57 protein-coding genes and 2 pseudogenes (1 of these 59 cut by a window edge) are annotated in these 55,975 nt (G+C 59.4%); 36 read left to right on the top strand and 23 right to left on the bottom strand.

The window, feature by feature from the left end:
• Positions 1-20: 20 nt before the first annotated feature.
• The 8 genes from FIV39_RS19810 (at position 21) to FIV39_RS19775 (ending at position 3,779) form a co-directional block, all read left to right on the top strand.
• Positions 21-437, top strand: a complete 417-nt coding sequence (locus FIV39_RS19810) for a hypothetical protein (RefSeq protein WP_090407992.1) — start codon at positions 21-23, stop codon at positions 435-437.
• Positions 438-500: 63 nt separating this feature from the next.
• Entirely contained in the window at positions 501-1,448 is a 948-nt protein-coding gene (locus FIV39_RS19805; RefSeq protein WP_090407989.1) for a Mu-like prophage major head subunit gpT family protein, read from the top strand.
• 35 nt (positions 1,449-1,483) lie between these two features.
• The gene (locus FIV39_RS19800; RefSeq protein WP_090407986.1) at positions 1,484-1,732 is read left to right on the top strand and encodes a hypothetical protein; all 249 of its coding nucleotides are present in this window, start codon (positions 1,484-1,486) and stop codon (positions 1,730-1,732) included.
• The gene (locus tag FIV39_RS19795) at positions 1,722-1,931 is read left to right on the top strand and encodes a hypothetical protein (RefSeq protein WP_090407983.1); all 210 of its coding nucleotides are present in this window, start codon (positions 1,722-1,724) and stop codon (positions 1,929-1,931) included. Before FIV39_RS19800 ends, FIV39_RS19795 begins: the two co-directional genes overlap by 11 nt.
• Positions 1,924-2,211 carry a hypothetical protein gene (locus tag FIV39_RS19790; RefSeq protein ID WP_053130790.1) on the top strand — a complete coding sequence of 96 codons (288 nt, stop codon included), beginning with the start codon at positions 1,924-1,926 and terminating at the stop codon, positions 2,209-2,211. Before FIV39_RS19795 ends, FIV39_RS19790 begins: the two co-directional genes overlap by 8 nt.
• A 5-nt stretch (positions 2,212-2,216) precedes the next feature.
• Entirely contained in the window at positions 2,217-2,669 is a 453-nt protein-coding gene (locus FIV39_RS19785; RefSeq protein ID WP_090407981.1) for a hypothetical protein, read from the top strand.
• A gap of 10 nt (positions 2,670-2,679) precedes the next feature.
• The gene (locus tag FIV39_RS19780; RefSeq protein ID WP_235865553.1) at positions 2,680-3,435 is read left to right on the top strand and encodes a hypothetical protein; all 756 of its coding nucleotides are present in this window, start codon (positions 2,680-2,682) and stop codon (positions 3,433-3,435) included.
• Entirely contained in the window at positions 3,432-3,779 is a 348-nt protein-coding gene (locus tag FIV39_RS19775; RefSeq protein WP_090407978.1) for a hypothetical protein, read from the top strand. The genes FIV39_RS19780 and FIV39_RS19775 overlap by 4 nt, the downstream gene beginning before the upstream one ends.
• A 259-nt stretch (positions 3,780-4,038) precedes the next feature.
• Here FIV39_RS19775 and FIV39_RS19770 read toward each other — a convergent pair whose 3' ends face one another.
• Positions 4,039-4,242 carry a hypothetical protein gene (locus tag FIV39_RS19770; RefSeq protein WP_090407975.1) on the bottom strand — a complete coding sequence of 68 codons (204 nt, stop codon included), beginning with the start codon at positions 4,240-4,242 and terminating at the stop codon, positions 4,039-4,041.
• Between the two features lie 290 nt (positions 4,243-4,532).
• On the opposite strand from FIV39_RS19770, the gene FIV39_RS19765 reads away from it, so the two are divergent.
• From FIV39_RS19765 to FIV39_RS19720, 9 genes are all read left to right on the top strand, one after another.
• Positions 4,533-7,304: a coiled-coil domain-containing protein gene (locus FIV39_RS19765; protein WP_090407972.1), complete on the top strand. Its 2,772-nt coding sequence runs from the start codon at positions 4,533-4,535 to the stop codon at positions 7,302-7,304.
• A gap of 8 nt (positions 7,305-7,312) precedes the next feature.
• Positions 7,313-7,963, top strand: coding sequence for a DUF2460 domain-containing protein (locus tag FIV39_RS19760; protein ID WP_090407969.1), 651 nt, complete (start codon positions 7,313-7,315; stop codon positions 7,961-7,963).
• The gene (locus FIV39_RS19755; RefSeq protein ID WP_090407966.1) at positions 7,960-8,820 is read left to right on the top strand and encodes a DUF2163 domain-containing protein; all 861 of its coding nucleotides are present in this window, start codon (positions 7,960-7,962) and stop codon (positions 8,818-8,820) included. The genes FIV39_RS19760 and FIV39_RS19755 overlap by 4 nt, the downstream gene beginning before the upstream one ends.
• Complete coding sequence (locus FIV39_RS19750) at positions 8,817-9,500, top strand: NlpC/P60 family protein (RefSeq protein WP_146371588.1); 684 nt, start codon at positions 8,817-8,819, stop codon at positions 9,498-9,500. Before FIV39_RS19755 ends, FIV39_RS19750 begins: the two co-directional genes overlap by 4 nt.
• 59 nt (positions 9,501-9,559) lie before the next feature.
• On the top strand, positions 9,560-11,770 hold the full coding sequence (locus tag FIV39_RS19745; protein WP_146371586.1) for a phage tail protein: 2,211 nt from the start codon (positions 9,560-9,562) through the stop codon (positions 11,768-11,770).
• 12 nt (positions 11,771-11,782) lie between these two features.
• Entirely contained in the window at positions 11,783-13,900 is a 2,118-nt protein-coding gene (locus FIV39_RS19740; RefSeq protein WP_090407963.1) for a hypothetical protein, read from the top strand.
• Positions 13,897-14,658 (top strand): hypothetical protein, encoded by a 762-nt coding sequence (locus tag FIV39_RS19735; RefSeq protein WP_090407960.1) that lies wholly within the window; start codon positions 13,897-13,899, stop codon positions 14,656-14,658. The genes FIV39_RS19740 and FIV39_RS19735 overlap by 4 nt, the downstream gene beginning before the upstream one ends.
• A 503-nt stretch (positions 14,659-15,161) precedes the next feature.
• Entirely contained in the window at positions 15,162-15,695 is a 534-nt protein-coding gene (locus FIV39_RS19725; RefSeq protein ID WP_090407954.1) for a glycoside hydrolase family 19 protein, read from the top strand.
• Positions 15,692-16,192 carry a lysis system i-spanin subunit Rz gene (locus FIV39_RS19720; protein WP_090407951.1) on the top strand — a complete coding sequence of 167 codons (501 nt, stop codon included), beginning with the start codon at positions 15,692-15,694 and terminating at the stop codon, positions 16,190-16,192. Before FIV39_RS19725 ends, FIV39_RS19720 begins: the two co-directional genes overlap by 4 nt.
• Before the next feature lie 79 nt (positions 16,193-16,271).
• Here FIV39_RS19720 and FIV39_RS19715 read toward each other — a convergent pair whose 3' ends face one another.
• Together FIV39_RS19715 and FIV39_RS19710 are read right to left on the bottom strand one after the other, a co-directional pair.
• Positions 16,272-16,922, bottom strand: coding sequence for an acetyltransferase (locus FIV39_RS19715; protein ID WP_090407948.1), 651 nt, complete (start codon positions 16,920-16,922; stop codon positions 16,272-16,274).
• An 87-nt stretch (positions 16,923-17,009) separates the two neighbouring features.
• The gene (locus FIV39_RS19710; RefSeq protein ID WP_090407945.1) at positions 17,010-17,282 is read right to left on the bottom strand and encodes a hypothetical protein; all 273 of its coding nucleotides are present in this window, start codon (positions 17,280-17,282) and stop codon (positions 17,010-17,012) included.
• Positions 17,283-17,405: 123 nt separating this feature from the next.
• Between FIV39_RS19710 and FIV39_RS33530 the strand changes: the two are divergent.
• Both FIV39_RS33530 and FIV39_RS19700 read left to right on the top strand, forming a co-directional pair.
• Positions 17,406-17,677 (top strand): annotated as a pseudogene (locus FIV39_RS33530) (lysis protein); the annotation flags it as partial.
• Between the two features lie 149 nt (positions 17,678-17,826).
• Positions 17,827-18,621, top strand: a complete 795-nt coding sequence (locus tag FIV39_RS19700; protein ID WP_090407942.1) for a DNA adenine methylase — start codon at positions 17,827-17,829, stop codon at positions 18,619-18,621.
• An 89-nt stretch (positions 18,622-18,710) separates the two neighbouring features.
• On the opposite strand, the gene FIV39_RS19695 is transcribed toward FIV39_RS19700, so the two are convergent.
• The 4 genes from FIV39_RS19695 to FIV39_RS19680 all read right to left on the bottom strand — a co-directional run bounded on the left by FIV39_RS19695 (position 18,711) and on the right by FIV39_RS19680 (position 21,976).
• Positions 18,711-18,905, bottom strand: a complete 195-nt coding sequence (locus FIV39_RS19695; RefSeq protein WP_090407938.1) for a hypothetical protein — start codon at positions 18,903-18,905, stop codon at positions 18,711-18,713.
• 158 nt (positions 18,906-19,063) lie between these two features.
• On the bottom strand, positions 19,064-20,266 hold the full coding sequence (locus FIV39_RS19690; protein WP_090407937.1) for a GGDEF domain-containing protein: 1,203 nt from the start codon (positions 20,264-20,266) through the stop codon (positions 19,064-19,066).
• Positions 20,267-21,298: 1,032 nt separating this feature from the next.
• Entirely contained in the window at positions 21,299-21,670 is a 372-nt protein-coding gene (locus FIV39_RS19685; RefSeq protein WP_090407934.1) for a helix-turn-helix domain-containing protein, read from the bottom strand.
• A gap of 3 nt (positions 21,671-21,673) precedes the next feature.
• Positions 21,674-21,976 (bottom strand): type II toxin-antitoxin system HigB family toxin, encoded by a 303-nt coding sequence (locus FIV39_RS19680; RefSeq protein ID WP_090407931.1) that lies wholly within the window; start codon positions 21,974-21,976, stop codon positions 21,674-21,676.
• A gap of 565 nt (positions 21,977-22,541) precedes the next feature.
• Here FIV39_RS19680 and FIV39_RS34115 point away from each other — a divergent pair.
• Complete coding sequence (locus FIV39_RS34115; protein ID WP_090407923.1) at positions 22,542-24,167, top strand: methyl-accepting chemotaxis protein; 1,626 nt, start codon at positions 22,542-22,544, stop codon at positions 24,165-24,167.
• A 43-nt stretch (positions 24,168-24,210) separates the two neighbouring features.
• On the opposite strand, the gene FIV39_RS19665 is transcribed toward FIV39_RS34115, so the two are convergent.
• The 3 genes and pseudogenes from FIV39_RS19665 to tcuC form a co-directional block, all read right to left on the bottom strand.
• Positions 24,211-25,053: a DUF6216 family protein gene (locus tag FIV39_RS19665; protein ID WP_090407920.1), complete on the bottom strand. Its 843-nt coding sequence runs from the start codon at positions 25,051-25,053 to the stop codon at positions 24,211-24,213.
• Between the two features lie 270 nt (positions 25,054-25,323).
• Positions 25,324-25,526, bottom strand: a pseudogene (locus FIV39_RS33960) (ABC transporter substrate-binding protein); the annotation flags it as partial.
• Position 25,527: 1 nt separating this feature from the next.
• Positions 25,528-26,832: an MFS transporter gene (tcuC, locus tag FIV39_RS19655; protein ID WP_090407917.1), complete on the bottom strand. Its 1,305-nt coding sequence runs from the start codon at positions 26,830-26,832 to the stop codon at positions 25,528-25,530.
• 191 nt (positions 26,833-27,023) lie between these two features.
• On the opposite strand from tcuC, the gene FIV39_RS33045 reads away from it, so the two are divergent.
• Positions 27,024-27,173, top strand: coding sequence for a hypothetical protein (locus tag FIV39_RS33045; RefSeq protein ID WP_186731543.1), 150 nt, complete (start codon positions 27,024-27,026; stop codon positions 27,171-27,173).
• Here FIV39_RS33045 and FIV39_RS19650 read toward each other — a convergent pair whose 3' ends face one another.
• Both FIV39_RS19650 and FIV39_RS19645 read right to left on the bottom strand, forming a co-directional pair.
• A complete protein-coding gene (locus FIV39_RS19650; RefSeq protein WP_090407914.1) occupies positions 27,174-27,617 on the bottom strand; it encodes a hypothetical protein in 444 nt (147 codons plus the stop codon).
• Between the two features lie 139 nt (positions 27,618-27,756).
• Positions 27,757-27,936, bottom strand: a complete 180-nt coding sequence (locus FIV39_RS19645) for a hypothetical protein (RefSeq protein ID WP_090407911.1) — start codon at positions 27,934-27,936, stop codon at positions 27,757-27,759.
• Between the two features lie 127 nt (positions 27,937-28,063).
• Here FIV39_RS19645 and FIV39_RS19640 point away from each other — a divergent pair, with 127 nt between their 5' ends.
• Both FIV39_RS19640 and FIV39_RS19635 read left to right on the top strand, forming a co-directional pair.
• Entirely contained in the window at positions 28,064-28,987 is a 924-nt protein-coding gene (locus FIV39_RS19640; RefSeq protein WP_090407908.1) for a LysR substrate-binding domain-containing protein, read from the top strand.
• A 55-nt stretch (positions 28,988-29,042) separates the two neighbouring features.
• Positions 29,043-29,405 carry a 5-carboxymethyl-2-hydroxymuconate Delta-isomerase gene (locus FIV39_RS19635; protein ID WP_090407905.1) on the top strand — a complete coding sequence of 121 codons (363 nt, stop codon included), beginning with the start codon at positions 29,043-29,045 and terminating at the stop codon, positions 29,403-29,405.
• Between the two features lie 25 nt (positions 29,406-29,430).
• On the opposite strand, the gene FIV39_RS19630 is transcribed toward FIV39_RS19635, so the two are convergent.
• From FIV39_RS19630 to FIV39_RS19615, 4 genes are all read right to left on the bottom strand, one after another.
• Positions 29,431-30,366 (bottom strand): LysR family transcriptional regulator, encoded by a 936-nt coding sequence (locus FIV39_RS19630; RefSeq protein WP_090407903.1) that lies wholly within the window; start codon positions 30,364-30,366, stop codon positions 29,431-29,433.
• 137 nt (positions 30,367-30,503) lie between these two features.
• Positions 30,504-31,691 carry a cyanate transporter gene (locus tag FIV39_RS19625; protein WP_090407900.1) on the bottom strand — a complete coding sequence of 396 codons (1,188 nt, stop codon included), beginning with the start codon at positions 31,689-31,691 and terminating at the stop codon, positions 30,504-30,506.
• A 315-nt stretch (positions 31,692-32,006) separates the two neighbouring features.
• Positions 32,007-33,449, bottom strand: a complete 1,443-nt coding sequence (locus FIV39_RS19620; RefSeq protein ID WP_090407897.1) for an aldehyde dehydrogenase family protein — start codon at positions 33,447-33,449, stop codon at positions 32,007-32,009.
• Positions 33,446-35,071, bottom strand: a complete 1,626-nt coding sequence (locus FIV39_RS19615) for a 5-guanidino-2-oxopentanoate decarboxylase (RefSeq protein ID WP_090407894.1) — start codon at positions 35,069-35,071, stop codon at positions 33,446-33,448. Before FIV39_RS19615 ends, FIV39_RS19620 begins: the two co-directional genes overlap by 4 nt.
• A gap of 111 nt (positions 35,072-35,182) precedes the next feature.
• On the opposite strand from FIV39_RS19615, the gene FIV39_RS19610 reads away from it, so the two are divergent.
• Positions 35,183-36,055 (top strand): LysR substrate-binding domain-containing protein, encoded by an 873-nt coding sequence (locus tag FIV39_RS19610; RefSeq protein WP_090407891.1) that lies wholly within the window; start codon positions 35,183-35,185, stop codon positions 36,053-36,055.
• A 138-nt stretch (positions 36,056-36,193) separates the two neighbouring features.
• Here FIV39_RS19610 and FIV39_RS19605 read toward each other — a convergent pair whose 3' ends face one another.
• A complete protein-coding gene (locus FIV39_RS19605; RefSeq protein WP_090407888.1) occupies positions 36,194-36,808 on the bottom strand; it encodes an NAD(P)-dependent oxidoreductase in 615 nt (204 codons plus the stop codon).
• 34 nt (positions 36,809-36,842) lie between these two features.
• Positions 36,843-37,706: an MBL fold metallo-hydrolase gene (locus FIV39_RS19600; protein WP_090407885.1), complete on the bottom strand. Its 864-nt coding sequence runs from the start codon at positions 37,704-37,706 to the stop codon at positions 36,843-36,845.
• Between the two features lie 107 nt (positions 37,707-37,813).
• Here FIV39_RS19600 and FIV39_RS19595 point away from each other — a divergent pair, with 107 nt between their 5' ends.
• A complete protein-coding gene (locus FIV39_RS19595) occupies positions 37,814-38,719 on the top strand; it encodes a LysR family transcriptional regulator (protein WP_090407882.1) in 906 nt (301 codons plus the stop codon).
• 100 nt (positions 38,720-38,819) lie between these two features.
• Positions 38,820-38,996, top strand: a complete 177-nt coding sequence (locus tag FIV39_RS33040; RefSeq protein ID WP_167361130.1) for a hypothetical protein — start codon at positions 38,820-38,822, stop codon at positions 38,994-38,996.
• Here FIV39_RS33040 and FIV39_RS19590 read toward each other — a convergent pair.
• Positions 38,989-39,867, bottom strand: coding sequence for a helix-turn-helix domain-containing protein (locus FIV39_RS19590; protein ID WP_090407879.1), 879 nt, complete (start codon positions 39,865-39,867; stop codon positions 38,989-38,991). The two genes, FIV39_RS33040 and FIV39_RS19590, sit on opposite strands and share 8 nt — an antisense overlap.
• Positions 39,868-40,056: 189 nt before the next feature.
• Between FIV39_RS19590 and pobA the strand changes: the two genes are divergently transcribed.
• Entirely contained in the window at positions 40,057-41,241 is a 1,185-nt protein-coding gene (pobA, locus tag FIV39_RS19585) for a 4-hydroxybenzoate 3-monooxygenase (RefSeq protein WP_186731542.1), read from the top strand.
• A gap of 66 nt (positions 41,242-41,307) precedes the next feature.
• Complete coding sequence (locus FIV39_RS19580) at positions 41,308-42,825, top strand: MDR family MFS transporter (RefSeq protein ID WP_146371584.1); 1,518 nt, start codon at positions 41,308-41,310, stop codon at positions 42,823-42,825.
• Positions 42,826-43,020: 195 nt separating this feature from the next.
• Here FIV39_RS19580 and FIV39_RS19575 read toward each other — a convergent pair whose 3' ends face one another.
• Both FIV39_RS19575 and FIV39_RS19570 read right to left on the bottom strand, forming a co-directional pair.
• Positions 43,021-43,857 (bottom strand): cache domain-containing protein, encoded by an 837-nt coding sequence (locus FIV39_RS19575; RefSeq protein WP_090407873.1) that lies wholly within the window; start codon positions 43,855-43,857, stop codon positions 43,021-43,023.
• A gap of 50 nt (positions 43,858-43,907) precedes the next feature.
• The gene (locus FIV39_RS19570) at positions 43,908-44,681 is read right to left on the bottom strand and encodes a transporter substrate-binding domain-containing protein (RefSeq protein WP_090407870.1); all 774 of its coding nucleotides are present in this window, start codon (positions 44,679-44,681) and stop codon (positions 43,908-43,910) included.
• Between the two features lie 344 nt (positions 44,682-45,025).
• Between FIV39_RS19570 and FIV39_RS19565 the strand changes: the two genes are divergently transcribed.
• From FIV39_RS19565 to FIV39_RS19540, 6 genes are all read left to right on the top strand, one after another.
• Positions 45,026-46,396 (top strand): glutamine synthetase family protein, encoded by a 1,371-nt coding sequence (locus tag FIV39_RS19565; RefSeq protein ID WP_090407868.1) that lies wholly within the window; start codon positions 45,026-45,028, stop codon positions 46,394-46,396.
• A gap of 101 nt (positions 46,397-46,497) precedes the next feature.
• A complete protein-coding gene (locus FIV39_RS19560) occupies positions 46,498-47,097 on the top strand; it encodes a class I SAM-dependent methyltransferase (RefSeq protein ID WP_090407865.1) in 600 nt (199 codons plus the stop codon).
• Positions 47,098-47,219: 122 nt separating this feature from the next.
• On the top strand, positions 47,220-48,353 hold the full coding sequence (gene rnd, locus FIV39_RS19555) for a ribonuclease D (protein WP_090407862.1): 1,134 nt from the start codon (positions 47,220-47,222) through the stop codon (positions 48,351-48,353).
• Positions 48,350-48,643 (top strand): YcgL domain-containing protein, encoded by a 294-nt coding sequence (locus tag FIV39_RS19550; protein ID WP_003172521.1) that lies wholly within the window; start codon positions 48,350-48,352, stop codon positions 48,641-48,643. Before rnd ends, FIV39_RS19550 begins: the two co-directional genes overlap by 4 nt.
• Before the next feature lie 107 nt (positions 48,644-48,750).
• The gene (locus FIV39_RS19545; RefSeq protein ID WP_090407859.1) at positions 48,751-49,683 is read left to right on the top strand and encodes a D-2-hydroxyacid dehydrogenase; all 933 of its coding nucleotides are present in this window, start codon (positions 48,751-48,753) and stop codon (positions 49,681-49,683) included.
• Between the two features lie 165 nt (positions 49,684-49,848).
• The gene (locus tag FIV39_RS19540) at positions 49,849-53,343 is read left to right on the top strand and encodes an OspG family effector kinase (protein WP_090407855.1); all 3,495 of its coding nucleotides are present in this window, start codon (positions 49,849-49,851) and stop codon (positions 53,341-53,343) included.
• Between the two features lie 41 nt (positions 53,344-53,384).
• Here FIV39_RS19540 and FIV39_RS19535 read toward each other — a convergent pair whose 3' ends face one another.
• Positions 53,385-53,969 (bottom strand): nitroreductase family protein, encoded by a 585-nt coding sequence (locus tag FIV39_RS19535; protein WP_090407852.1) that lies wholly within the window; start codon positions 53,967-53,969, stop codon positions 53,385-53,387.
• A gap of 153 nt (positions 53,970-54,122) precedes the next feature.
• On the opposite strand from FIV39_RS19535, the gene FIV39_RS19530 reads away from it, so the two are divergent.
• On the top strand, positions 54,123-54,572 hold the full coding sequence (locus FIV39_RS19530) for a YcgN family cysteine cluster protein (RefSeq protein WP_090407850.1): 450 nt from the start codon (positions 54,123-54,125) through the stop codon (positions 54,570-54,572).
• A 13-nt stretch (positions 54,573-54,585) separates the two neighbouring features.
• The gene (locus FIV39_RS19525; protein WP_090407847.1) at positions 54,586-55,806 is read left to right on the top strand and encodes a hypothetical protein; all 1,221 of its coding nucleotides are present in this window, start codon (positions 54,586-54,588) and stop codon (positions 55,804-55,806) included.
• Between the two features lie 74 nt (positions 55,807-55,880).
• Here FIV39_RS19525 and FIV39_RS19520 read toward each other — a convergent pair whose 3' ends face one another.
• Positions 55,881-55,975, bottom strand: the 3' portion of a protein-coding gene (locus tag FIV39_RS19520) for a YgaP family membrane protein (protein WP_090407844.1). The gene runs 271 nt beyond the window's last position; 95 of the gene's 366 nt are visible here — the last part of the coding sequence; its start codon lies off the right edge, out of view — the gene reads right to left on this strand; the stop codon is at positions 55,881-55,883.

The raw sequence follows: 55,975 nt of genomic DNA, 5'->3' as shown, positions 1-55,975 counted from the left end.
CCATGGCTCTGGAGAATCCTATGCCTCTTACACTCGACACCCCCCGCGCCTACGAGATCGGGGACATCAACGATTTGTCGGTCGCGGCCGGCGTGCAAATTTTCGAAGGTTCGGCGGTAGGCATTGTCGCGGCCAACGGCCTTGCGCGACCTCTGGCGGCAGGCGATCTGTTCGTGGGCTTCGCCGATCGCGGCGTCGACAATCGAATCGGTGCCGCTGCTGCAGCGCGTGTGCGTCTTCGCGAAGCCGGCAAAGTTGAACTGCCCGTCACTGCACTGGCGATCACCGACATCGGTAAGCCGGTGTATGCCAGCGACAGCGGCACGTTTCTGCTCACCGCCGCCGGTAACAGCCTGATCGGGCATGTTCACCGGTTTGTGCGCACCGGCGTCGGCATCGTCAAGTTCACCGCCCAGGCCGTCCCCGTAGCGGCCTGACGCTTCGCTCAACCCGTTTTTAATACTTTTCTCTGACCGTATCCTTCTTCAGGAGAATCACCCATGGGTGCTGAAGTACTTTCCAGTCGTGCTATCATCGGCATGTTTTACGAACTGCTCGAACAGAATGTGGCTTCGTCTTGGATGGACGCCGTGTCGAACCTGTTCGACTCCGACCAGGCCAAAGAAACCTATCCATGGATCGGCATGGTGCCGACCTTGCGTGAATGGATTGGTGGTCGCCACGCCAAGGGCTTTATCAGCGCTGATCTCGAAATCGAAAACCTGCATTTTGAGGCCACCCTCGAAGTGCTGGTCACCGAGCTGCGCCGCGATAAAACCGGACAATTGCGCATCCGCCTGGGCGAGCTGGCCGACCGCACCAACGCGCACTGGGCTCGACTGCTGTCGGTGCTGCTGCTCAACGGTGAAAGCCAGACCTGCTATGACGGCCAGTACTTCTTCGATACCGACCACGAAGAAGGTCAGAGCGGCGTGCAGTCCAACAAGATCACCACCGACATCTCCGAACTGCCTGCAACACTTCACGGGACGCCCAGTCGGCCGAGCGTTGAGGAGTTTCAGCAGGCAGTTGCCCGGTCGGTCACCCAGTTGACCAGCTTCAAGGATGACCAGGGCGAACCCATCAACGAACTGGCACGCGAGTTTCTGGTGATGGTGCCGTTCAACCTGCTGAGCGTTGCGCAGACGGCGCTCAGCGTGCCGCGCGGTACCAACATCAGCGAGATCGTCATGCCGGACAACGTGGTTGTCCGCGTGGTGGGTAACGTGCGCCTCAACGCCTGGGTCGACAAGTTCGTGACCTTCCGCACGGACGGTCGATTGAAAGCGTTCATCCGTCAGCAAGAGACCGACGTGGCCATGAAGGCCAAGGCCGAAGGCTCGGAGTTCGAGTTCGACAACGATGCCCATCAATACGGCGTCGACACCTGGCGCAATGTGGGTTTTGGGCGCTGGCAGTACGCCGTTCTTAACCAACTGGTGGCGTAAGCCTTTCGGCCTGACACCTCACTGAGGGCATTGATATGCCGAAATACCGCGTGGAACAGACGATCACCCTTTATGGGGGGGAACTGATCCTGAATGCGGCCCAGGCCGGTGCGCGTGCGCACAACCTGGAGCCGGTCGCAAACAAGAAGGGCCGCTACACCATTGTGTCGCCTGTTCAGTTCAAAGCCGGGGAAGTGATTGTGATCCCCGGCGAACCGGACAAGGCGTTGGGGCAGCGGTTGACGAAACTGGACAAGGTCGCAGGAGAGCGTAATGCCGAATAAATCCTACACGGTGCTATCCGGCTCGTTTCGCGGGTCAGATGACAAACTGACCGGTCCGGGGGGCGTGATCGAGTTGCCTGACGACGTGGCCGAGCGCTTTCGCCACCAGTTGGAAGTGTTGGTGGTCGAGCCAGCACCGGCACCTTCCGCTGCGGGTGAGGGCGGACGCAAGCCCGCCAAGGTGAGCCCTGATGCTTGACGAAGATCTCAGGGGCTTCCTTGAGGACTTCGACGTCGGCGGGATGGTTGATGGTCAGCCGTTTCTGGCCGCGCGGGATATGCCGGACGAGATCCACGGTATGGGTGGCACCAACAGCCAGTCCACCGGCTACGAGATCCTGATCATCACCGCCGAGGCCGAGCGCCTGGGCATCGACAACCCCAAACTGATCACCGTCGCCGGCGTGAATTTTCGCGTCCGTGACCGCCGAATGATCGATGACGGCGCCTTTAGCCTGGCCTCCCTCACCAAGGTTTAACCCTCATGCCCTCGATTCAAGAACGCATCGTCGCAAAGGCGCAGGCGCTGATTCTGGCCGCCGGTACGTTGGCGGCAGACCGGGTGTATCGCAGTCGTACTGAGGCGATCAAACGGGACATGACTCCGGCGATCGTGCTGCGCCCTGACCTTGAAACGTGTGAGCGCGAAAGCGCTGCAGTGGATCGCAACCAGTTCGAGCTGACGGTGGAAATCATCGCCCGGGAGGACACGGTCACAGGTGCTGCCTGGGATCAGGTCGCCGACTTGGTCAAGGTTGCCGTGCATGCGGTCCTGATGGCAGAGGACGCCTTTGAGGAGGCGGATCGGGTGCAGCGCTTCTACATCGACTGGATCGAAGACGAGGGCGACAACACCGCCGGCAACTGCATGGTGCGCTACCGCTTCACCTACCTGTGCAACACCGGCGACCTGACGGCCGGACCTACCTTTTACTGAGGAACACATTATGCAAATCGCATTCGGCAGCGGGTTGTTTTACGCGACTCCGCTGATGGACGCCTATGGCAATGCCATTTCTGCGCCGACCCCCATCCTGCTAGGCATCATGCAAGAAGCCTCGGTGGATCTGTCGTTTGATTCCAAGGAATTGTTCGGCAGCGAGCAGTTTGCGGTCGACGCGGCACGGGGCCAGGGCAAGCTGACGGGCAAGGCCAAGTCCGCCCAGATCAGCCTGCTGCAGTGGAATCAGTTGGTGTTCGGGCAGACCCTGACCACCGGCCAGGTGTTAGTTCATCACTCCACGGAGCCCACAGCGGTGCCTGCAGGGGCCACCATTACCGTGGAGCCTCCGGCGGGCGGGACGCTCTCGGGTGATCTTGGGGTACGGGGCGCCGGTGCGATCCCTTACGTACGGGTACTGAGCGCGCCGATCGCGGGGCAGTACACCTTTGATGCTGCCACGGGGGAATATGCATTTGCCGCTGCAGACGTGGCCAAGTCGGTGTTCATTGATTACCGCTACACCGTTGCGACGGGTAAAAGTCTGTCGGTGAAAAACCTACCCATGGGTGACATGCCGGTATTCCAGGGCGAGCTGGTCCTGAAATACAAGGGCAAGACTGTGTACGTGCGCGTGCCGAACTTTGTCAGCAACAAGCTGGGGATCGCCACCAAACAGGACGATTACACTATCCCGGACTTTGAATTCACCGGCTACGCGGATGAGTTCGGAGAGGTGTGCTATTGGAGTGCCAACGAATGACCGTCGTGAATGTTCCCGGTGTTTCGTTCCCGTTTCCAGGGAAAACGCTCGTCATCCCACCCCTGGCGCTGGGGGATCTGGAGCAGCTGCTGGAGCGGATCAACGCGGTGATGGCCGGCAACATGGACCGGGACAGTATCGCGACGGTGATCGATGCCACGCACGCGGCATTGCGTCGTAACTACCCCGACATCGAGCGCGCAGAGGTGGCAGCGCTGCTGGACCTTCGCAACATGCGTGACGCGTTGGATGCGGTCATGAGCGCTTCGGGCCTGGAGGTCATTGAGCCCGAACCGGGGGAAGCGCTGGCCCCTTCGACTGGGGCCAACTCTACGCTCACCTGATCGCAAGTACAGGCCAAAGCCCGGTTACGCTGCGGCGTGACTGGGACATGGTGATGGTGGGGCATATGACCGATTACTGGCGTGCCCGTCCACCGGTTCATATCTTGGTTGCTGGCTATATGGGTTACAAGCCGGTTAGTGAAACGACCCCCGCGCCCGATCTCGCAAACGCCATTGAAGGGCTAGCCGATGATCTGCGTGATGAGTTACCCGAACATCTACGCCACGCGCTAGACGCTTTTTCCACTAGGCAGAGTAGTTAACCTAGGATAGTAGTGGGCTTGATGAATTCGATAGAAGTTATGTGCTTAGCCAAAAACACGATCTTATAGTTTTGCTCAATCTCAACTAAAACGTCTTCGTTGATCACCGCTACTATTCTTCCGCGACAAGGCATGCCGGAGAACTCAAAATATGCTGGCAGATCTAAGTCATGCATACGTTTTAGCTTGGTTGTGAACATTTATCTCGCTCCAGTCTGAGTCTAGCGCTTGATACTCACGTTCTAGGTCGGTCTTGAATTGGTTGCGTGTTGCATAAAATTGCATTCGAGGCTCGTCTGACAATTTAACGAGAGCGCTGACTAATGCTAGCTATCGTTAGATTTTGTCGAAGTTCTGCTCGTTCTCATTTCGGGTTTAGTAATGAAAGCACTGCCGAGGTGAGCGCCAATAGGTAGAACTAACAGTTAGTACGCCACTGATAGTCTCGCTTTAGTGAGGCTTTTTTTTGCCTGCGCGTTGAGGCCTTACTATGGATCGTAATATTGCATATCAGTTCACTGCCGGCACCCAAGGTTTCGACCGTGCAGTCGAAAGCATTGAGCGCAACATGCGTGAGGCACGGACCACTTTTAGTCGCGAGCTAAGGGCGATCAACACCGAAATGGTGGGCAGCCAAACCCGGCTCGCTCGTTTTGGTCCGGCAGTGAATGAGGCTTTCTCCGGCGTCAGCACCATCATGCGTTCGGGCCTCTCGGGCGTTGCGGCGGGCATTGTGGGTGTGTTCGGTCTCGGCGCTTTCAAGCTTGGTCAGATCGTTAGTGATAGTAAGGACGCGGCGATCCAACAAGAGTCGGCTTATCGTGGCCTGGAAGCGGTGGCCAATCACGCCGGTGTCGGTATTGGCCGGGCTATGGATGAGGCCAACAAGCTCGCCTCCGACGGCTTGCTCAGCGTCGGTGACTCTGCCAAAGCCCTGCAAAACCTGCTCAGTCGTGGCTACAACGTCGACCAGGCAGTGGCGGTGATCAATCGCTTAAAAGACGCTGCAGCATTCAACCGGCAAGCCAATCTCAGCATGTCGGAAGCTGTGGTGTCGGCCACCGAGGGCTTGAAAAACGAAAACTCGGTGCTGGTGGACAATGCCGGCGTCACCAAAAACGTTGCCAAAATGTGGGACGAGTACGCCAAGAGCATCGGCACCAGTCGTGACAAGTTGTCCGACTCGCAAAAGATCACGGCCGAATACAACGGCATCATGAAAGAGACCGAGGCCCAGGTCGGTAATGCCGCCAAGGCGGCCGATGGGTTGACCGGTAGCCAGGCTGAGCTCGACTCCAAGAGTAACCAGCTGCAAGTCACGATCGGTACCATTCTTGAACCTGTTTTCATCAGCCTGAACAAGCGGCTTTCGGAGACCGCAAGTTGGTTCAACAATCTGTTGAAGGGCATGACAGGAGTAGGGCTTACCGTTGATGAAGTGACGGCGAATGTCGCGCGTTACGAAGCGATGTTAGGGACCGTCATTGCTGGCCCACGCGGTGGGGGTGGCAAGGCTCAACTGGAGGCCTCGCTGGTCGAGGAACGCCTGCTGCTGGAAAACATGCAGTTGGTGTCCAATAAGCTGGAAGAGGTGGACGCTGGCATGCGCTCCCGCTCCGCGCGCATCGAAGAGCAGCGCCGCAAAGTCGCGGAGATGGCCGCGACCGGCAATACGGCCCTGACCAAGGCTCCACAGCAGGGCAGAGTCAGTCCGACGGCTTACGGCGTTGAAGTCGCCCAATTAACCAAACTGGAACAGGCTTACGCGGCAGCCGTCGAGCATCGGAAAAAAGTGGTTGAGTCCACGACGCCTCCGAAAAAGACCGAAGACCTGATAACGCCTCCAGCTAAGACCCCGTCGCGTGTCAGCCAGTGGGCCGAAGCGTTGGATGCGCAGAAGGTCGCTCACGCCCAGCAGCAGGCTGAGCAGGGCACCTTCCTGCAGTTTTCTCAGCAGCAGGAAATGCAGTATTGGCAGGGCATTCTCAAGCGCACGGATTTAAGCGCCGCAGAGCGGTTGAGCGTTCAGCGTAATTACCTGGCGTCATTGAATGCCTTGCGCCGGCAGGACGAAGGCCAGGCCTTTGCCGACCTGCAAGCCCAAGCGCAGCAGTACCGCAACAACATGGACGCGCGCCTGCAGATTGCTCAGCAAACCTTGGAGCGTAGCCGGCAACTCTATGGCCAGGACAGCCAGGAATACCGCAAGGCCGCAGCAGAGGTGGTCGCTGTTGAGCGCGAAAAGCAGCAACAAATCACCAACATGAAACAGCAACAGCTGGCCGCTGACCAGCAGGCGCGACTCACCGATGTTGCGCATGCCGAGCAGATGGCTCAGTTGGATCTGCAGGCCAACCTGATCACCCAAGGCCAGCTGCTGCAGGCCCAGGCCGAGTTCGAAAAACAACGGTATGCGATCGAAGCCCAGGCATTGGCTGAGCGTAAAGCGCTGCTGGAGCAGGATCCTGACCGCAACCCCGTCGCTCTGCAGCAGGTCCAGCAGCAGATCCTGGCGCTGGAACAAACGCACCGCAACAGCATGGCGGTGATTGGCAGGCAGCAAACCTTTGAGTCACAAAGCAACTGGACGGGCATGGTCGACAGTCTGCGTACCAGTTGGTCGAGCGGGCTTACCGGGATCATTAGCGGCACCATGAGCACCCAGGGCCTGTTGCGCGGGATCTTCACCAGCATCGGCACCGCGTTCGTTGAGAACATGGTCACCAAGCCGTTGATGGCCTGGATGTTCGGTGAAACGGCTAAAACCGGCGCCACGGTAGTGGGTGTTGGCGTTCGAACGGCAGCAGAAGCAGGTGGTGCGGCCATGTCCGTAGCGATCTGGGGCGCAGCCACAATCAAAAACATCATTGCCAGCGCCTGGCAGGCCATGGCCGGTGCTTTTGCAGCCATGTCGGCCATTCCGATCATTGGACCGATCCTCGGCGCGGCAGCAGCAGTGGCGGCCGGCGCATTCGTATTTGGCCTGGTGAAAAACGTTGCTTCGGCCGAGGGTGGCTATGACATCCCTGCCGGTACCAACCCCATGACACAACTCCACGAGCAGGAAATGGTGCTGCCCAAGCAATACGCCAATGTCATCCGCCAGGCAGCCAGTGGGGAAGGGCAACTGGGTGGCGCTGGCAACAGCTATCACTACCACGACAGCAGTGGTCGCATGTCGCCCGCTGATATTCGGCGTGGTGCCCGGGTGCTGGCAGATGAGATGCAAAAAATGCGGCGCAACGGCGCCATTAAAACTTAGGGGGCGAGATGTCGTTAGGACCTTTTTGGCCGGCCCGCTGGATCGCCAGTTACCCCGACGTTGGCGTGGTGGCCGAAGGTGTTCTGCCGCGCCTGCCCGGGCAAACGCTGCTTTCAAAAAAAGCCCCGGAGTGGAGTACCGGTGTGCAGAAAACCGTCAGCGGGCGTCGTCGCACTACCGCTTATTACCCGGCACCGCTTTGGTCTTTCAAACTGAGTTACAACGTCTTGCGTAAGCGACCCGGGTTGGACGAGTGGTCGACACTGATTGAGTTCTTTAACCAGCGCAAAGGGCAATTCGGCGAGTTTCTTTTCTTTGATCGCAGCGATCACCTGGTAACGCTTCAGCGCTTCGGCACCGGCGATGGCACCACACAAACGTTCCAGCTTTCTCGGGAGATCGGTAACTGGGTGGAGCCGGTGTATGGCGTCGTTAACGTGGACGTCGTGACTGTGGGTGGTGTTCCCATTTCAGCCTTCAGCGTGGATGAGCTGGGGCGCATCACCTTTGCAGTCGCCCCTCCTGACAATGCATCGCTTGTTTGGAGCGGTGCGTTCTATTTTCGGTGTGCTTTTGAGGATGATTCGCTGGATGGGGCACAGCCCTATCGAACGATCTGGGAGCTCAAAAGCATCGCGTTCACGAGTATCAAACCATGATCGACGCCACACCTGAACTGAAAGCCTTTCTGGCCACGGCGCGCAGTTTCGTCATGGCGGATCTGTACACGATTGCCCTGGCCAGCGGTCAGGTGCTGCGTTACACCGACGCCGGTTTGCAAATCTACTACGCCGGACAGAACTATTCGGCAAGTGGGCCGCTGATCAAACGCACGGGTGTGCGTGCGGTTCGTGGGATTGAGGTCGACACCTTAAACGTGACCTTTACCGCCGGCATGGACGACACCGTGTTCGGCGAGCCTTTGCTGCCATTCATTGCCGGCGGTGGTTTTGATGGGGCCACCCTGAATCTCGTCCGCGCGTTCATGGTGGATTGGCGCTCACCGGTCGTGGGTACGGTCACACGGTTTATCGGGCGTGTCGCCGAGGTGGATCCTGCCGATCGTGAGCAGGCGACGGTGACAGTGAAATCGCCTATCGAGCTGCTGGATACCAAGGTGCCCCGGGGCGTCTACCAGCCTTCGTGCTTGCGCACGGTATACAGCGCTGATTGCGGGGTGAATCGGGCCCTGTTTGAAACTGTGGGTGTGGTCCAGGGCGGTAGTACGGCTCTACGTGTGAACTCCAATGTGCCCGCCACTCAGGGCTGGTTTGACCAGGGCGTGATTCGCTTCGTCAATGGCGCCAATGCAGGTGTGACAAGAACCGTACGCCGATTCACGGCAGATGGCGCTGTGACGATGATCCTGGGGCTGCCAGGCGTGCCAGTGGCGGGTGATCAGTTTCTGATTTACCCGGGGTGCCCACGGACGCTGGATGCCTGCACCAACAAGTTCGGCAACCGAGCGCGGTATCGCGGTATGCCGTTCATTCCCGTCGCGGAAACATCGGTATGAGCCCGTTCGAAGTGCTGCAACGTGATGCCGTGGTCGCCCAAGCCGAGCGTTGGTTGCGAACGCCGTACCAACACCGGCAGCACCTGCTCGGCGTTGGCGTCGATTGCGCCTGGTTGCTGATTGAGGTGTATCACGCCGCCGGGTTGATTCCCTGGATCGATCCCGGGGCGTATGCCCAGGACTGGCACCTGCATCGCAGTGAGGAGCGTTATCTGGGCTGGCTGGAGTTGTATGGTCGCCAGATCGATACGCCACAGCGTGGTGATGTCGCGGTCTGGAAATTCGGCCGTACCTTCAGCCACGGCGCGGTGGTGGTTGATGAGCACCGCATTATTCACGCCTATCGGGACATCGGCGTCGAGTTTGCAGATAGGCGCGAGGAGCGGCTCTCCAGCCACACCGTGCGTTATTACACACTTAACCGATATGGAGTCAGCGATGGGGGGGCAGCAGTAGTACCATTTCCAACAGTGCAACGCGCATCAACGCGCTGCAGATCCAGAGCAGTGCGAGTGGCAAGCCGATCGCCTGGATCGCCGGCCGCAATCGCATCAGCCCTAACCTCATTTATTACAGTGACTTCGAAGCGGTCGCCAAAACCACGACGAAAAAGTCGGGGGGTAAGGGCGGGGGCGGCGCTACTCAAAAAGACACGACCTATACCTATTATGCGGCGCTGATCCTTGCGGTCGGGCGTGGACCGCTGGGTACTATTCACCGTGTCTTCCGCGACAAGGAAGTGTTCACATCGCTGGCTCAAGTGGGTTTGAACTACGCCAATGGCACTCATGATCAGGCGGTGTGGGGGTTTCTTCAAACTCGCCACCCTGCCGAAGCGATTGCCTACGCTGACACGGCCTACGTGTTTTCCAGCAGGTACCTGCTCAACGACAACGCTGGCGTCCAGAATCATACCTTTGAGGTGGACGGGCGTTATCAGGTGCCCGGGTTGCCGGATGCCAACCCAGGCGACTTCCTGCCCGGGTTGTTGCTCGATCCGTTGGACGGCATTGGTTTTACCCCGGCGTGGGTCGCGGATATGTCGAACTACCGCAACTATTGCTTGGCGGAAAACTTGCTGTTGAGTCCTGTGCTCGATGAACAGGCGCCGGCGAATGAGGCCATCGCGCGCTGGTTGCAGCTGACAAACAGCGAGCTGGTGTGGTCTGCCGGTCAACTCAAGGTGATCCCCTACGGCGATCAGGCTGTTACGGGCAACGGTGTGACGTGGTTTCCGAACATCACGCCAGTGGCGGATCTGACCGATGACGATTTTCTTTCAGAGGACGGTGAGCCTCCGGTCTCGCTCAAGATCAAGAGCCAGGCCGACAGCTACAACGAAGTGTCGCTGGAGATCCTCGATCGCGATCACGAGTACAACACCGACGTGGTGCGCGCGCCTGATCAGGCGGCCATTGAGCAGTTCGGGTCCAAACCGATGGACACCATCAAAGCGTACGAGATCTGCAATATAGCCATCGGTGCTCATGCGGCTCAGTTATTGGTACAGCGCAAGCTGTATGTACGCAACGAATATGAATTCTCTCTCGGCTGGCAGCATGTGCTCCTCGAGCCTATGGACCTGGTCACGATCACTGAGCCAGGGTTGAACCTGCACCAGCGCCTGGTCCGACTTGTCTCGGTGGAGGAGGACGAACTGGGTAAGTTGGCGATCGTGGCCGAGGATGCGCTGTTGGGCGTCGGCAGCGCACCCAACTATCCCGTGCAGAGTAAGAGCGGCTATCAGGGCAATCAGAACGTCGCACCAGGCCCTGTCTTGGCGCCCATCATGTTCAACCCACCCGAAAGCTTGCTGCCCTCCGGCGTATTGCAGATCTGGGGAGGTGTTGCCGGCGTGGGTGAAGCCTGGGGCGGTTGCGAGATCTGGATCAGCGCCGATGGCGACAGCTATCGGTTAGCGGAGACGATTTACGGCAGGGCGCGTATGGGCCAACTGACCACAACGCTTGCAGCCGGAAGCGACCCTGATACGGTCAACACGTTATCGGTGCAACTGGCAGCGGCGACCGAACTGGCGGCCGCCACTACCGCTGAGGCGGACAGTGGCGCCACGCTGTGTTGGGTGGCCGGTGAATTGCTCAGTTACCGCGACGCGGTGCTGACAGGAGTCGGTGGCTATGATCTGGGCTATCTACGTCGAGGGCGTCTCAGCACTACGGTATCCAGCCACTCGGCGGGTTCACCCTTTGTGCGGCTGGATAATGCCGTCTGGAAGTACAGCTACACGTCAGACCAGGTCGGCAAGACTGTCTGGGTCAAGTTCCGCTCCTTTAACGTGTTCGGTCGGGCGCTTGAGGATCTGGCTGATGTCACGGCCTACAGCGTCACGTTATCGCCTGCCCGGGTAGCACCAGATGCTGCGCAGAGCCTTGCCCTGGTCGGCGCCTTCGAAGCGCCGTATTTCACGGTGAGCTGGGTGGCGGGTGTTCGTGCCGAGGATCGCTTGGTACGCGTTCGTCACGCCGGCAGCAATGCCCTCCTGCGAGAGGTGGCGACCACCAGCACGGCATTCACTTACCAACGCGATGATGCGCTGGTGGATGGCGCGCTGATCCGTAGCTATCGCGTAGAGGTTATCGAGCGCAATGCTGCAGGCCAGGCACAGCTGGTGTCGTTGTTGGTCACCAATACGGCACCGGTGCCCGTTACGGGAACCGCCGCCACGGTCACTGGCACAATCACTGCCGATGTCAGTTGCGCGGCCAGTGCAGCTGCAGACGCGGCGGGCTATGTGTTTGTGTACTCGACAGAAGAGGACTTTGACCCGACGACAGCAGGAACAGTCGGCTATCAAGGGGCGTCACGGACGGCGCAGATCACCGGACTGACAGCAGATACCACGTATTACCTCTGCGCTGCAGCGTACGACACCTGGAGCAGTGTGCGCAGCCAGCTCAACTTCGCTCCGGCGATCACCTTCAACACCTGACAGAGACTCATCATGCAACCTATTCAATTCTTTGCCGCAAGGGCTGAAGACGGCGTGCTATTGCCTGGAGCAACGGTGCGTGTGCTGGTGTCAGGGACTGAGACGTTGGCGCCGCTATTTTTCGACGTGGCCACGACAGTTGTCCAAGCCAACCCAGCGTACGCTGATGCCTCTGCTCGGGTATTTTTCTATACGAAGACCGAGCGAATTGATATTCAGATCAGCCACGGCGGGTATTTGGCTCCGCTGTTGCGCGAGATAAATACGGTGGATGCCTCCGACGTTGTGGACGCAGAAGTCGAGCGGCTTCGTTTGGAAATGACGGATGGGAAGATCTACCCCGACGAGGCGGCAGGCCGAGCCAGCCCTACGGTTCTCAACGGGATGATGTTTTGGGCTGCCAGTACCAATCCGCGCATTTTGCGAACGCTCTGGCAGAAGGTGGATAGCGCCACTTCGTTGCATGTCTCCGACGACATCAGCAAGCAGTTCGTCGACGACTTGTCCCAAAGAGCGGATCTCGCTGATGCCGTCGGGTTTTACCGGGATGGCGTGCCGACGTTTGCCTTTCCGATCGTGGACCCCTCGGGGAGGGTCGTCGGTTTTCTGGGAAATGGTGGCGTGTTTGCGACTCACCTTGAAGTGCCATCCACGGTCTCGGTCCCGTCCAGGGATGGACCGTTGGGGATTCCCATTATTCAGTCTCTGGTCGACCGCAAAAACGGCATTTCCTTCAATCCCGCAGATGGCCGCACTGATCTACTGTTATCCGCCGCTGCGCTTGAGTTCGTCGCCGAGAACCTACCCGGCGTTTCGGCCTACCTGCCACTGGCTACGCTTCGCGGTTCTTACACTGTATCTGCAGTAAGGAAAACAAACGGCTTCAATGTCGCCGTCGTACAGGATCGAAGCGGCCAGAGTTACGACGGCAAACAGCGGGCAGCCGGAAACTACGACACGATTGTCATTGATCGTAAGGCACCAATGCGCTTTCGCGGGGTGATCGGGCAGTCCAACACGTTGGGATCATCGAGCCCCGGCATTATCGAAGGTCAGGCGCTCTTCCCGCACAGCGTGCTGTCGTTCGATGGGCGGTTCTTCATGCAGGGTTCTAATGGCCTGGTGGACGGCGCCACTTTGACTGATTTGGTTCCACTTTATGACAGGGCGGCTGGGATTGGTCAGTGGCCGGCTACTCTGGCGGCGTTCGCGTCCGCTCAAGCTTGGGCTGATGCTGGTCTGGCTCAGGTTGGCCAAATCGTGGCCACCGCCGGCCAGGGTGACCAGCCGGTGGCCAGTTTCCTGCCGGGTACAGTGAACTGGAACAACTTGATGACCTTCGCCGATCGAGCCAAGGTCTGCGCCGCGCTATATGGGCGCACCGTTGAGTGCCGGTATTTGACCTACATCCAGGGAGAGGCGGCGGCTAACTGGGCGGCGGACTTCACCACTTTCGCGGACGCGGTTATCCCAGCGGTCAAAACCCAACTGGGGCAAACCAGCCTGCTGGAAATAGCTCTGTGGCAGACGGTCGGTGTGTCTCCGGACAATGGGGTAGGGCAGCTGCAGATCGATGCGTCTGATGCCCGTTCGGACGTGAAGATTTTTGGACCGATGTACATGCTTCCGGTCAGCGATATGCAGCACGTTAACCCGGTGGGCAAGATGATGATGGCCGAGATCCATGCCGAAGCAGAAGTGCAGACCGAGCTGGGCAAGGCTTGGAAACCGTTGCGGATGCGCAGTGCCGTGTGTTCCGGCACTACGGTGACCCTTACCGTAGATTTGCCCCCTGGCACCACAAGCGTTTCCAAAGATACAGACTGGCTGCCTCAAGTGACGCAGGACGGCTTCGTGTATCGCGACAGCGTTGGGGACACAGCTATCACGGGCGTTGCCTATTCCGGCAGCGCTATCACTTTGACCTTGGCAGCAGTGCCGACAGGCAGCAGCCCGGTGGTGCGCTATGGCATGGACTACGGCCTCGGGTCTGGGGCGGGCTACTACTCAATGGCTGGCAACGCCATGGCGCTGACAGAAAAGCCTTCGTTCTATCGGCGACTGGGCTTCTCTGTGCCGAAGACCATTCGCCATAACCTTTTGCGTCAACAGATTGGAGTGACTTTATGAGTACTGCAGGTATCCGGATTAACCAGCCGTTTCTCAATGACTCCCTGACGGTCGGTGGCTCTCTGGCCGAGGCCTTGGTGGGCGACAGCCATCTGATCAACTGGTACCAGGCGGACGCGCGAAGCCTGACCCTGGAAGGGGCTGAAATCGTATCGTTCAATGACAAAAAGCCGACAGGCTCCAAATACACGCGAAATTCTGGATCGAACTCTGCCACGTTGGTTAATGCATTGTTCGGAATCTACCCTGGTGCAAAATTCAACCCGGCAGAATCTGACAAGTCAGTCTTTTCAGGATCCACTCCCAACCTTGGCGTCCCTTTTTCGTGGGCGGGCGTGGCCACGCTCTCCGGGAACGCCGCGTCAGGCACCTTGTTTGGCACGTTCACGTCTTCGACAGTGAGGTCGATTCTTCGCGTTGGCGTAGGCACAACAGCCCTGCAGTTCCAGTACGGCACAACTCAGACGGCAGCACTCCCCGTAACCTTGGGTCAGCCATTTGCCTTCGCTGCCGGATTTGACGGAACCAACCTGTTCCTGAAAGTGAACGGGGCCGAAAGTATTGTTCCGGTTGCCGGTGCGCCGGGCAGTTCAACCATGGCGCTGGGCGGCCTCACCAGTGGCGGACAGTTCTGGGATGGGACTGTGTCCGACATCTTTGTTTGCGATCTCGCGCTGAGCGCCCCTGACTCGGCAAACCAGGCGCTGTTACGCAAGATCAGGAACTTCACTCAGACTGTCTATGGGGTTAGCGCATAGAGTTAGGCCGATCGCAGCCCGCTCCTACGGGGTTAACCTCGCGAGAAGAATGGTCGGCCTGCGGGGGACCTTCACGGTATCGTCGACTAACCCCGCTATCCCTCCACTTAGCGGCGGAAACGGAATTTATCCCAGCGATTTTTTAGACTGAAAGTTCCGGTGTCCCCTCGCACAACGTAGAGGACTGTCCTGTAAAGCGCTGTAAAGCGAGAAAATCCCAGACGCCTGATTTTGCTATAAACCCGCGCCCATCCTTTGCGCTTCGGTGTTTGGTTGAGCCCTGATTTCACAGGTAGATTCCATTGAGTGGGTGATTTTCGCCAGGATAGTAGCGATTTTCCTCGTATGAAGGCTGCCAATTAATAACGAGAGGGAACTTCTTATTACGACAAGCTTCCTGGCTCCATTCGTTTGAGTGCAGCACTGTATTTACCTAAGCCAACCGAGTTGGCTTTCATCTCTAATCCCCGCCTTTGTGCGGTTTTTTTCGTCTGGAGAAAAGCATGCCCATCACCGAGCAGCAGCTGCTGCAGATCCTCCCGAACGCCGGCCGCCAAGCCGGCGTTTTTGTTTCTGGGATTAACGTTGCCATGACCCGGTATGCGATCAATAAGCCGTTGCGGGTCTCGGCGTTCATCGCTCAGGTTGGGCATGAGTCCGGCCAGTTGCGTCACGCACGCGAGATCTGGGGCCCCACCGCTCAGCAGGCCGGGTATGAAGGTCGTGCCGATCTGGGCAATACCGTCAAGGGCGACGGCTTCAAGTACCGTGGCCGTGGTCTGATACAGATCACCGGCCGGGCGAACTATGCGGCGTGTGGTGAGGCGCTGGGCTTAGACCTAGTCAGTCACCCCGACTACCTTGAGTTGCTACAGCACGCCGCTATGTCGGCTGCCTGGTTTTGGTCGACGCGTGGACTGAATGCCCTGGCCGATCGCGGTGAGTTCGTGAAAATCACGCGCCGCATCAATGGTGGGCTCACCGGCCAGGACGACCGCCAGGCTTTGTATCACAAGGCGCTGGAGGTTCTGGCATGACGGCTGGGCAGATCGCCGTAATCATGCTGGCAATTTCCATTGGGTTTGGCGGGGCCTGGCAGGTTCAGGACTGGCGGATGGGCAAGCAGCTCGCAGAGCAGGCGGGCCAGTTCAAAGTGGACCTGAGCACTATCAGCAATGCCGCCGCAGCCCAGGCTCGCGCCGAGCAGGAAAAGCGTCTGGCCACCGAGCAGGCCCTGTCCGCCTCCGACCAACAACACACCAAGGAATTATCCGATGCCCAGCGCAACCATGCTCGCCTGCGTGACCAGCTTGCTACTGCTGATGTCCGGCTGTCAGTCCTCCTTGCCGAGGATCCAGCCAGTGGCTGCAACGTGCCAGCCACCACCGGCGCCGTCGGCTTGGTTCATGCAGCCCGTCGAGCCCAACTTGACCCAGCGCATGCTCAAAGAGTTATCGCCATCACCGACGACGGCGATCAAGGACTGATTGCGCTGCGGGCGTGCCAAGCGTACGTCAACACTATCACGCACTAGTCATCAACTATCCGTGCCTTCTACTGCTTGGCTATGTGCTCAAGCTCGCGCAGGCACATGACGTTCTCGAAAAATGATTTCAGCTGGATGCCATCACTTTTGCGGGATTGCCCACAACAGTGGTCCCAGCCGCAACGCTTTTGGTGACAACCGCCCCCATTCCAACCACGGCACCCTTGCCAATTATGATCGGCCGGTCCGGCGTGCCCTGTTTAATAATGGCGCCCGTACCTATGTAGGCGTGGTCCTCGATTACAACAGACCCGTTGCAGTGGACGCTCGGGGCGAACGTAACGAAATCACCGATGATGCAGTCGTGAGCCACATATGAGTAGATGTTTGCATGGAAGAACCGGCCGATTTTTGCATTGGCGGTGATCATTGTGAACGGGCATAGGATGGCCCCTTCGCCAATTTCGTTGAAGGCGAGATCAATTGAGTTATTTGCCGAAACTCTGAAAGGTGCCGCGCCGGCCGCAATCAATTTTTCAGCGATTAGCTCACGAGCATGGCTATTTGCTACAGCGATATTGAAGAACAGGTTGCCGTCTAGGCCAACAAAATCATCAGTGCTCAAAACGTCAAAGCCATTACACCGTACTTGTTTCGGATGGTCATCTACGAAAACTATTCGGTACTCATTTTCTGGCATATCAGCAAGGGCGCGAGCTACTAGCGGTATGACCTCTCGGCCGAATCCACCAGCACCAAAAATTGCATAAGTATCCACCCAGAGCACCCTCCTTGGTTCAAAGTAGTGGCAATGATAGAGCAAATTCTCCGCTGTTGATATTCGCTGTGGCACACCCTTAGCGGGTTAGGCCGCCCCGGTTAGCCGTTCTACGACCTGTTTGTTGGACTGATCGCTGACAAGCTTTAAGGTTTCATATTCTTTTTGATCAATTCTATTCGTCAGGTACATATCTTCCACCCATCGAATCACTCGGCCATATTTGTCATTCAGGTCTTCCCAGTTGCAAGCCTGCTCCAGCTCGCACGCGACCCTATTCCAGACTGCTCTTATATCCCCGGAAAGCAACTCGTCCAGATCTATCTGCGGGGGCAGCTGGCCAGCATTTTCTTTTTCCATCGAGTTCCACCTTTCCGGGCGCAGGGATGTCTGTTCAAAAAAACACTCTAGATGTGGTTCGCAATGCCGTCCAGAGGGTTGGATTTTTCCAGGCTCACCCTGGCGATATTGTCGAGTGCCTTTTTATCCGATGCCCAGCGCAACCATGCTCGCCTGCGCGACCACCTTGTTGCTGCTGATGTTCGGCTGTCAGTCATCCTGCCGAGGATCCAGCCAGTGGCTGCAACGTGTCTGCTACCACCGGCGGCGTCGGCGTGGATCATGCAGCCCGTCGAGCCCAACTTGACCCAGTGCATGCTCAACGAATTATCGGAATCACCGATGCCGGCGACCAAGGACTGATCGCCTTACGTGCCTGTCAGGCCTACGCAAAAGAGGTCTCTACACCGAAGTAAAAGGAGCGGCCGGGCAGGATGCGTCAACATCCAACCCGGCCACCTTCCCCGCAGAATGTCCCTGCAAGTCCAGCCAAGGCTCCTGCTTCGTGCACAAAGCGGAGCGAGCCTAGCACTGTTTATCCATACAGCAAAGGTCTTGCTTTTATATGTCGACACCCATCATCCCTTGGATGGGCGGCAAACGCCGCCTGGCCGACCGCCTTATCCCGCTCTTCCCACCCCACGAATGCTACGTCGAAGTCTTTGCCGGCGGCGCCGCGCTCTACTTCATGCGTCCCCAGGCCGCGCCAGTTGAAGTCCTCAATGACATCAACGGCGACCTGGTGACGCTGTACCGTGTCGTGCAGAACCATCTAGAAGAATTCGTGCGCCAGTTCAAATGGGCGCTCAGCTCCCGCCAGGTGTTCGAGTGGCAGAAAATGACCCGCCCTGAAACCCTCACCGACATCCAGCGCGCCGCTCGGTTCTTTTACCTGCAGCACCATGCCTTTGCTGGCAAGGTGACGGGGCAGACATTCGGCACCGCAACAACCGCCCCCACGATCAACCTGCTACGTATTGAGGAAAATCTATCGGCTGCCTGGCAACGCCTTTCCGGGACCTATGTTGAAAACCTGCCCTGGTTGGACTGTGCCGAACGTTATGACCGTGCCCACACCTTTCACTACATGGATCCGCCATATTGGCAGACAGCAGGTTATGGCATTGACTTCCCATTTGAGAACTACGAGCGGATGGCCGAGTTCATGCGGCGGTGCAAAGGTAAGGTGATGATCAGCATAAATGAGCATCAAGATATCCGCCGTGTGTTTGACGGCTTTCATTTCGAAATGGTGGAGACTCGTTACAGCACGACCAATCAGCGGCAGGGTAAGGCCGAAGTCAGCAGAGAGTTGATAATCATGAATTGGGAACCGGCCGCTTTAGGAGCGCTATTTTAGATTTTTCGAGCCATTACCTTGATTTGCTCTCCTCACGGGTCGTTGGACGCAGCACTTCCCCCAGGCAGACGCCAGGAGAGAGCCTACAGTTATAGACGTTCTTTACGTTTTCTCCTGAGTAAAGTAATGACGATTCCCAATTGCTCGGCCTGATTATAAGATTCTTTCGCAAGTGCTTTAGCTCCGGTCTTATTCAGTATATTTGCCTGTTCTTTCAAGATTTGAGCAATATACTCAAGATCCCTGATTTGCAACTCAGCTTGATAGTCAGCGGAATGTCCCATGAGCGCGCTCCAAAAAAATGCCCTGCGTGGCTATTAAGCAGAATTTATTAGTGGTTGAGGTCTAACATGGTTTGATAATTGTGTGGATGCTTTTAGGTGTAAATTATATTGTATTGTGTGTATTTAATTATTGGTGTTGGTTGGGTCTATAAATTCAACTATGGTTTTAATCTGTGTGTATGTTCTTGTTCTGGCTCGGGTTTAGCATTGTATCCTTTTGATTGATAGGTCCTAAATCGTTCAGATACAGGCGAAAAGTGCGAAGTTGAGGCGATTGCTACACCTCCACCATTTCGCTTGATGAAATAAGACGCTTCGTCAGCTAGTTGCAGTAGTTCGTCAAGTTGAGTGCTCGCCGAGCCAACTGATAATCCAAGGCTTGCGCCTATTTCTATTATTCTGCTTTGAACGGTAAAAGGCTTTGCTAGGGAGTTTACTATTTCTTTTGCTAGCAACTCAGCCTCAATTGATTCAAAAATTTCGGTCTGTAGGATAACGAACTCATCGCCTCCGAATCTGGCAACGGTGGCGTTGGGAGGGGCAACCTCTGATAACCGCTGCGCGACGTTAACGAGTATTGCATCTCCCGCAGCATGGCCAAATTGGTCGTTAACAGATTTGAAGCCATCGAGATCAAGGCAATGTATAGCGATACATCTTGTTGTCAGCGATGCCTCACGATAAGCCTCTCGCAGAGACAGTCGATTTGCTAGCCCGGTTAATGGATCGTTGCGCGCTAATTTTGCCATTTCTATTCTGCTAGTGATATGGCGTACAGTAGATAGATATGTATGTCGGACTGTCTCTATTGCACCAAGCAGAAAGACTCCGAACATCGCTGCGAGGATGTTGTGGGCCGGAGAGTTAATGAGTGATGCGGCAAATGCAGCTGGTGCTGCCGCGAGCACTAGCGCAATGATAGCGATCTTTGGCCGAATCGCGGTACGAGACACAACTCCCGAACAATAACCGAATAGAAGACCTGTAGATAGAATTTGAAGATTCGGTTCATGCAAGGAGAATGCTGCTGCTAATACGCTACCAACTGATGCAGCTACTGCAAAAGTCGCCATGCCATGCATTGCCTCCAAACGCACAGCATACTTGACTTGGTTTTTGGGCTTTGCGCAGTTTTGCTTCTGCACGAACATAAGAAGAATTTTTGCAGCAGAACCCGAGCCTCCGGCAATAGCAGCGGCGAGAAAAACAGTATTTCCAGTAGCTGACCAGGCGAACAAATCCACGATAACTAATGTAACGCCCATAATGCTCGTAGGTAGTAACGTTCTTGCAAGGTCTTCAATGAGTGCAAGGTATACATCTTCTGATTCTTTCCGGAATATTACAGTTTTTCCAAACATCACATGCCCTCGATCGTTGCTATAGCTCGAATAGGGCCACCCCAGAGCGTTGGATAATATCTACATGGAAATCGGATGAAAATAAATAGCCTTTTGCCATCTCATCTGGTTTTTCGATTTATCAGACGATACTCCGTCCCAGAATAAGCTTTAACCACTTAAATTAAGATAATTCGCCATTTATTTGGCGACGGTAATTCGTCTATGGCTGCCTGTTTTTCATAGCGCTTCGACTGGAGGAAGGGCAGCAGGTCTGGATTCGTCATCGGTACGTCCCTTGATCGATAAGAGGCATAGCATTTTGTGTCGGGGGGCTCACTCTTGGGTTAGATGTTCGCTTTCGACAATTTTTTCTTTTGGGGGACGACCACGTTATCCTCGGCAGAAGTAAACCTTATAGGGGAAAAGCAGTTCCAAAATTCAACCAGTACGCTTTTCAGAATGAGGTCTGTAGCCTTTATGGCAGTTGCGAGTAATGGAACGCGGAAAGCATTGGAGACCTAAGCCAGCTTGAGTTGGCATGCCGGTCTTGAAAACCGGCGAGCGTGAGCACGCTCCTATGATGGATCTGTGTTTTCAGCCAGATCGATTTGTCCTTAAGTGGCACATTGTTGCGTCGGTGTGCATCATCAGGGTTGACCAAGGTGATCCTGAAGTCTTCTATTGAACTGATGCCTAGCCGAGATTCGTACCCGTCAGTGGGGCAACTACTTTTCGATAAAGCTCAAGCATAGCAGCGGCAGTGTTGAAGAGGTTTAGGGCAAAATTAGGGCAGATTCAGGGCCGCTATAGACCGCAGGGCGCCATGAGCAAAGGACGATAGCACAGTATTTTCTGGCCTTAAGCGGTATGCAAGAACGCAAGAAGGGGTTCGAATCCCTATCTCTCCGCCATTACATAGAAAAAGCCCCGTAGCTGAATAAGCTGCGGGGCTTTTTCGTTTCTGAGATTTGGGAGCAAGCTACTCGTTCCGAGCAGCAAACAGAGCCGTAGTGGTTCTTTCCAGCAGGCACAACCAACCGGATTCCGTCTTCAAGCATGCCTTACTGGCTTGATCAGGCTTTCTGCTGGAATTCCAAACATCTCATGCAGCTTCCAAATCATTGGCAAGGTCAGCGCTCGTTTTCCATTCAGCACTTCATAAACACGATTCTGACGGCCAATGGCGGGAATAAGATCAGCCGCTGACAGGCCAGACTGTTCCATTCTGAAGCGAATGGCATCGATCGGGTTAGGCAGGTCTACGGGAAAGTGTTTGGCTTCATAGGCCTCGATCAGCGTGATCATTACGTCAAAGTAATCACCTTCCGGGGTGCCGGGTTCTGGTTCGTTGTCGAACAGCGCGGAGACAGACTTGAGTGCGTCCTTGTAATCCTGTTCGGTGTGGATAGGTCGGATGTTCATGGGTTACTCCGTTTCGACGGTATCGGCGTCAATTGCGTCGTATTGCTTATGTGTACCGACAAACTTGATGTAGACAGCGCCATAGCGATAGGCCACGGCGACCACGAGCCTGTAGTCGTTACCTTTGATGTTGAAGACGACCCTTCGACTTTTGAGAATGCTAGCGCTGCGAAAGTGTTCCTTGATGTCAGCCGGGTTTGACCAGTCGGCGTTTTTTACCTCGTCTATCCAGGCCAGGAACGGTTGCTCCGAATCCGGGTATTTTTGCCAAAAGGTTTTGAGTTGACTGATTGCGACAATTCTCATGGGAAAATCCTAGTCCCACCTTGGGACTTTTGCAAGTGGGCACATGGGAGCAAACAGTCTTTCGGACGGGTGTCATGGGCTCTCAAGGGATTTCTCCACATAAGGCATTCCCCTTGTAACCGTGCATGATCGGTCCCAGGAACATGAAAGGACCACAGGCGTATAAGGGCGAGGGAGCGGGATGTGAGCGGCACACGGGGAGCTTCAGGGGGATTGGAATTACAGCCCAAAGCGTCACGCCGCACCATGTCCGTTCAGGCGGGTTCTGTTGAGGGGTGGTGCGTACGTTTTTCTGTTCAGGAAGTGAGAGTTGTGCGCCGATGCAGCCGTATAGGCAAGAAATCAGTGCCAGAGTAATGACGGCTTTTTCCATGTCAGACCTGCTGGTGGGGTAATCCTTTGATGTTCCCAGTATTGTCGTTGGTGGGCGTCGTGCTCGTCGATACTGCAAATAACTCACTGATATTTATAACTTCTCATTTCCCGCGAGTGCGCCCCTCAAGTCTTTATCCTCGCGGCCGAAACGCTCTCATACGACATCGTATCCTAACAAGAGAGCCCCCTAATGTCCCTTCGCAGCCTGTCCATCGCCCGCCGTGCGGGTTTGGGTTTTGCCTTGATTGCTTTGCTCGTGGCCCTGCTGGGTTTTTTTGCGCTCTCGAACATGGCAAGTATCCGCGCCAGTGCGGTGCAGGTGGAAAGCGGGCTGGTGCCGAAGATGCGGCTGGTGGCGGACATTCGCGAAATCATGCTGCGCATTCGTACGATCTCTTTGCGCATGGCCCTGGATCCGAACCCGGCGAGCATCCCGCAATACCGTAGCCAAATGGACACCCGCAGCCAGGACCTGACCAAGCGGCTGGCGGACCTCGATGCGGTGATCGACACCCCAGCACTGCGCACGTTGTACGATCAGTTCCAGGTCTCGCTGCGCCAGTATCAGCAAGGGCTGGCGCAGTCGTTCATCCTCGCCGACAAGCAGCAGGGCGCCGAGCTCAACAAGCTGTTGCTGGTGGATATGAAAACCGTGGTCGACGGCTCCGGTGCCCAGCTCAATGCCCTGGCCGACTACTACAGCGCCCAGATTAACCAGCAAGGCCAGGAGGCCGAGTCGCAGTACGGTCGTTCGCGTACCATGGTGTTCGGCTTTGTGATCGTGGCCGGTTTGAGCACCGTGCTGCTGGCCTGGTTGCTCACGCGCAGTATCGTCGGCCCGCTGAGCCATGCGGTGCGGGCTGCCGAGAACGTTGCCCAAGGTGACCTGACCCAAACGGTAGACGTGACCGGCGATGACGAAGTGACTCGCCTGCTCGTGGCACTCAAGACCATGCAGGCCAACCTGCGCGGGACCTTGCAACTGATTCGCCAGTCGGCGGGGCAGATGGCGTCATCGGCCACCGACCTCAACGGCATCACTGACCAGAGCAGCCGCAGCCTGCAAAAGCAGACCGCTGAAATCGAGCAGGCCGCTACCGCCGTCAACGAGATGACTTCGGCGGCGGATGAGGTGGCGCGCAATGCGGTGTCCACCTCGGAGTCCACTCGCCTTTCCAATGAAACCGCGCGCGAAGGCCAGCACCGGGTGGGTGAAACGGTCAGCGCTATCCAAGCCCTGAGCACCAACATCGGCGAAACTTCGACCCTGGTGCAGAACCTCGCCGAGCAATCGCGCGATATTGGCAAGGTGCTCGACGTGATTCGCTCCATCGCCGAGCAGACCAACCTGCTGGCGCTTAACGCCGCGATCGAGGCCGCGCGCGCCGGGGAGTCCGGGCGCGGCTTTGCGGTGGTGGCTGACGAAGTGCGTGCACTGGCCCACCGTACCCAGCAATCGACCCTGGAAATCGACCAGATGGTGACCGCGATGCGTACCGGGTCCAACGAGGCGTTGAGCTCGATGCAGTCAAGTACCCAGCGTGCCACCGACACCCTGGCCCTGGCAGAGGGCGCGGGCGGCGCATTAAGCCAGATCACCGACTCCATCGACCAGATTCACCAGCGCAACCTGGTGATTGCCAGCGCTGCCGAGGAGCAGGCCCAGGTGGCCAAGGAAGTCGATCGCAATATCGTCAATATTCGCGACCTGTCTGCACAGTCCTCTTCCGGCGCCGGGCAGATCAATGGATCAAGCCGTGAACTGGCGCAATTGGCGGTCTCGCTGAACGAGGCGGTTGCGCGGTTTCAGCTGTAGGGTTGCGCGCTCATTCCTGCGCGGCAACGGGCTGGGGCCAAGGCTAAGGCTGGTTGGCCTGCCATTGTTTATAGAGCCTGCGGGCGACTTCCATTCGCGCGATCAGGATCACCAGGTAAATCATCCAAGCCATCGACACGAGCACCAGCGAGAACAGTAGCCCGCGTTGTTGGCCCAGGCCTTCTCGTACGTATTTGTTGTAGGTCTTGTCGAGGAAAAATGAGCAAATGATGTCGAGTTTCTCTTCCGGTAATCCTGGGAGAAGGAAAGCCTGAAGCGACTCGGACGAGCGACAGTGCTCGACCTTGAGGACACTGTCCGACCAGATACCGAACTTCACGTTATCTTCCGATAAATAGAACGAGGGGGCATCCGGGGCGTTTTTGAGCGACACCATCAGATACTTGGATTCAATCAGCGGAACCGCAATGGCTACGCCCGCCAGAAGCGCGATGGCAAGAAAGAAAAAGCAGTTGATACGCCATTGTGCGAACCGCTTGGTGATGAAACTCAGTGCTGAAAAGTCGCTCCACTCGATGTAGCGCTTCACGCGACCGAAGTCGCGTGGGGTGAAGTCATTGCTGTACATCCAGTCCTCGGCCAGGTCTGCCTCGCGCAGCGTATTGGCAGGGATGTTGAATTCGTAGCGATAATATTCCAGCTCGCGCAAGTCCTTGCGCATGCGTTCAAAACGGTCTGTTTCGAAGCGCGTTTTGCCACCAAAAAACCGCCATATCCAATCCCGCAGAAACAGCAGCGATCCAGAGCGCCGGTAGATAAATATCAATAGCCCCGCGATAGCGAGAAAGGTGAAAGCACCGCTGAAGACGGCGAAATGCTCCACATACCACGTCAGCGGTGTGCTTTTTACGATCGGTTCGGCCATGGCTGGGTCCTTAGTCATAGAGTCGAACGCGGGATTCTAGGGAACCCGAGCAACCGTGTCTTTACGTCAGGAAAAACAAGAAGCAACTGACTGGCCTCTCGGAAACAGGCTAATCCCAATGGCAGTTTTTCTGGCAGTGCTCTTCCATAGCTTCCCACTGGCGCTTGTACGATATTGCCCTACATCCCGTTATTCACGGCGACTCTCCGTGACATCGCCTGCGGGTGCAGGATGCCAGTGCGGTCTGGTGGAAGCGGGATGGTGCGTGGAGATGGTGCTGTCGATTGCCCGGCCTTGGGGCACCCTTTTAGGTAAATGTGCCGCTGCTGGCTTCCGGCGCCTTGGCCATGGATGGTGTCGAGGGTGTCGCCGCTGTGCTGGGCGTATTACGGGCCCAGCAGTTTATAGGCGGCGGTGAAGCCGCCGGAGGTCATCACCTTGAGTTGCTCAGCCTGCCAGTGCGCCGAGGGGGCATCACGTCGCCCCCTGCATCACCTGCCCGCGCGCGTTGGCACGGCGATACAGCGCCAGGGTTGAACACAGCGCGCACAGCGCAGCGAACATCATCCAATAGGCCGGCGAGGCCTTGTCTTCAGTGATGTGGATAAACCAGGTGGAGATCGCCGGGGTAAACCCACCGAAGATCGCGGTCGCCAGGCTATAAGCCAGGGAGAAGCCCGCTACGCGCACTTCCACCGGCATGATTTCCGTAAGGGCAGGAATCATCGCGCCGTTGTACATGCCGTACAGGAACGAGAACCACAGCAGCGTTTCCAGCATGTGGGCGAAGCTCGGTGCATTCACCACGTAGGACAGCGCCGGATAAGCCGTGAGCACCGTCAGTGCAGTCATGGCGATCAGCACCGGCTTGCGGCCGAAGCGGTCGCTCAGGGTGCCGCCGATCGGCAGCCAGACAAAGTTCGACACCGCCACCAGCAAGGTCACCAACAGGGCGTCGGAGGTGCTCAGTTGCAGCACGGTCTTGCCGAAGGTCGGCGCGTATACGGTGATCAGGTAGAACGCGGTGGTGGTCATCGCCACCATCAGCATGCCGCCGATCACCACGGTCCAGTTCTTCGCTAATGTGGCCAGCACTTCGCGCATGGTCGGGCGATGCTTGCGGTTGGCGAACTCTTCGGTTTCCTGCAGGTTACGACGCAGCACAAAAATGAACGGGATGATCACGCAACCGATGGCGAACGGAATGCGCCAGCCCCAATCGGCAACCACGGCCGGCTCCATCCACACGTTCAAGCCATAGCCCAGCGCGGCGGCGACCACGATGGAGATCTGTTGGCTGCCCGACTGCCAGCTGGTGTAGAAACCCTTGCGGCCTGGCGTCGCCATTTCAGACAGGTACACCGACACACCGCCCAGTTCCGCGCCGGCCGAGAAGCCTTGCAGCAAGCGGCCCAGCAACACCAGCAGCGGTGCCCACAGGCCAATGGTGTGATAACCCGGCACCAGCACGATCAACAGTGTGCCGCTGGCCATGATCGACAGGGTCACGATCAACCCTTTGCGGCGACCGACGTCATCGATGTAAGCGCCGAGGATGATTGCGCCCAGTGGCCGCATCAGGAAGCCCGCGCCGAACACGGCGAAGGTCATCATTAATGACGCAAACTCATTCGCGGCAGGAAAGAACGCGGCGGCGATATAGGTGGCGTAGAAGCCGAACAGGAAGAAGTCGAACTGTTCGAGGAAGTTGCCCGAAGTAACGCGGAATACCGCCCCTACTTTGGAGCGGGCAGAGTCGGGCAGGGTAGGGCTAGTCATGGTTTTGTGTCTCCAGCGTTCTTCTTAAAGTGCTTGTTTCGCTTAATACTGAGGATAGTGGCTGACACATTTAGAAATGAAAAGTGAAAAAATATGGATTGACTAATGTCTGTTGGTTGTCAATTTGCAAACCTGTCAAAAATCCCGCTCTGCTCTATGCTGGAAGGTATGACCAATTCTTACGGAGGGAGGTGGCTATGGGTAACGAGCAGAAGCGCCAAGATGAGCCGGAGCGTGAGCAACCCCGGCGGAGTGAAGAGGAGAAACCCCAGACCTGGAAGCATCCGGACGACGGCACTGAGCTGTCCGAGCGGGATCAGGAGCGTCCGCTCAAGCCCTGATCAATGCTCGGCCGAGGGCAAAAAGCAACCTTGATGGGCCATGAACTGCCTCCACGAATGGCTCTCCGTGGGGGCAGGTGTTACCTGGGTCGGGGTCTCGAATTTAGCCTGCGAGGCACCAATATCGGCATTGATCACCTCAACGCGACACCACCCACTGTCGGTGTCCGCAATCCCGCCTTTGAGCAGATAGCGCCCCTGGGCGGCGAACTCAGTGTTGAACTCAATCACACAGCGTCGACCGGCGCTCGCCAGGCCCGACACGATCAAGTGCAGCGGTTGGTTGGCGGCGATGTCCACGTACCCGTCGGGGCGCGAAGTGGTGCTGTGCACCGCAAATAATGCCGCTTCCTTACTCGGCGTGCCCACCCTGCCTTCCAGGCACTCATGATCCGTCGAAACGCTGACAGACAGCCATTCGTTGTAGCTGTCGTGGGTGCTCAATTCACATTTTGATCTGTGCTCGCGGGCCTTCGAGCGGTGCCTTGTAGGGCGTCATGGCGGTGCATCCGGCCAGCAACAGCGGTAGCACAACGCAGCGGATGTTCATCAAGGCAGTAGCGTCCAGTTCAAAGAGGGGGCGTTATGAAACCAGCAACGAAACAGGAAAACCCGACGCCAGCACCAGGTACGCCACCACTGCTGCCAGGCACAGGCCGACGAACACCCGCAACAAGGTGCGGGAGGTGGGGCGGGTGACAAAGCGGATAAGCCAGAGACAGAACCCGGCCACCAGAATGGCCAGGCCAAAAATGACCAGCACGGTAGTGTTCCTGCGAAGTTCGAGAGCTGTTTATAGTCCCAAAGCCTCGTGATGAACAGTGTGCACATAGACGCAGCCGGCTGGCCTTTCTAAACTGCGGCTTGTCTTGGGGAAGGGGCAGGCGCCGATGAATCGCAATGAATTACGCAAGGCCGACATCAACCTGATGGTGGTCTTCGAAGCGCTGATGCTCGAGCGCAACGTCACGCGGGTGGCCGAGAAGCTGTTTCTCGGCCAGCCGACCATCAGTTCGGCGCTCAACCGCCTGCGCACCTTGTTCAATGATCCGCTGTTCATTCGCGTCGGCCATCGCATGGAACCCACAGCGCGCGCCGAGGAGATCATCCAGCACCTGTCGCCGGCGCTCGACTCACTGTCGTCGGCCTTGAGCCTGACCCACGATTTCGACCCGTCCATCAGCACCATGACCTTTCGCATCGGCCTGTCCGATGACGTTGAATTCGGCCTGCTGCCACCGTTGTTGCGCTCGTTGCGCCAGGAAGCGCCGCTGGTGGTGTTCGTGGTGCAGCATGTGGACTATTGGCGCATTCCCGATCTGCTGGCGTCCGGCGATATTACCGTCGGCATCACCCAGACCCGTGGCCTGCCGGCGAATGCCAAGCGCAAGCTGCTGCGCCATATTCGTCCGCGACTGCTGCGCGCCGATGCTTCGGACACCCCGCTGACCCTCGATGAATATTGCTCGCGCCCCCATGTGCTGGTGTCCCACACCGCCAACGTGTCCGGGTTTGCCGATGAGTGGCTGGCGGAAATCGGCCGCAAGCGCCATGTGGTGTTGTCGGTGCCGCAATACAGCGCATTGCCCGCGCTGCTGGCCGGTACGGACCTGATCGCCAGCCTGCCGGACTACACCGCCGAGGCCATGGCGGTGTCGGGCAACCTGTTTTGTGAGCCGTTTCCGTTCGAGACGCCGACCCTGGATTTGTCCATGGTCTGGCTCAGCCATGTGGACACCGACCCGGCCGAACGCTGGGTGCGTTCGCGGCTGGAAGCGTTCATGAGTGATCGGGGCCTGGCGAATAAGGCCTGACGCTTTTATCCGTGGTATATCTACGACTCTTCCTACGAATGACTCGGAGTCATCCATGCCACACCTGCACTTGGAATACACCGCCAACCTGACAAACCTGGCCGTCGAGAAAACCCTGTTGCGGCTCAACAATGTGCTGATGGCGTCCGGGCAGTTCGGTTCCGAGTTCGATATCAAAAGCCGCGCGGTGAAGGTCGAGATTTTTCAGGTGGGTACCTCCCTCAACCCACGCGGTTTCATCGCGGTGAAGCTGTCGCTGCTCAGCGGACGGTCGCCGCAGGTCAAGCAGCAATTGTCGCAAAGCCTGCTGGCAGCGTTGCAGGATATGGGTGACTGGCCGGCGGATATACAGGTTCAGCTCAGCGTCCTGCTGGTCGACATGGATCGCGATTCCTACAGCAAGGTCGCCCTCGGCTAACCCGCAATCAATCGTGGCGAGGGCGTTAGAGTAATCCCTGATCCGCACACACCTTCACTACCTGCTCACGAAACCAGGTATTGGCACTGTCCTGTTCACTGCTTTCATTCCACTGCATATCCAGGGTGAACCCCGGCAACCCGTTGGGGACCTCGCAGTGGCCGAACACCGTCGCCGGCGCCAGCAGTTTTTGCACGCGGCGCGGCAGGGTGACGATGAAGTCGGTGCCGGTGATCATCTTCAAGGCCGCGCTGTAGCTGTTGGCCCGGGCGATCACCTGGCGCTTGCGGGCCTGGCGCGCCAGCCAGCCGTCGATCATGTTGGTGTCGGACGTCCATGGCGTGGGGTACACGTGGCGCCGCTCGACGAACGATTGCAGGCTGAATGCCGGCTCGCGCGGTGCCGAGCGTTTATCGAAGACGCACACCAAATCGTCCTCCAGCAGCATCTGAGTCTTGAAGTCTTTGTGGGCGCGGTGAAAGTGCGGGCCGAAACAGATCACCAGGTCCAGGCGGCCTTCGCGCAGGTCATCGGCGGGGATGTCGGCTTCCAGTTTCTGCACATTGACGATCACCGGCAGGTCGGCGCGGTCGAAATTCTTCAGCAGGCGCGGCAGTATCAGTTGTTCGAAGTACTCCGGCGCGCAGACATTGAAGGTCACGGCCTTCTGGGTCGGGTCGAAGGCCTGGCCACCGGCGTGGCACAGGTTGATGCTTTCGAGGATCTTCTGCACATGGGCGTACATGGTGGTGGCCTTGTACGTAGGCCGCATGCCCGCCCGCGTGTTGATAAACAGCTCGTCTTCAAAACTGGTACGCAGTTTCTTCAGGCTGTAGCTCACGGTGGACTGGCTGACGAACAGCGTTTCTGACACCTCGGTAACGCTGCTCTGGTCATAGACGGCGATAAACACCATCAAGTCCTGCATATCGAGTTTTCTGAGCAAGTTACTGTTTAACATCGGTTTCGTCCGTAAACCCCATGTACCGAAGTCAGTACAAGACAGCGCGAAAGCTTAACGGAACGGCCGTGCCAATAGAAAGCTCTGTAGGGCGTTTCTATGTTTGGTGTGGGACAAATACTGTTTGCAACACGACGTCAGCGAATATGTTCTGCGTAATGCTTTGGGTTGAAGCGTGTGACGATCAGCAGCATCACCACGATCACCGCCGTCAGCGACCACCAGGCCCATTCGAAGCTGCCCAACTGGTCGCGGATCATCCCGGCGATCAGTGGCGACAGGCCGGCAATCAGGTAGCCGATGCCCTGCACGAACGCGGTAAGGCCCCCCGCGCGGCGCGGGTTGTCGAGGTGGTCGAGGGACAGGATCAGGCTCATCGGGAACAACCCGCCGATCCCCAGGCCGAGCAGGCATGGCCATAGCAAGCTGAGGTGTTGCGGGCTGAGGATCAGGCCGCAGAACCCGAGGATGATCAGCACCAGCAACACCGCCACCACCCCGCGTTTATCCCGGCGACGGTTGGCGATGGCCGGCGTGACCAGGCCGGACACCACCTCCATCGCGGTCAGAAAACCCAGCAACAACCCGGCATTCTGTTCGCTCCAGCCTTGCTCCACGTAGTACGGCGCCAGCCACGCCAGTACGCAGGTGTAGGACGCTGTACCAAGACCGAAAAAGATCGCCAGCAACCAGGCGCGACCGTTGCCGAAAAACGATTCCTGAGGGCCGGCGGCGGCTTGGGGCAGCGGTGGCAACACCGACCGCTGGGCGTACCAGAACACCAGGGCCAGCAGTGCCAGAAACGCCCAGATTGCCAGGCCGATGCGCCAGCTGCCGGTTTGCACCTGCACGAAGGGGGAGAACGCTGCGGCCAGCGCCGCGCCGCCCATGATGGCAGTGACGTAGAGGCCCATGAACAACGACACGTTGTCGCTGAACCGTGACTTGATCAGGGCCGGCATCAACGCCTGGATCATCGCGATGCCCACACCGGCGGCAATCGCGCTGACGATCAATTCCATGGCCGAATCCAGGAACAACCGCGACAACGTCGCCGCGCCAATCACCAGCAGCGACAGCACAATGCTGCGGTGCTCACCAAAACGCTTGGCCAGGCCCATGCCAAAGAACATCGCCAGGCCCATGGCCATGACCGGCAACATGGTCAGCAGCGCCGCACTGCTGAAACTCAACGGCACCTCGCCGCGAATCGACGACAACAACGGCCCCACGGCGGCCATCGACGGCCGCAGGTTAAGGGCGACCAGGATGACACTGATCATCAGCCACACGGCGGTGGTGGGTTTTGCCTGAACGTTTTCCATGGGCCTGCCTTGAATGAACAAGGGCGAATCAGGCCACGCATGAGGGAGGGGGGCAAATCAGAAAGTCGCAGGGGCTATCTAAAAATTGCAGTTAACTGAAACACCGCTATCGGGGCATAAGTATCTACACATCTTGAGCCGAGCCCCCTGCGTAGCAGCTGTCGAGCCTTGGCGAGGCTGCGTCGGCGGTGTGTCAGACGCGCCGCAAACGCAGCCTCGCCAAGGCTCGACAGCTGCTACGCGTTATCCTACTGAAGTTGTGTAGATACTTATGGCTATCGGGGGCAAGCCCCCTCCCACAGTTGTTCTGCGCCGTCAGTTAGACCGGATCACATGCTTGATCTCCTGAAACGCCGCCAGCCCCCACGGGCCCAGCTCACGGCCGATACTGCTCTGCTTGTAACCACCCCATGCGGTCTGTGGGAAGATCACCTGCGGTGCGTTGATCCACACCAACCCGGCCTGCAAGGCATTCGCCACGCGCTCGGTGGTCTCGACGCTACGGCTGACCACGCTGGCCACCAGGCCGAACTCGCTGTCGTTGGCCAGGGCGATGGCCTCTTGCTCAGTGGCAAAAGGTCGTACACACAGCACCGGGCCGAAGATTTCTTCGTTCCACAACGCACTGTCCAATGGCACGTCGGTAAACACCGTCGGGCGAATGAAGTAGCCCTTCGCCAGATTCGCCGGGCGTTCACCACCACACAACAACCGCGCGCCAGCCTCGACGCCACGCTGGATATGCCCCAGCACCCGCTGATACTGCACGCGGTTGATCAGCGCGCCCATTTCCACGTCATCGGCAAACGGGTCGGCGACGCGAATTCCTTCAGCGCGTGCCTGCAAACGCTGCAGGAACTCATCCACCAGGCTGTCGGCTACCAGCACGCGGCTGGTGGCGGAACACATTTGCCCGGCGTTGAAAAAACCACCGCCACACGCCAGCTCCACCGCCAGGTCGAGGTCGGCATCCGCCAGTACCAGCAGCGAAGATTTACCACCCAATTCCAGGCTTACGCCCTTGATGGTTTCCGCTGCGCGTTGCATCACCTGTACACCCACGGCGTTGCTGCCGGTGAAGGAAATCTTCGCCACCCGACGGTCTGCCGCCAACGGTGCGCCAACGGCCAAGCCGGTGCCGCACACCAGGTTGAACACCCCGGCCGGGAAGCCAGCGTCAGCGATGATTTGCGCCAACTGCAACTCCGCCAACGGCGTAACTTCCGACGGTTTGAGTACCACGCAGCAACCGGCGGCGAGGGCCGGGGCGAGTTTCCACGCGGTGGTGACCATCGGGAAATTCCACGGCACGATCAGCCCCACCACGCCGCACGGCTCACGGCGCAGGCGCGCGCTGAAGTCATCGCTGGGCAGCGCCACCGGGCGGTCCTGGCCGGCGTCCATGGCGTCGGCGATGCCGGCGTAGTATTCGAACGTGGCGATCACGTCGTCCACATCAATGCCCGCTTCAAACAGGGGCTTGCCGTTGTTGCTCGACTGCACGTGCATCAGCTGTTCGCGCTGCTCGCTGACGCCTTGGGCGATTTTGCGCAGCAGTGCGCCGCGATCACGGCCGGTGCTGTTCGACCAGTCGATAAAGGCCGCGCTGGCCGCATCGACGGCGTGGGTCACGGCCTGCGCATCGCCGACGCTGATGCGCGCCAGAGTCGCCTCGGTGGCCGGGTTGATCACCTCCAGCACTTCATGGCCTGCACGCCATGCGCCGTTGATATACACACCGTTCAATACTGCGCTCATACCGCGACCTCCTTCATCCATAGGCCCTGGTCGATCTCAATCAGCGTCGGCCCCGGGCGATCGGCGGCGGCGCGCAAGGCGCTGCGTAACTGTTCAACGCTGTGAGCGCTATCGGCAGCACTGCCGAGCGCCTTGGCCACGCCGATAAAGTCCGGAGTGTAGATGTCTACGCCGACCGGTTCGATAGCGCGGTTGAGCATGTATTTCTTGATCTCTTCATAACCCTGGTTATTCCACAGCAGCACGATGATCGGCGTGCACGCTTCCACCGCGCTGGCCAGCTCCGGCAGGGTAAATTGCAGCCCGCCGTCGCCGATCAAACACACCACCGGCTGCCCATCGCCGCGCCCCAGCCACGCGCCGATGGCGGCCGGCAGGGCGTAGCCCAAGGTGCCGTAGCCGGTGGAGGAATTGAACCAGCGGCGCGGGTGGTCAAGGTTCAGGGTCAGGTTGCCGCTGTACACCGGTTGGGTCGAATCGCCCACCAGCACGGCGCCCGGCAGTTCTTCCAGCACCGTGTTGAGGAACAGGGTTTGCGCACGGGTGGCGGCGTCCCAGGTGGGGTTCAGTTCGGCCCACAAGCGCGCGACGCGCTGAGTGCCCCAGTCGGTGTGACGAGGGGCCAGCGGCGTGTGGTTCACTTCGGTCAGCAAGGCATCGGCGGCGATCTTTGCGTCGGCCACCAGTGCGAGGTGCGGCGGGTAGTTGCGCACGGTCTGGTCGGGGTCGATATCGATGCGCAGCAGCGCACCGGGTATCTGGAAGCCACCGGCGAAGGTCACGTCGTAGTCGGTCTCGGCCAGCTCGGTGCCGATGGCCAGCACCACATCGGCCTCGGCGACCAGCGCGCGGGTCGCGACCTGGGACTGAGTCGAGCCGATCAGCAGCGGATGATCGGAAGCCAGCATGCCCTTGGCGTTGATAGTCAGGGCTACCGGCGCGCCGAGGGCTTCGGCCAGGCGGGTCAATTCGGCGGCCGCCTCAATCGCGCCGCCACCGGCCAGGATCAGCGGGCGTTTGGCGGCGACGAGCAACTGGCTCATCTGCTTGACCGCCGCCGGCGCCGCGCCTGCGCGGGCGACGCTGACTGGTTGACTGCCGAGCAGTGCATCGGCGTTTTCCACCAGCACATCCAACGGAATCTCGATATGTACCGGGCGCGGCCTGCCGGCCTGGAACAACGCAAACGCCCGCGCCAGCACGGCAGGCAACTCCGCTGCCGACATCAACGTATGGGAGAACGCCACCACGCCGGCCATCATCGCGCCTTGGTTCGGCAGCTCATGCAGCTTGCCGCGCCCACCGCCCAACTGGCTGCGCGATTGCACGCTGGAAATCACCAGCATCGGGATCGAGTCGGCATACGCCTGGCCCATGGCCGTGGTGATATTGGTCATGCCGGGGCCGGTGATGATGAAACACACGCCAGGTTTGCCGCTGGTACGCGCATAGCCGTCGGCCATAAAGCCCGCGCCTTGTTCGTGGCGTGGGGTGACGTGGCGGATGTTCGAGCGGGCCAGGCCGCGATACAGCTCGACGGTGTGCACGCCGGGGATACCAAACACCTGGTCCACGCCGTAGCCTTCCAGGAGGTTCACCAGTACTTCGCCGCAGGTCGCCATGGGTGTCGCTCTTGTTATGGATTCGTGGCGGTATTGGAACGGCTGGCCCGTAGCGGCAACAATCGATAAAAAGTCATACTAGCCATGTCCTCACGTCATGGCTGCGACCTTATGAAACGCCTTCCGCCACTGCCCGCGTTGCATACCTTCTGGATCACGGTCCAGTGCTGCAACTTCACCCGTGCCGCCGAGCAACTGCACATCACCCAAGGCGCGGTGAGCCGGCAGATCGCCGGGCTTGAGAGCCATTTGGGCTACGCCTTGTTCCAGCGCCAGGCACGGGGGTTGAGCCTGACCGAAGAAGGGCGCGAGTGGTCGCAACGGGTGCAGCAGGTGTTCGGCCTGCTCGGTGACGCGGTGGAGCAGATCGGCAATCGTCGCCATACCCTGCAAATCAAGGCGTCCACCTGTGTGATGCGCTGGTTGTTGCCGCGCCTGATGCAGTGGCAAAAGGAACGCCCGGATGTGCCGGTGGAACTCACCACCACCGTGGCCTACAGCGTGGATTTTCGCCGCGAGCAATTCGACGCGGCGGTGATCTATGCGCCCATTGCCGAGCAGTCGGCCGAGGCGCGGCATTTGTTCGATGAGCAACTCACCCCGGTCTGCGCCCCCGCGCTGCTCGCCGGTTTGCACACCCTGGCGGACTTGCAGCAACAAGTGCTGCTGCATCCCACGCGGGACGAGCGCGATTGGGCGCGATGGCTCAAGGCGGCGGATACGCAGTTGAGCAATGTGAGTCAGGGGCATCATTTCGAGACGTTGGATTTGGCGATGAACGTTGCCTCGCAGGGCTCCGGGGTTGCGATGGGCGACAGTGCGTTGATGGGCGAGGATCTCAAGGCGGGGCGCTTGGCGATGCCGTTTGAACTGCGGGTGCCGACGGGGAAGGGCTATTACCTGGTGTATCCGCCGGGAACGGTGCCGTCGGCAGGGCTTGAGGCGCTGATGGATTGGTTAGTGAGCCAGGCGCAACAGTCGTAGGCGCTGAAGATCCAAATGTGGGAGGGGCGGTGCGACGGTTCGACTTGCTCCCGATAGCGGTGTGTCAGTCAAAGAGGCTCCAACTGAACTACCGCTATCGGGAGCAAGCCCCCTCCCACATTTCTTGACCGCGCTGGGTCAGTAACCGACGGTGAAGCGCTGGCGCGAGTGCTTCGGTGCTTCCACTTCGTCGATCATGGCGATGGCGTAGTCGGCAAAGCTGATCGAGCTGGTACCGTCACTGCTCACCAGCAAATCATCCTGGCCCAGGCGGAATTTACCGGTGCGCTCTGTGCCATCGAACAAGGCCGACGGCGACAGGAACGTCCAATCCAGGTCCTTTTCCTGACGCAGCACGTCAAGAAATTCGGCGCCCGCACTGGCTTCGGCCTTGTATTCAGCCGGGAAGCCCTCGCTGTCGATCACCCGCCCGCCACCGGGCAGCAGCAACGAACCGGCGCCGCCCACCACCAGCAGACGTTTCACCCCGGCGTGTTTCACCGGGCCGATCACGGCGCTGGCGGGCAGGGTGGCGAAATGTGCCGCACTGATCACCACATCGCTGCCGCTGATGGCTTGTTCCAGGGCATTGGCATCCAGTGCATCAACCTGCTTGACGGTGACGCCGGGGCGGACAGCCAGCTTGTCGGTGTTACGCGCGATAGCCACCACGCTATGCCCACGACGCAGTGCTTCTTCCAGCAATTGGCTGCCGGCACGGCCGGTGGCCCCAATGATTGCGATCTTGCTCATGACGTTCTCCAGTACGATTAGGGTTTAAAGTCGTTCACCACTTCATTTCGCCCTTGGCGACTTTGGCGCTCAGTTCCAGCGAGCTTTCGTCGGCGAGGGTGGGGTAACGCTTTTTCATGGCCGCTATCAGGGCCGCGGAATCCTTGGCTTTGGCGGTTTCTACGTCGAAGGCCTTGATGTAGTCGGCGGTAAAGGCCACGGATTTCGGCGACGGTGTGCCCAGGTAGTGGCCTGGAATCACCGTGCGTGGCTTCAATTGTTCGATGCGTTGCAGGGTGGTGAGCCAGTCTTTATGGGATTGCGCGCTTTGGGTGTCGGCCATCCACAGGTGAATGTTCTGCGAGACCACGACGCCCCCGACCACGGCCTTGATCGACGGGATCCACACAAAGCTGCGGTCCGGTTGCGGGCCGTCCAGGCCGATCACCTCCAGTTGCTGCCCTTCAAGGGTCAGGCTGTGGCCTTGCAACACTTGCGGCACGATGGTTTTGCCGGGTTTGTCGGCACCCATTTTCGGGCCCCAGAACTCAAGCTTGCCAGCCACGGTGGCGTTGATATGGTCGACCACCGGTTGCGGTGCCAGCACCTTGGCGTCGGGGAACGCGGCCGTCAGGGTGTCGAGGCCGAAGTAGTAATCCGGGTCGCCGTGGCTGATGTAGATGGTGGTCAGGTGTTTACCGCTGGCGCGGATCTTCTGCACCAGTTGTTCGGCCTGGCCCTTGCCGAATTGCGCGTCCACCAGGATCGCGTCTTTGGCGCCGCTGACCAGCACCGAGCTGACCGGGAAGATCGCCGCCTCGCCTGGGTTGTACACGTCGAGGCTCAGGTCGGCCGCCGCTGCATGGCCGGCAAATGCCAAGGCAGCGGTGAAGGTCAAGCGCTTGAGGGTTGAGAACATTGGACAGCTCCAGCAGTCGATTCAAAGGATGCACAGAGCTTAGTTGCACTAAACAAGACTAAAAATGCGATGCTGGAACATAGTTTGTTTCTGAAATCGGGCAAATCATGGATCGTCTTCAAGCAATGCGCGTGTTTGTCACTGTGGTGGACCTGGGCAGCCAGTCCGCCGCTGCCGACCATTTGGACCTGTCGCGCCCGGTGGTGTCGCGTTACCTGGCCGAGCTGGAAGACTGGGTCGGCGCGCGCCTGTTGCACCGCACCACACGCAAGCTCAGCCTTACGGCGGCGGGTAGCGAAACCCTGCCACGGTGTCGGCAACTCCTGGAGTTGTGCGGCGATATGCAGGCCGCCGTCAGTGAGCCCGATAACGCGCCCCGTGGCCTGTTGCGCCTGAGTGTCAGCACCTCGTTCGGCCAGGCGCAATTGGCCGAGGCCATCGCTGAGTACGTCAAGCACTACCCCTTGGTGACCATTGACCTGCAAATGCTCGACCGCACGGTGAACCTGGTGGATGAGCGCATCGACCTGGCCATCCGCACCAGTAACGACCTGGACCCGAACCTGATCGCCCGGCGCTTGACGGTCTGTCGCTCCGTGGTGTGCGCAACCCCGGCGTACCTGTTGGAGCACCCGGCGCCGCAGAAAGTCGAAGACCTGGCCCGGCACAACTGCCTGACCCACTCGTACTTCGGCAAAAGCCTGTGGCATTTCGAGGAACAGGGCGAGCACGTGTCGGTGCCGGTGCACGGCAATATCACCGCCAACGAAGCCAGTACGTTGTTACGCGTGACGCTGGCCGGGGCCGGGGTGGCGATGTTGCCCAGCTACCAGGCCGGCGATCACATCCGCCGTGGTGAACTGGTACGTCTGCTACCCGAGGCCGAACCCCGGCAGATGAACATCTACGCGGTCTATGCGTCGCGCAAGCACATGCCTTCGGCGCTGCGCAGCCTGCTGGATTTCCTGGTGGTGAGGTTCCCCGAGGAGCCGGTGTGGGACATGGGTCTCTAAGGCGACATAACCCTGTTGAATGTCGCCCAATAATGGCAACTCGCCCTGGTTGGCCTATGCTTTAAACAGCACCCTGTAGATCCGTTCAGAGGTCTGTGCCATGAGCATCAAAACCAGAAAATACCTGATGATTTTCACCCTCTGCGCCCTGGCCAGCGCCCTGTACGGAACTGCCGCCTACCGCGTGGAACAGACCCGTATGCAGCCGACCTTTGCGATCAGCTGCCATCAGGACCAATGCGTTCCCCACACCGGCAGTTTCAGTGCACTCAGGTAGGCGGTTGTTCGGCCTTGAGTTGCTCGCGAAACGCCTTGGGTGAAAACCCGACCCGTCGGCGGAACAGCCGAGAGAAGTTGGTCGGGTCGGAAAAACCCAGTACTTCCGACATTTCGTTGATGGTCATGCTGGTGTAGGTCAGCAGGCGCTTGGCTTCGAGTAATTGGCGGTCATGCATGATCTGCAAGGCAGGCTGCCCGCCCAGCTCCCGGCACGTCCCATTCAGGTGTGAGACCGAGATACCCAGCTTGTGGGCCAGATCCTCAATCTTCGGGTGTTCCCGATAGTGCTGTTCAACCAATTGCGTAAAGCGCCGGAAATACTCGCGGCCCCTTGGCGCGCGCGGGTGGCGACGCTGGATGGCCTGGCGGCTGAGCCACACCAGCAGCACACTGACCAGCGCGTGCATCATCATGTCCCGGGCCGGTTGGTCGTCGGCGTATTCATCCTGCAGGCGGGCGAACTGGCTGTTGAGGTAGTCACTGTCCTTGCCCGCCGGGTAACTGCCCAGGGTCTGCAGACCGCCTGCCGTTGCGCCCAGTTGGGCTTGCAGGTGGCTGACCAGCGGCGCTGCCAGGGTGACCACATAGCCTTCGACATCTTCGGCAAAACGAAACCCATGCACGCACAACGGCGGCAAGACTTGCAGTGTGGCTTCGTTGAGGGTGGTGCGCTGACCTTCGATTTCCAACTCGGCCTGGCCTTTGTGCACGTACAGCAGTTGGCACAAATCCGCGTGCCGATGGGGCTGGATTTCCCACTGGTATTCCCGACTGCGCCGGGAAATGGTTTCGCAGTGCAACAAATCGGGGGTCGGCCATTGCTGGCTTTCTCCGTAAAGCTTGAAGACCGGAATCGCGGTGTTGGTCATGGTTTCAATCCGATACTCAGGACAGTGGTGCGGTAATCGCCCGAATTGGCAAAAAGCGCAGGTTTTGTCGCAGTTTTCACCTTCTTATACTGCTCACTCAAGTGAAAACTGTCAGCTACCAGATCAATGACAACTCTTTCACTCGATCCGTTCGTGTGGAATTTGCGGGCGATAAAAATAATGAAAACGCTGAAAACCCAAGTCGCCATTATCGGCGCCGGTCCCTCCGGGCTGTTGCTTGGCCAACTGTTGCACAACGCCGGTATCCAGACCCTCATCCTGGAGCGCCAGAGTGCCGATTACGTGCAAGGCCGCATCCGCGCCGGGGTGCTGGAACAAGGCATGGTCAACCTGCTGCGCGAGGCGGGCGTGAGCCAGCGCATGGATGCCGAAGGCCTCGTGCATGATGGCTTCGAGCTGGCGCTGGACGGTCAACTGACCCACATCGACCTCAAGACGCTGACCGGCGGCCAATCAGTCATGATCTACGGCCAGACCGAAGTCACCCGCGACCTGATGGCCGCCCGCGCCGCTGCTGGCGCCACCACGCTGTATGAAACGCGCGACGTGCAGCCCCATGATCTTAAAAGTGATCGACCCTGGCTGACGTTCGAGCATCAGGGCGAGGCGTTTCGCCTGGAATGCGACTACATCGCCGGGTGTGATGGGTTCCACGGTGTGGCGCGCCAGTCGATCCCGGCTGAGTCGCTGAAGGTCTTCGAGCGGGTCTACCCCTTCGGTTGGCTGGGCATCCTCGCCGACACACCGCCGGTGCACGCGGAGCTGGTGTACGCCAAGCACGACCGGGGCTTTGCGCTGTGCAGCATGCGTTCACCGACGCGCAGCCGCTATTACCTGCAAGTGCCGGCCGAGGAGCCGGTGAACGAATGGTCGGACGAACGCTTCTGGGCGGAACTGAAAACCCGCCTGCCCAACGCCTTGGCTGAACAGCTGGTCACCGGTCCATCCATCGAAAAAAGCATCGCGCCACTGCGCAGCTTCGTGGTGGAACCGATGCAGTACGGACGCCTGTTCCTGCTTGGCGATGCGGCCCATATCGTCCCGCCCACCGGGGCCAAGGGCTTGAACCTGGCGGCCAGCGACGTGAGCACGTTGTTCCGGATTTTGCTCAAGGTGTATGGCGAGGGACGGGTGGACTTGCTGGAACGCTATTCCGCCATCTGCCTGCGCCGGGTGTGGAAGGCCGAACGGTTTTCGTGGTGGATGACCTCGATGTTGCATCAATTCCCTGAGTCCGACGGGTTCAGCCAGCGCATTGCCCAGAGCGAGCTGGAGTACTTCATCCACTCCGAAGCCGGGCGCAGGACCATTGCGGAAAATTACGTCGGACTTCCTTACGAGCCTATCGAATAGCCTGCTATCGTATCGAGCATTCCCGCGGGCCGCCTCTTCCCGCGGGCCCTGCTCGAAGGTTCTGCCGTGACTCAGCTCAATCAGCCCACGCCACCGCTCCCCGCGGTGCGCAGTATTCTCGCCTCGTTGATGATGGCGATCTTCCTCGGTGCCCTGGACCAAACCATCGTCGCCGTGTCCATGCCCGCCATCTCTGCACAATTCCACGACGTCAACCTGCTGGCCTGGGTGATCTCCGGTTATATGGTGGCGATGACGGTGGCGGTGCCGATCTACGGCAAGCTCGGTGACCTCTACGGGCGTCGGCCGATGATGCTGATCGGCATGGGCCTGTTTACCGTGGCTTCGTTGTTCTGCGGCATGGCCCAGAGCATGGAGCAACTGGTGCTGGCGCGGGTGCTGCAGGGCATCGGTGCCGGCGGGATGATCTCGGTGAGCCAGGCGATCATCGGCGACATCATCCCGCCCCGTGAGCGCGGGCGTTACCAGGGGTATTTCAGCGGTATGTACGCGGTGGCCAGCGTGGCCGGGCCGGTGTTGGGCGGTTACATGACTGAGTACCTGTCGTGGCGCTGGGTGTTCCTGATCAACCTGCCTTTGGGCGCCGCTGCCTGGTACGTGGCCCATCGAACCCTGGTGGGGCTGCCGGTGCCGCAACGCAAGCCGATCATCGATTACCTCGGCACTGTGCTGATGATCGTCGGCTTAAGCGCTTTGTTGCTGGGCATTACCGAAATCGGCCAGGGCCATGCTTGGCGGGACGATGAAGTGCTGGGGTTGCTGGCCTGTGCGCTGGTGGCGTTGAGCCTGTTTGTCTGGCAAGAGCGCCGTGCGCGGGAGCCCTTGTTGCCGATGCATCTGTTTGCCAACCGCAGCGCAGTGCTGTGTTGGTGCACGGTGTTTTTCACCAGCTTCCAGGCGATTTCCCTGACAGTGCTGATGCCCCTGCGCTTTCAGACAGTGACCGGCGGCGGTGCCGACAGCGCCGCCTTGCATTTGCTGCCCCTGGCGATGGGCCTGCCCATCGGCGCCTATTCCGCCGGGCGCATGACCTCGGTGACCGGGCGCTACAAACCGATGATCCTCAGTGGCGCGCTGTTAAGCCCGCTGGCGATTCTGGGCATGGCCTTCAGTGCACCCCAGGACGTGCTGCTGACCGGCGTGTTCATGTTGCTGTGCGGGATCGCCGCGGGCATGCAGTTCCCCACCTCCCTGGTGGGTTCGCAGAACTCGGTAGATCAACGCGACATCGGCGTCGCCACCAGCACCACCAACCTGTTCCGTTCCCTGGGCGGCGCGGTGGGGGTGGCGTGCATGTCGGCGTTGCTGCTGGCGTTGTTGCAGGACTCCAGCTTCGCCCACCTGGCCAGCGGTGCGCTGGTGGCGGAGGGCGGTTCCGGCAACGTGCTGTTGGATGGTTTGAACGCCGCCCCCGGCCCGGCGCAGGACGCTCTGCGCGGGGAGTTGGGGGTGACGTTCCGGCATTTGCTGATGGTGAGTGCGGCGGTGTCGCTGCTGGGGTTGGCGGCGGCGATCGCAATGCCCAATCGCGTGCTGCGCGGGCGGGAAGACAAAACCCGCTGACTGACACAATAGAGACCTAATGTGGGAGGGGCGGTGCGAAGCAGCCCCAAAACCAGCCTCTACAGAGTGTCTGATACACCGCATTCTTCCTTACAGGGGCTGCTACGCAGCCCAACGCGGGGCAAGCCCGCTCGCCACAGGTGCCTTATCTGCCGGGCACCGCCCCTCCCACATTTGAATGCATTCCAGTTCAGATCAGGGGCTGTAGTAACCCACCGCAACCATGAAATGCCCGGCCTTGCGCAGATAAGCGTGTTTGTTCTCGACCTTGCCCGTCACCGGGTTTTTCCAACGGTATTTGTATTCCCCCTGGTCCTGCTCGGCCATCAGCTTGAGAATCGGTTTGCCCACCGGCTTGCCGTCGGGGTCCTTGATCTTGCTGAAGTCGGTGTTGATCAGTCGCAGGTTGGTGCCATGGGCCACGTAACGTTGGGTGTTCAAGTCCACCACAAACACGTAGAGGTCATCCTGAAGGAAGCCGCCCTGCAAGTCGTTGATAGCCTTGAGCGTGCCGGTTTCATCCTTGTGCAGCGCGTTCACCGCTTTGTCGCGCAGGGCCCGGGCCTGTTCCGGTGTGGCGCGCGGCAGGTAATAACCCACGGCCAGGATGCGCTCGCCGACGCGCTGGTAAAACACATGCTTATGCTCGACCTTGCCGTCGTTCCAGTTCTGCCAACGGTAATCGGCCTGCTGGATGCCTTGGCTTTCCGGCACCGTGAGCGCGTCCTTGAATGACTGGCGCAAGTCCGGCCCGAGTACCTCGGACACATCGCGGCCGATCAAGGCGGAGGAGGGGCCGCCACTGGCCAGCAGTACACCCTGGGTATCGACCACGAACACATAGCGGTCGTGGTCGATGAACTCGCCCTGGCGGCTGAACGCCGCGAAGGCCTTGTCACCGTTGGTCTGGTAGTAGGCCAGGGCTTTTCCCAGCAGGGCCTTGGCGGCCAGGGCGTCCTCATCCGGCGTGTCGGCGTGCACCTGGCTGAAACACAACAGCACCAGCCAGGTGGCGCGGAGCAGTCCCTTCATGTTTCGTCCCTCGTTCTTATTGATGTGACCACAGCGTAGACGGCTCTGGCTCAGGGCGCCGCCAACCATTGGTTGACGATGCCGTCGTACACCCCGGTGGCCACGCTCAGGTGCAACCACTGGTCGACATAGCTCTTCCACGCCACATCATCGCGGGGCAGCAGGAAGGCTTTTTCGCTGTACTGCATCTGCCGCTCCGGGTTGACCGCGCAGAGCCCAGGTTTTTGCTTCTGCTGGTAACGCGCTTCGCTGGCGTCGGTGATCATCACGTCAGCCTTGCCGGCCAGCAGTTCGTCGAAGATGGTCACGTTGTCATGCAGGCGGATTTGCGCCTGGCCCAGGTGGGCGCGAGCGAAGACTTCGTTGGTGCCGCCCGCTGGTTCGATCACGCGCACCTGGGGCTGGTTGATCTGCTCCACGGTCTGGTAGCGCTTAACGTCGGCGCAACGCACCAGCGGGATCTTGCCGTCGACCCCAAGGGTCTGGCTGAAGAAGGCTTTTTTCTGGCGTTCCAGCGACACTGAAATCCCGCCCACGGCGATGTCGCAGCGCTGGGCGAGGAAGTCCGGCATCAGGGTTTTCCAGGTGGTGGGCACCCACTGGATCTTGGCATTAAGGCTCTTGGCCAGGGACTCGGCCATGGCAATGTCGATGCCTTCATAGCTGCCGTCGGCGCGCAACGAGGTGTAGGGCTTGTAGTCGCCAGTGGTGCAGACGCTGAGGGTGCCGCGCTCAAGCACCTGGTCGAGGCGCGAGGGGGCGGTGTCAGCCAGGGCATTGGTCGCCAGGCTTGCCAGTACACACAGGGCTAAAGGTGCTGTCATGCGGTCGAGTCCTTGGGGCCTGATCGGGGCGGTCATTATTTCCAGCAAGGGCTAAGGTAGCAAGGCGCGGCGAATGTTTAGCCAAGTTGCAACCAAACTCCGGCAACCCTGAATTTAAACACCTAGGCGGGCGTGTGAGGCTGGCGTATCTCCATCATTGTGATTCACCCATGGACGGCTGCCCCGACACTCATCCTGCGACATTGCCGTCTGAGCTTGCCTTCTGGGCCCTGTTCCACTGCCGCCACGCGCGCCCGCCAGATTCCCTTCTCCTACGCTGATTTTCCCCATGGATGACGCACGCATGTGCGCGCCTGCCTGAAACAAACGTACGAGAACCCCCCATGAGTGTTTTTGCCAGCCTGCACGAAGCCCACGCCTTCCTTGAACAGCATCCGGATATTGAGATGTTCGAGCTGTTTATCCTCGACAACAACGGCGTACCGCGCGGCAAGTTGCTGCACCGCGATGAACTGCTGGCGGTGTATGAAAGTGGCCGACCGCTGCCCAGCACCATCCTCGGCCTGACCATCAATGGCGACGATGTGGAAAATTCCGGGCTGGTCTGGGAGGTGGGTGATATCGACTGCCGCGCCTACCCGATCAGCGGCAGTTTGCAACGCATGCCGTGGCGGCTGATCCCGACCGCTGCGGTGCAAGTCAGCATGCACCCCACCGAAGGCCTGCCCGCCACCGTGGCCGACCCCCGGCATTTGCTGGCCAAGGTGATCGAAGGCCTGAACACCGACGGTTATTACCCTGTCATGGCGGCGGAGCTGGAGTTCTACTTGCTCGACCAGAAGCCCGACAGCAATGGCCGCCCGCAACCGGCACGGGATGTGGATGGTGGCCGTCCGCGCTCGACCCAGGTTTACGGCCTGCGTGAGCTGGAGCAGATCGAACCGTTCCTCGCCGACCTTTACAGCGCCTGCAAACTGCAAGGCATCCCGGCGCGCACGGCGATCTCCGAATACGCCCCAGGCCAGGTGGAGATCACCCTGGAACACCGCGCCGACGCCCTGCAAGCCATGGACGAAGCGGTGCGCTACAAGCGCCTGGTCAAAGGAGTGGCGCACAAACACGGCATGGCTGCGTGTTTCATGGCCAAACCATTCGACGACCTGGCGGGCACCGGCATGCACATGCACGTCAGCCTGGCCGACGCCGAGGGCAACAACCTGTTCGCCAGTGAAGCCGCCGACGGCACGCCACTGCTGCGCCACGCAGTGGGTGGCATGCTCAGCACCTTGCTCGATTCACTGCTGATGTTCTGCCCCAACGCCAACTCCTATCGCCGCTTCCAAACCAACAGCTATGCGCCACTGGCCGCCACCTGGGGCGTGGACAATCGCACCGTCAGCCTGCGGGTGCCAGGCGGTCCGGCCCACTCCCGGCATATCGAGCACCGCATTTGCGGCGCCGATGCCAACCCTTACCTGGCGGCCGCCGCGATCCTTGCGGGCATCCACCGTGGCCTTCGCGAACAACGCGACCCCGGCGCCCCGGTGGAAGGCAACGGCTACGCCCAGGCCAAGGAGTTGCTGCCTACCGATTGGCTCACCACCCTGCGCGCGCTGGAAGCTTCCAGCTGGGCGCGGGAGGCGTTCGGCAGTGAGTTCCTGGGCGTGTACCTGGCGGTGAAGCGTGCTGAATATCGCCAGTTCATGGGCGAGGTGGGCGAGCAGGACTGGCGCTGGTACCTGCATCAGGCGTGATGACTTTTACGAGGGTGAGGGTTTCGACCTTTTTTTCACGTTGCAATGGTTAAGCTGCGAAACAAGGTCGTTCACTACCGTTTCAGTCACATGAGCCTGCGATGTCGCCACAACCTCCTTCTTCCATCGAGATCGAATACGCCGAACGCTGTGGCCTTGAGCACGCCAGGGTCTGTGGTGACACGCGCCCGCCGCGACTGCGGCAGCGCCTGGCGTCATGGCGCGACGAGTGGTTGGTGCGCCAAGCGCTCAAAGTTGCCGGCGAGCCGGGGCTGATCCTGGACCTGGCCTGCGGTTCGGGGCGCTTCTGGCCAGTGTTGGCCGAGCACATCAACCGGGTGATCCTGGCCTCGGACAATTCCCAGGACATGCTCGACCACGCCCGCACCCACCATCCGGCGTCATTGCTCAAACGCGTCAAAACCTTCCAGGGCTCGGCGTTTTCCATCGGCTTGTCAGCGAATGCGGTGGATTGCATTTTCTGCCTGGAGTTGTTTCGTCATGTGCCCAGCAGCGAAGGGCGCATGGCGTTGCTGCGCGAGTTTCATCGGGTCAGCCGCGACACGGTGATTGTCTCGGTGCTTTCGCGTACCACCGTGGAGGAGGAATTTCGCCAAGCCGGATTCAAGGTCTTGAATCACCAGGAATTCATTCCGGGCTCGAGCCTGTGGCGGGTCTACGTTCTTCGTAAGAAAGGATAACTCCCGCTTGTCGGACTATTCTTCATCTCCTGTCTGAGTTTTCATGGTTGCCTGTGCACTGCGGATGCTCGCTAGCCCCGTTCGCGATATATACTGCGCGCCATTCTTCAAGGGAGAGCCGTGTGGCCATCGATATTCACTGGATCTGCGACAACGATAGCCTCGGCCAGCATTGCGCCGAATGGCAGCAGTTGCCATTCGTCGCCCTCGACACCGAATTCATGCGGGTCGACACCTTTTATCCCATTGCCGGGCTGATCCAGATTGGTGATGGCGTACGCGCTTACCTGATCGATCCGCTGACCATCGACAACTGGCAACCCTTGGCCGCCTTGCTGGAGAACCCGGCGGTGATCAAGGTGGTGCACGCCTGCAGCGAAGACCTTGAGGTGTTGCTGCGCTTGACCGGCAGCCTGCCGGTGCCGTTGTTCGACACCCAATTGGCCGCCGCTTACCTGAACCTTGGCTTCTCCATGGGCTACTCGCGCCTGGTGCAAGCCGTGCTCGATATTGAGCTGCCCAAGGGCGAGACCCGTTCGGACTGGCTGCAGCGGCCATTGTCCGAAACCCAGGTGAGCTACGCCGCCGAAGATGCGGTGCACCTGGCCGAGGTCTACATCCGGCTACGCCCGCGTTTGTCGGACGATAAATACGCCTGGGTCCTGGAAGACGGCGCCGAACTGGTCGCCAATCTGCGCCGCGAAGTCGACCCGTACGAGGTGTACCGCGACGCCAAGCTGGCGTGGAAACTGTCCCGAGCCCAGCTCGCTGTCTTGCGTGAACTATGCGCCTGGCGCGAGCAGCAGGCCCGCGCCCGCGACCTGCCGCGCAACCGCATCATTCGCGAACACTCGCTGTGGCCCCTGGCCAAATCCCAGCCGGACAACCTCGCCGCCCTGGGCAAGATCGAAGACATGCATCCGCGTACCGTGCGCCAGGATGGCCAGTTCCTGCTGGACCTGATCAAGCGGGCCGGCAGCGTGTCCATGGACCAATGGCCGCCGGCCGTGGCTGAACCGCTGCCGGTGGACGCCGCCACGCTGATCAAGCAACTGCGCGCCCTGGGCCAGACGTTCGCCGAGCGCCTGGAGATGGCGCCGGAACTGATGCTGCGCAAGAAAACCCTCGAAGCCCTGGTTAAAAGTGGCTACCCCGATGGGCCTTATAAACTGCCAGACTCGCTGCGTGGCTGGCGCCGCGAGTTGATGGGCCAGGCGCTGCTCGACAGCCTGGCCACTGCCGGAGAACAGCCTTGAAACGTATTTGCTCCATCTACCGCAGCTTGAAAAAAGACGGCATGTACCTCTACGTGCTCAAAAGCGACGCGCTGGAGCGTGTGCCGGAGCCGTTGATGGCGGCGTTCGGCAAACCGCACCACGCCTTTGACATGGTGCTGACGCCGGAGCGCAAGCTGTCGCGCGAAGACATCCTTGTCGTGCTGGAAAACCTCGACAAGCAGGGCTATCACCTGCAAATGCCGCCGGCCGAGGACGAGTACATCGAGCACCTGCCCGAAGAGCTGCTGCGCCGTAACGACCCGATGTGATCGGTCAGTGCTCCGCCCGGGGCACATGTTTCAATGGAATCGTATTAGTGGGCGGTGGCCGTAGGGAAGCGGGCGGCCGTCTGCACTGTTTTTGAAAGGTTTGAACCATGCGTGTTCTGATTGCTGAACAGGATCACCCGCTCTACGCCCAATTGCTCAATGAAGCCGCGCCGGACCTTGAGGTGCTCACCAGCGGCGACTCGGCCGAGCTGTCGCGCCTGGCCGCCGATTGCCCGGTATGGCTGGGCCAGCCGGACCTGTTGGCGACGCTGCTGCGCCAGGGCCACCAACCGCAGTGGCTGCAATCGACCTGGGCCGGCGTTACGCCGCTGCTCGCCGAAGGCTTGCCCCGCGACTATCGCCTGACCCGCGCCGTCGGTATTTTTGGCCAGGTCATGGCCGAATTTATCCTCACCTATATGTTGGGCCACGAGCGCGAAGTACTCGCGCGGCTGGTCAGCCAGGTCGAGCGCAAGTGGGACAGCCGCACCGGTCAGAGTCTCGCAGGGCGCAAGGCGTTGATCGTGGGCACCGGCGATATCGGCCAGCGCGTGGCAGAGTTCCTCGTGCCGTTTGGCGTCAAGCTGTACGGCATCGCCAGTACCGCGCGGGAACAAGCGCCGTTTATCGAAGTGGCTGGTCTCGACCAACTGGGCCGGCTGGTGGGGGAGGTGGACTACGTGATCAACCTGCTGCCCAACACGCCGAACACCCATGACCTGTACGACGCTGCGCTGTTCAAGCAATTCAAGCCGACCGGCTTGTTCATCAACGTCGGGCGCGGTGTGGCGGTGGTGGATGCCGATCTGGTCGAAGCCCTGAAAGAAGGGCACCTGGCCGGCGCGGTCATCGACGTGTGCCGCCAGGAACCATTGCCGCAACGCCACCCGTTCTGGACTGCCTGGGGTCTGCTGCTGACCGGGCACAGCTCGGCGCCGACCTCGCCGTCGATGATGGTGGAGTTGTTCCTGGAAAACGTACGTGCCTATCAGGTTGGGCAAGCCTTGCGCGGCGAAGTGAGTTTCGAGCGCGGTTACTGACGGCGGCGCCCGGCAGTCGGGCGCGTTCGTTCACATGTGGTCATGTACACACCACCTGACAGTCAAGATGGAACCTCCTGTGCGAGCCTCCCCACCCAGGGGACGCAGAGGGCGTAAGTTAGCGCCTTTTGAAGGGGTTTCATTCGACTAAGGACAAGTACCATCATGACCACCCTCGCTCTTCCCGCTATTCATCCACGCTCGATACCTCTTTCCAACATCCCCATGGCGTCCGCCAACCCGCCACCCGAAACGGTTGCCGACGCAGCTGACACCCCTGTACTCGCGCAGTCATCCGCGCTGAAGATTGCGTTGGGCGACCGCTGCAACCAACGCATGCTGGCCGATAAACTCCAGTACATCACTCGCCAAATTCTGGATCAGCCCCTGCCCGGTGAGTCTTTATCCATGGCCCGGGCCAGGACGCTGATGCAAACGGCGCTGGCTGCGCAGTTGAAAAGTACCCTGATGTATGTGTGCGAAGACTCGTCCTATTCGCCGCTGCAGCCTCTGCCCGTCAACCGTCTGATCAGTCTGGAAGCTTTTATCCTCGGCAGTGGGTTGCAGGTGCCGACAACCCTGGAGGCGCTGCTCGATTTGACAGAAACCGTGTCCAGGCAAGCGCAGGTCCACCCCCTCGGTAACTTGAGTGGTGGGTTGTCCTGGCCGCTGCCTATGCCCGCGCAGGATCAGAAAGCGCTTGTCGACCTGCTGCACAGCAATACCAGCGCAGTGCCAGGCCTGCCCTTGATCGAGGGCGGTACAGGGGCGCTGGGCTATTTGATCAGCGGCAGTTCGGTGTCCCAGGCCGACCTGGAAAACCCTGTTGCAGCGATGGAGAAATTGCTCGGATCCGCCAAGGCAGCGGCCCTGGAGCAAGCCATCCAGACCCGGCTCAACGGGATCGTCACTGACGGCGGCGGCAACGACTATGTGATGACGGCTATCCAACTGGGCCTTGATCCGGAGTCCCAGGCAGCGCCTGCCCACCATAGCGTTGCCGGTTTTGACCTGGCGCACAATCGGCACTGGGGACAACCGGCTTCGGTAGTGGTTGAAGGGTTGGGTAAGCACCTGATTGAAAAGGGCCGGGCCAACGCGCAAACCGCCAACCTGGCGGCCTATCTGCTGCTGGCCAGGACGGCGCCTGAATACCTGGTCAAGGACATTCCCGCCAGCGTGACCTACGGCAGCGTGCTGTGGGCGCAATTGGTGATGTCAGTGGCCCGGATCGAAGCGCAAACCCCAGGCCGCACGCTCGCCATGGGCTACGGGGAAATTTTGCTGGCCGCTGAGAAACTCAACACCGACGAAGCCGTCAGCCAGCCAAGCAGTTATCAGGCATTGAGGGATTGGGGCGTCGTGAACGGTTTGCTCGCCACCGCTGAAGAGGCACCCTCGGCGAGGGACATGGAGCGTGTGAGGACGGCGTATAACAGCCAGTTGAGCTCACTGAAAAGCACCAGCACCCTGTTGCAAACGGCAATCCCCAGCCGAAAGGCGATGGCTCTCGCCCGGCTGGAAGAGGCGTTTCCTGACCTGGACCCTCGTCTCTTTGAAGTGCGCAGTATCCAAAAGGCCAGGTTGAGGAAAGGCAGACCGGGTCTTCATCCCGGGGCACGCTCAATGCTGGATATTGTTATGGAAGGGGGCAGCCTGGGCGCTGAAGATCATTGGGTCAGCAATGACAAGCGCATCCCCGTCAATACGTTTTGCAACCTCTTCCGTATGGGCAAGCTGGAGGTGGCTACAGCGTTCAGGGCTGCTTACGACACGGCAATCAATGCCCATGAGCAGGGCCAGCAGGGCAGGGTCAAACAACTGATTGCCACGCTGCCGTTGGAGGACCGCAAAAACCTGGAGTTTGGAAAGCTGGAGTTCTTCCATACCAACCAATACAAGATAGCCGTTGATTTACTGACCCCGCCTGCTCTTCACGTCAGAGGACATACGTTGGAAGTGAAGGCGACGAGAGACGGGCAAGTCAATCTCTACACAATCGACACGCGGCGAGGCGTCATAGAGAAAGAGAACTTTCTGATACGCCGCCGCACCGAGCCTTACACAGCGAATAAACTGGAAACGCGCGACGCCAATATCTTGTCCAGAACCGTGCTGTTTGAACCCGATAAAGACGAACATGCGCAGCGGTTTAAGGAGCGATCGACCGAGACAGGTCAGCCAGACAGTTTCAACTCGGGGCGCAGCCAGGCTATCGCTGACGTATTCGTGAAGTCCCTCGACCTCAAAAACGACGATCTGTTGAACGAGGCCAGGGGCGTCACTTCCTTCGATCAAGAACACGCCAGGAATGAGGCGATTTACACGTTTTTTCTCAATCTCATCCCTTTGCGCTCGGCGATCGTCAACTTTCAACAGGGCAATGTCGGCCAGGGCATCTTCGACTTGGCTTTGGATGTGGTTGGCCTGGTCACACTGGGAGCGGGCAAGGCGGCGCAGGCCGGCAAGGTGCTGGGCAAAGCCTTGTCATCCGCGGGCCATGTGGCAAAGGCTGCACGGTTCGTTGGGGCGACCGTGGTTGAAGCCTTCAACCCCCTGAGCGGCATGGGGGACCTGCTGGCGGGCGGCGGCCGACTGGCGGCGAGTGGCGCGCGTTATTCCGCAGCGAAGGTGGCGCAGCAGTTCAACCAGCTGCGCGGCTCTGCTGGCAGCTATGACCTGCTCAAGGCGGCCAGCAAACAGTATGAGGACGCGGCAACGGGCGTCTTCAAGGTCGCGGGCGAACCCATTGAAGGCGGGGCCGTGCTGCATCACGGCAAATGGTATGCCTTCGATACGCATACGATGCGCCCTTATGGTCGCCCGCTCGAAGACTTCGTGCCTGGAGCCCGCGCGGTGGATGGCGAGCTGAGTAATAGGCTGTTTGACCAATTCAAGGTGCCCGAGTCGAGAATTGCCGGGCTGTCGCGCAACAGTCAGGGGGTGTATGTCGCTGCCGACGGGCACCTGTCCCATATCCGCAATATTGACAGCGCGGGCAACGCCTCCATTTATGAAGTGCGCCAAGTTACGCGTATTGCGGATGGCAAGGTCCAGGCGCGGGTGTATCACAACAATCGACAGACCTCATTACTGCTTGAGCATATCCAGGGCGATCAATGGCGTCGGTTGGGCGTGCGCGGTGGTCATCCGGTTTCGGTCAAGGCCGATCTCGGGCCTCAGATCGGCCAAGGCAGCGAGGGCGTTGTTTATGCAAGCCTCGACGGGAAAAGTGCCTACAAAGACCTGGGACCCACACGCTTGACCACCGCCGAGGGCCACATTGATATGGCGGTAGTCAATATGAACAAATACTACGGGGATGGCTTTGCCGTTGTGATGGTTGAAGACGGCCGCAAATATATAAAAATGGGCAGAATAGACGGTGTGGATCTGAGTACGCTTGAAAAGAAGAGTTTACCGCCAAGCGCGCAATTGTTAATTGATGAAGCAGTGGCGCGGATGGAGGCGAAAGATATTTTTCACAACGATCCGCAATTGAAAAACTTCATGTACTCGAAAAAAGACAATAAGGTCTACCCCGTCGACATGGACGGCTTGCCGGGGGAATTTATGGTGCCCGTGGTGAAAAGGGTCTACGACAGACAAATCGGAGAACTGCGCGCCGCGTTCAGTGAGCTGATCGCTCGAGAGGCTTGATGGTTCACCCTGCCGTTTTCAACGGCAGGGTTTCAACGGTGTTAAAGACTAAAGTCCCCCTCGGACACCAGCTCGCTCAGCGGCTTGCGCGGGCTTGGCGCTTCTCGGCCTTGCAGATACTCCGGCAAGCTCGATTTGTCGCCCAGCTTGCCCACCGCAACGGCGGCATGCAGCGCATAACCCTCTGGAATCTTCAGCTCCTTGCGCGTCAGCTCCTGATCGAAGCCGGCCATGCCGTGGGTGTGCCAGCCGCTGAGGCTGGCTTGCAGCGCCAGGTGGCCCCAGGCCGAGCCGGTGTCGAAGGTGTGCCACAGGGCCGGGGTTTCTTCCGTGGCGCCAGGGGCGATGAAGTCGGTTTTCGAGGCGATGATCACCAGGGCCGACGCATGCTGCGCCCAGCCACGGTTGAATTCATTCAGCAGGCCCAGGAAGCGCTCCCAGTCCGGCGTGTCACGGCGAGCGTAGAGAAAGCGCCAAGGCTGCGAGTTGTAGGCCGACGGTGCCCAGCGTGCGGCTTCGAAGAAGCTCAGCAGGGTTTCCTGCGGGATGCTTTCGCCGGTAAAGGCGCGGGGCGACCAGCGTTCGGTGAACTGGGTGTGGATCGGGTAATCGGCAACGCGTGTCATGGGCAGCTCCTGATCGTCAATTCGGCGCTCAAAGCTACTGCGCGCCCGCTAGACTGACAAGTCTTCTCATACCGACAGTCGTAAGCGCTTGGCCCCAAGGGCCTTGGGCACTAGACTGGCGGCCTTTTCACCTACCGATACTGATGTAGAGCCATGGCCGCCAAAGTCGAACCTTTCTGGATACGCAAAACCCTTGAACACCTCGACCAGGAGGAGTGGGAGTCGTTGTGCGACGGCTGTGGCCTGTGCTGCCTGCAAAAGCTTGAGGATGAAGACGATAACAGCGTCTATTACACGCGTATCGCCTGCAAACTGCTGGACCTGAAAACCTGCCAGTGCACCGACTACCCCAACCGCCGCGCCTCGGTGCCCGACTGCATCCAGCTCACCCCAGGCCAGGCCGACCAGTTCAAGTGGCTGCCGCCCACCTGCGGTTACCGCCTGGTCAGCGAGCGCAAGGACCTGCCGCTGTGGCACCACCTGGTCTGCGGCGACCGCGAGGCCGTGCACCAGGAACGCATTTCCCAGTCCGGGCGCATGCTCAGCGAAGGTAGCGTGCCCGAAGACGACTGGGAGGATTACCTGATCTTCCGCGCGGGCTGAACAAGGAGTGTGTATGAGGGCGGGAACCAAGCTGGCGGCAAGCCTGGTATTGCTGGCGTTGAGCATGCCGGCGTGGTGCGCGAAGAAGGTCGACCTGGATTATCACGTCAAGCTGCTGCCCCAGGGCGATCAGGCCGAGGTGCGTGTGAGCCTGTCCCAGGGCTCGGCGGTGCGTAGCCTGAACTTCGACCTGGGCCGCGATGGCGACTACAGCGACTTCAAGGCGGATGGCCAGTGGAGCGTCAATGGCCACCGTGGCCTGTGGCAACCCAGCGCCAGCAAGGCCAGCCTGACCTACCGTGTACGCCTGAGCCACGCGCGCAAGCCGGGTATTTATGAAGCGCGAATGACGCCGAGCTGGGCGTTGTTTCGCGGCGAAGACCTGGTGCCCTCCGCACGCCTCGACCAGCAGGACGGGGTCGAACTGGTCTCGCGTCTGGTGTTCGAACTGCCGGCCGGCTGGAACAGCATCGAAACCGCCTGGCCGCGCATCGGCAAGAACAAGTTCCGCATCGACAACGTCTCGCGCCTGTTCGACCGACCCACCGGCTGGATGCTCGCCGGCACCCTCGGCAGCCGCCGCGTGCGCCTGGGCGAGACCGAAGTGACCATCGCCTCGCCCAAGGGTCAAGCCATGCGGCGTATGGATGTGCTGACACTGCTGACCTTTGTCTGGCCGCAGGTCGAAGCGGCGTTCCCGCGTCATCCGGCCAAGCTGCTGGTGGTGGGCGCCAGCGACCCGATGCGGCGCGGAGCCTTTTCCGCGCGCGACTCGATCTACCTCAACAGCCGCACGCCGCTGGTCAGCGAGAACGGCAGCAGCCCGTTGATTCGCGAAGTGGTGCAAGCGATTGGCCGCTTCAACGACCACGACACCAGCGACTGGATCACCGAGGGGCTGACCGAGTACTACGCCATCGAACTGGTGCGCCGTGCAGGCGGGATTACCGATGAGCGGTATCAGGCGATACAGGCGCGGTTGGCCAAGGAGGGTAAGGACGTGACCAGCCTGCGCGGCGATCACGTCAGCGGCGCGACGGTGTCACGGGCGGTGCTGGTGTTGCAGGAGCTGGACCGCGAGATCCGCGTGAAAACCCACAACAAACGTTCCCTCGATGACCTCGCGCAGGCAGTGATGCGCGCGAACAGCATTACCACCGTGGAGTTCGTGCAGTTGGCCGAGAGCATCATCGGCGAATCGTCGGTGGTACTGGACAGCAAGTTGTTACGCTGAATCGTCGCCATACACAAAACAAAATGTGGGAGGGGCGGTTCGACGATTCGACTTGCCCCCTCCCATATTTGAATCTAACCCGTGGTTTTAACGGCCTTCTCAGCCGCCACTTCCGCCTTGGTCTTCAGGTTTCTCAGTTCTTCACCCGCACGCTCGATCTTCGTACGTA

Source organism: Pseudomonas grimontii, assembly GCF_007858185.1.
Lineage (GTDB): Bacteria > Pseudomonadota > Gammaproteobacteria > Pseudomonadales > Pseudomonadaceae > Aquipseudomonas > Aquipseudomonas grimontii.
The sequence above is the reverse complement of the archived record's forward strand: the minus strand, read 5'-3'. Positions and strand labels throughout refer to the sequence as shown.

Bases quoted from the DNA above. Each gene is read 5' to 3' on its own strand.
- FIV39_RS19565 (WP_090407868.1), top strand. From the start codon at position 45,026: ATGAGTGTTTTTGCCAGCCTGCACGAAGCCCACGCCTTCCTTGAACAG.
- FIV39_RS19545 (WP_090407859.1), top strand. From the start codon at position 48,751: ATGCGTGTTCTGATTGCTGAACAGGATCACCCGCTCTACGCCCAATTG.
- FIV39_RS19590 (WP_090407879.1), bottom strand. From the start codon at position 39,867: ATGACCAACACCGCGATTCCGGTCTTCAAGCTTTACGGAGAAAGCCAG.
- FIV39_RS19570 (WP_090407870.1), bottom strand. From the start codon at position 44,681: ATGACAGCACCTTTAGCCCTGTGTGTACTGGCAAGCCTGGCGACCAAT.
- FIV39_RS19805 (WP_090407989.1), top strand. From the start codon at position 501: ATGGGTGCTGAAGTACTTTCCAGTCGTGCTATCATCGGCATGTTTTAC.
- FIV39_RS19775 (WP_090407978.1), top strand. From the start codon at position 3,432: ATGACCGTCGTGAATGTTCCCGGTGTTTCGTTCCCGTTTCCAGGGAAA.
- FIV39_RS19575 (WP_090407873.1), bottom strand. From the start codon at position 43,857: ATGAAGGGACTGCTCCGCGCCACCTGGCTGGTGCTGTTGTGTTTCAGC.
- FIV39_RS19540 (WP_090407855.1), top strand. From the start codon at position 49,849: ATGACCACCCTCGCTCTTCCCGCTATTCATCCACGCTCGATACCTCTT.
- FIV39_RS19600 (WP_090407885.1), bottom strand. From the start codon at position 37,706: ATGTTCTCAACCCTCAAGCGCTTGACCTTCACCGCTGCCTTGGCATTT.
- FIV39_RS19800 (WP_090407986.1), top strand. From the start codon at position 1,484: ATGCCGAAATACCGCGTGGAACAGACGATCACCCTTTATGGGGGGGAA.
- FIV39_RS19765 (WP_090407972.1), top strand. From the start codon at position 4,533: ATGGATCGTAATATTGCATATCAGTTCACTGCCGGCACCCAAGGTTTC.
- FIV39_RS19790 (WP_053130790.1), top strand. From the start codon at position 1,924: ATGCTTGACGAAGATCTCAGGGGCTTCCTTGAGGACTTCGACGTCGGC.
- FIV39_RS19700 (WP_090407942.1), top strand. From the start codon at position 17,827: ATGTCGACACCCATCATCCCTTGGATGGGCGGCAAACGCCGCCTGGCC.
- FIV39_RS19710 (WP_090407945.1), bottom strand. From the start codon at position 17,282: ATGGAAAAAGAAAATGCTGGCCAGCTGCCCCCGCAGATAGATCTGGAC.
- FIV39_RS19755 (WP_090407966.1), top strand. From the start codon at position 7,960: ATGATCGACGCCACACCTGAACTGAAAGCCTTTCTGGCCACGGCGCGC.
- FIV39_RS19610 (WP_090407891.1), top strand. From the start codon at position 35,183: ATGAAACGCCTTCCGCCACTGCCCGCGTTGCATACCTTCTGGATCACG.
- FIV39_RS19525 (WP_090407847.1), top strand. From the start codon at position 54,586: ATGAGGGCGGGAACCAAGCTGGCGGCAAGCCTGGTATTGCTGGCGTTG.
- FIV39_RS19770 (WP_090407975.1), bottom strand. From the start codon at position 4,242: ATGTTCACAACCAAGCTAAAACGTATGCATGACTTAGATCTGCCAGCA.
- FIV39_RS19810 (WP_090407992.1), top strand. From the start codon at position 21: ATGCCTCTTACACTCGACACCCCCCGCGCCTACGAGATCGGGGACATC.
- FIV39_RS34115 (WP_090407923.1), top strand. From the start codon at position 22,542: ATGTCCCTTCGCAGCCTGTCCATCGCCCGCCGTGCGGGTTTGGGTTTT.
- FIV39_RS33040 (WP_167361130.1), top strand. From the start codon at position 38,820: ATGAGCATCAAAACCAGAAAATACCTGATGATTTTCACCCTCTGCGCC.
- FIV39_RS19640 (WP_090407908.1), top strand. From the start codon at position 28,064: ATGAATCGCAATGAATTACGCAAGGCCGACATCAACCTGATGGTGGTC.
- tcuC (WP_090407917.1), bottom strand. From the start codon at position 26,832: ATGACTAGCCCTACCCTGCCCGACTCTGCCCGCTCCAAAGTAGGGGCG.
- FIV39_RS19685 (WP_090407934.1), bottom strand. From the start codon at position 21,670: ATGAACATCCGACCTATCCACACCGAACAGGATTACAAGGACGCACTC.
- FIV39_RS19605 (WP_090407888.1), bottom strand. From the start codon at position 36,808: ATGAGCAAGATCGCAATCATTGGGGCCACCGGCCGTGCCGGCAGCCAA.
- FIV39_RS19530 (WP_090407850.1), top strand. From the start codon at position 54,123: ATGGCCGCCAAAGTCGAACCTTTCTGGATACGCAAAACCCTTGAACAC.
- FIV39_RS19665 (WP_090407920.1), bottom strand. From the start codon at position 25,053: ATGGCCGAACCGATCGTAAAAAGCACACCGCTGACGTGGTATGTGGAG.
- FIV39_RS19720 (WP_090407951.1), top strand. From the start codon at position 15,692: ATGACGGCTGGGCAGATCGCCGTAATCATGCTGGCAATTTCCATTGGG.
- FIV39_RS19615 (WP_090407894.1), bottom strand. From the start codon at position 35,071: ATGGCGACCTGCGGCGAAGTACTGGTGAACCTCCTGGAAGGCTACGGC.
- FIV39_RS19740 (WP_090407963.1), top strand. From the start codon at position 11,783: ATGCAACCTATTCAATTCTTTGCCGCAAGGGCTGAAGACGGCGTGCTA.
- FIV39_RS19690 (WP_090407937.1), bottom strand. From the start codon at position 20,266: ATGTTTGGAAAAACTGTAATATTCCGGAAAGAATCAGAAGATGTATAC.
- FIV39_RS19630 (WP_090407903.1), bottom strand. From the start codon at position 30,366: ATGTTAAACAGTAACTTGCTCAGAAAACTCGATATGCAGGACTTGATG.
- FIV39_RS19780 (WP_235865553.1), top strand. From the start codon at position 2,680: ATGCAAATCGCATTCGGCAGCGGGTTGTTTTACGCGACTCCGCTGATG.
- FIV39_RS19785 (WP_090407981.1), top strand. From the start codon at position 2,217: ATGCCCTCGATTCAAGAACGCATCGTCGCAAAGGCGCAGGCGCTGATT.
- FIV39_RS19635 (WP_090407905.1), top strand. From the start codon at position 29,043: ATGCCACACCTGCACTTGGAATACACCGCCAACCTGACAAACCTGGCC.
- FIV39_RS19750 (WP_146371588.1), top strand. From the start codon at position 8,817: ATGAGCCCGTTCGAAGTGCTGCAACGTGATGCCGTGGTCGCCCAAGCC.
- FIV39_RS19535 (WP_090407852.1), bottom strand. From the start codon at position 53,969: ATGACACGCGTTGCCGATTACCCGATCCACACCCAGTTCACCGAACGC.
- FIV39_RS19680 (WP_090407931.1), bottom strand. From the start codon at position 21,976: ATGAGAATTGTCGCAATCAGTCAACTCAAAACCTTTTGGCAAAAATAC.
- FIV39_RS19595 (WP_090407882.1), top strand. From the start codon at position 37,814: ATGGATCGTCTTCAAGCAATGCGCGTGTTTGTCACTGTGGTGGACCTG.
- FIV39_RS19620 (WP_090407897.1), bottom strand. From the start codon at position 33,449: ATGAGCGCAGTATTGAACGGTGTGTATATCAACGGCGCATGGCGTGCA.
- FIV39_RS19695 (WP_090407938.1), bottom strand. From the start codon at position 18,905: ATGGGACATTCCGCTGACTATCAAGCTGAGTTGCAAATCAGGGATCTT.
- FIV39_RS19560 (WP_090407865.1), top strand. From the start codon at position 46,498: ATGTCGCCACAACCTCCTTCTTCCATCGAGATCGAATACGCCGAACGC.
- FIV39_RS19735 (WP_090407960.1), top strand. From the start codon at position 13,897: ATGAGTACTGCAGGTATCCGGATTAACCAGCCGTTTCTCAATGACTCC.
- FIV39_RS19625 (WP_090407900.1), bottom strand. From the start codon at position 31,691: ATGGAAAACGTTCAGGCAAAACCCACCACCGCCGTGTGGCTGATGATC.
- FIV39_RS19795 (WP_090407983.1), top strand. From the start codon at position 1,722: ATGCCGAATAAATCCTACACGGTGCTATCCGGCTCGTTTCGCGGGTCA.
- FIV39_RS19725 (WP_090407954.1), top strand. From the start codon at position 15,162: ATGCCCATCACCGAGCAGCAGCTGCTGCAGATCCTCCCGAACGCCGGC.
- FIV39_RS19760 (WP_090407969.1), top strand. From the start codon at position 7,313: ATGTCGTTAGGACCTTTTTGGCCGGCCCGCTGGATCGCCAGTTACCCC.